This is a genomic window from Allobosea sp. P2_B12, from assembly GCF_056404835.1.
Genome location: NZ_JBFUDG010000010.1, coordinates 54735 through 112052, shown reverse-complemented (window position 1 = coordinate 112052; position 57318 = coordinate 54735). Strand labels below are relative to the sequence as shown.

Annotated in this window: 49 protein-coding genes (2 of these 49 running past the window's edge); 21 read left to right on the top strand and 28 right to left on the bottom strand. The window is 66.7% G+C overall.

Annotation, left to right across the window (positions count from 1 at the left end; all coding sequences use genetic code 11):
• The 3 genes in view from AC1DYU_RS20940 to phnG are tightly spaced (each overlapping or abutting the next) and all read right to left on the bottom strand, a layout consistent with a single transcriptional unit that may run on beyond the window.
• Positions 1-804, bottom strand: partial view of a carbon-phosphorus lyase complex subunit gene (locus AC1DYU_RS20940; protein WP_476793299.1) — the 5' portion only. It extends 390 nt beyond the left edge of the window; 804 of the gene's 1194 nt are visible here — the first part of the coding sequence; the start codon lies at positions 802-804; its stop codon lies beyond the left edge, outside the window.
• A complete protein-coding gene (phnH, locus tag AC1DYU_RS20935) occupies positions 804-1406 on the bottom strand; it encodes a phosphonate C-P lyase system protein PhnH (protein ID WP_476793298.1) in 603 nt (200 codons plus the stop codon). Before phnH ends, AC1DYU_RS20940 begins: the two co-directional genes overlap by 1 nt.
• Positions 1406-1867: a phosphonate C-P lyase system protein PhnG gene (gene phnG, locus AC1DYU_RS20930; protein ID WP_476793297.1), complete on the bottom strand. Its 462-nt coding sequence runs from the start codon at positions 1865-1867 to the stop codon at positions 1406-1408. The genes phnH and phnG overlap by 1 nt, the downstream gene beginning before the upstream one ends.
• 88 nt (positions 1868-1955) lie before the next feature.
• Here phnG and phnF point away from each other — a divergent pair, with 88 nt between their 5' ends.
• Both phnF and AC1DYU_RS20920 read left to right on the top strand, forming a co-directional pair.
• Positions 1956-2726 (top strand): phosphonate metabolism transcriptional regulator PhnF, encoded by a 771-nt coding sequence (phnF, locus tag AC1DYU_RS20925; RefSeq protein WP_476793296.1) that lies wholly within the window; start codon positions 1956-1958, stop codon positions 2724-2726.
• Between the two features lie 106 nt (positions 2727-2832).
• On the top strand, positions 2833-3915 hold the full coding sequence (locus AC1DYU_RS20920; protein ID WP_476793295.1) for an alpha/beta fold hydrolase: 1083 nt from the start codon (positions 2833-2835) through the stop codon (positions 3913-3915).
• 40 nt (positions 3916-3955) lie between these two features.
• On the opposite strand, the gene phnE (AC1DYU_RS20915) is transcribed toward AC1DYU_RS20920, so the two are convergent.
• From phnE (AC1DYU_RS20915) to AC1DYU_RS20895, 5 genes are all read right to left on the bottom strand, one after another.
• Positions 3956-4810 carry a phosphonate ABC transporter, permease protein PhnE gene (gene phnE, locus AC1DYU_RS20915; RefSeq protein ID WP_476793294.1) on the bottom strand — a complete coding sequence of 285 codons (855 nt, stop codon included), beginning with the start codon at positions 4808-4810 and terminating at the stop codon, positions 3956-3958.
• Positions 4807-5688: a phosphonate ABC transporter, permease protein PhnE gene (gene phnE / locus AC1DYU_RS20910; protein WP_476793293.1), complete on the bottom strand. Its 882-nt coding sequence runs from the start codon at positions 5686-5688 to the stop codon at positions 4807-4809. The genes phnE (AC1DYU_RS20915) and phnE (AC1DYU_RS20910) overlap by 4 nt, the downstream gene beginning before the upstream one ends.
• Positions 5689-5906: 218 nt before the next feature.
• Positions 5907-6824 (bottom strand): phosphonate ABC transporter substrate-binding protein, encoded by a 918-nt coding sequence (gene phnD / locus AC1DYU_RS20905; RefSeq protein ID WP_476793292.1) that lies wholly within the window; start codon positions 6822-6824, stop codon positions 5907-5909.
• 65 nt (positions 6825-6889) lie between these two features.
• A complete protein-coding gene (gene phnC, locus AC1DYU_RS20900; RefSeq protein ID WP_476793291.1) occupies positions 6890-7708 on the bottom strand; it encodes a phosphonate ABC transporter ATP-binding protein in 819 nt (272 codons plus the stop codon).
• 159 nt (positions 7709-7867) lie between these two features.
• Complete coding sequence (locus AC1DYU_RS20895; protein ID WP_476793290.1) at positions 7868-8545, bottom strand: TetR/AcrR family transcriptional regulator; 678 nt, start codon at positions 8543-8545, stop codon at positions 7868-7870.
• A gap of 66 nt (positions 8546-8611) precedes the next feature.
• Here AC1DYU_RS20895 and AC1DYU_RS20890 point away from each other — a divergent pair, with 66 nt between their 5' ends.
• On the top strand, positions 8612-9727 hold the full coding sequence (locus AC1DYU_RS20890; RefSeq protein WP_476793289.1) for an efflux RND transporter periplasmic adaptor subunit: 1116 nt from the start codon (positions 8612-8614) through the stop codon (positions 9725-9727).
• Positions 9724-12810: an efflux RND transporter permease subunit gene (locus AC1DYU_RS20885; RefSeq protein WP_476793288.1), complete on the top strand. Its 3087-nt coding sequence runs from the start codon at positions 9724-9726 to the stop codon at positions 12808-12810. The genes AC1DYU_RS20890 and AC1DYU_RS20885 overlap by 4 nt, the downstream gene beginning before the upstream one ends.
• A 129-nt stretch (positions 12811-12939) precedes the next feature.
• On the opposite strand, the gene pbpC is transcribed toward AC1DYU_RS20885, so the two are convergent.
• Together pbpC and AC1DYU_RS20875 are read right to left on the bottom strand one after the other, a co-directional pair.
• Positions 12940-15036: a penicillin-binding protein 1C gene (gene pbpC / locus AC1DYU_RS20880; RefSeq protein WP_476793287.1), complete on the bottom strand. Its 2097-nt coding sequence runs from the start codon at positions 15034-15036 to the stop codon at positions 12940-12942.
• 117 nt (positions 15037-15153) lie between these two features.
• Positions 15154-20409 carry an alpha-2-macroglobulin family protein gene (locus AC1DYU_RS20875; protein ID WP_476793286.1) on the bottom strand — a complete coding sequence of 1752 codons (5256 nt, stop codon included), beginning with the start codon at positions 20407-20409 and terminating at the stop codon, positions 15154-15156.
• Positions 20410-20671: 262 nt separating this feature from the next.
• Here AC1DYU_RS20875 and AC1DYU_RS20870 point away from each other — a divergent pair, with 262 nt between their 5' ends.
• The 5 genes from AC1DYU_RS20870 to AC1DYU_RS20850 all read left to right on the top strand — a co-directional run bounded on the left by AC1DYU_RS20870 (position 20672) and on the right by AC1DYU_RS20850 (position 25627).
• On the top strand, positions 20672-22120 hold the full coding sequence (locus AC1DYU_RS20870) for a serine protease family protein (RefSeq protein ID WP_476793285.1): 1449 nt from the start codon (positions 20672-20674) through the stop codon (positions 22118-22120).
• A 125-nt stretch (positions 22121-22245) separates the two neighbouring features.
• Entirely contained in the window at positions 22246-23241 is a 996-nt protein-coding gene (locus AC1DYU_RS20865; RefSeq protein ID WP_158483351.1) for a tripartite tricarboxylate transporter substrate binding protein, read from the top strand.
• 82 nt (positions 23242-23323) lie between these two features.
• The gene (locus tag AC1DYU_RS20860) at positions 23324-23815 is read left to right on the top strand and encodes a tripartite tricarboxylate transporter TctB family protein (protein WP_158483350.1); all 492 of its coding nucleotides are present in this window, start codon (positions 23324-23326) and stop codon (positions 23813-23815) included.
• A 7-nt stretch (positions 23816-23822) separates the two neighbouring features.
• On the top strand, positions 23823-25328 hold the full coding sequence (locus AC1DYU_RS20855) for a tripartite tricarboxylate transporter permease (RefSeq protein ID WP_476793284.1): 1506 nt from the start codon (positions 23823-23825) through the stop codon (positions 25326-25328).
• Between the two features lie 104 nt (positions 25329-25432).
• Complete coding sequence (locus tag AC1DYU_RS20850) at positions 25433-25627, top strand: hypothetical protein (RefSeq protein WP_476793283.1); 195 nt, start codon at positions 25433-25435, stop codon at positions 25625-25627.
• Between the two features lies 1 nt (position 25628).
• Here the strand turns inward: AC1DYU_RS20850 and AC1DYU_RS20845 are convergent, their stop codons facing one another.
• Positions 25629-26372 carry an enoyl-CoA hydratase-related protein gene (locus AC1DYU_RS20845; protein WP_158483347.1) on the bottom strand — a complete coding sequence of 248 codons (744 nt, stop codon included), beginning with the start codon at positions 26370-26372 and terminating at the stop codon, positions 25629-25631.
• Between the two features lie 259 nt (positions 26373-26631).
• Between AC1DYU_RS20845 and AC1DYU_RS20840 the strand changes: the two genes are divergently transcribed.
• The 3 genes from AC1DYU_RS20840 (at position 26632) to AC1DYU_RS20830 (ending at position 30997) form a co-directional block, all read left to right on the top strand.
• Positions 26632-28716 (top strand): 3-hydroxyacyl-CoA dehydrogenase NAD-binding domain-containing protein, encoded by a 2085-nt coding sequence (locus AC1DYU_RS20840; RefSeq protein ID WP_476793368.1) that lies wholly within the window; start codon positions 26632-26634, stop codon positions 28714-28716.
• Positions 28717-28762: 46 nt separating this feature from the next.
• Positions 28763-29950 (top strand): acetyl-CoA C-acyltransferase, encoded by a 1188-nt coding sequence (locus AC1DYU_RS20835; RefSeq protein ID WP_476793282.1) that lies wholly within the window; start codon positions 28763-28765, stop codon positions 29948-29950.
• A gap of 87 nt (positions 29951-30037) precedes the next feature.
• Complete coding sequence (locus tag AC1DYU_RS20830; protein WP_476793281.1) at positions 30038-30997, top strand: DUF808 domain-containing protein; 960 nt, start codon at positions 30038-30040, stop codon at positions 30995-30997.
• Between the two features lie 13 nt (positions 30998-31010).
• Here AC1DYU_RS20830 and AC1DYU_RS20825 read toward each other — a convergent pair whose 3' ends face one another.
• Positions 31011-31691 (bottom strand): nitroreductase, encoded by a 681-nt coding sequence (locus tag AC1DYU_RS20825; protein ID WP_476793280.1) that lies wholly within the window; start codon positions 31689-31691, stop codon positions 31011-31013.
• A gap of 97 nt (positions 31692-31788) precedes the next feature.
• Entirely contained in the window at positions 31789-33498 is a 1710-nt protein-coding gene (locus tag AC1DYU_RS20820) for a lysine--tRNA ligase (RefSeq protein WP_476793279.1), read from the bottom strand.
• Between the two features lie 246 nt (positions 33499-33744).
• On the opposite strand from AC1DYU_RS20820, the gene AC1DYU_RS20815 reads away from it, so the two are divergent.
• A complete protein-coding gene (locus tag AC1DYU_RS20815; protein WP_476793278.1) occupies positions 33745-34923 on the top strand; it encodes an amidohydrolase in 1179 nt (392 codons plus the stop codon).
• Here the strand turns inward: AC1DYU_RS20815 and AC1DYU_RS20810 are convergent.
• From AC1DYU_RS20810 to uxaC, 9 genes are all read right to left on the bottom strand, one after another.
• Positions 34910-35743 carry a transporter substrate-binding domain-containing protein gene (locus AC1DYU_RS20810; protein WP_476793277.1) on the bottom strand — a complete coding sequence of 278 codons (834 nt, stop codon included), beginning with the start codon at positions 35741-35743 and terminating at the stop codon, positions 34910-34912. The genes AC1DYU_RS20815 and AC1DYU_RS20810 overlap by 14 nt on opposite strands.
• Before the next feature lie 250 nt (positions 35744-35993).
• Positions 35994-37466, bottom strand: coding sequence for a mannitol dehydrogenase family protein (locus tag AC1DYU_RS20805; protein WP_476793276.1), 1473 nt, complete (start codon positions 37464-37466; stop codon positions 35994-35996).
• Positions 37463-38743, bottom strand: a complete 1281-nt coding sequence (locus AC1DYU_RS20800; RefSeq protein WP_476793275.1) for a TRAP transporter large permease — start codon at positions 38741-38743, stop codon at positions 37463-37465. Before AC1DYU_RS20800 ends, AC1DYU_RS20805 begins: the two co-directional genes overlap by 4 nt.
• A 3-nt stretch (positions 38744-38746) precedes the next feature.
• Positions 38747-39280: a TRAP transporter small permease gene (locus AC1DYU_RS20795; RefSeq protein ID WP_476793274.1), complete on the bottom strand. Its 534-nt coding sequence runs from the start codon at positions 39278-39280 to the stop codon at positions 38747-38749.
• A 76-nt stretch (positions 39281-39356) separates the two neighbouring features.
• On the bottom strand, positions 39357-40337 hold the full coding sequence (locus tag AC1DYU_RS20790) for a TRAP transporter substrate-binding protein (RefSeq protein WP_476793273.1): 981 nt from the start codon (positions 40335-40337) through the stop codon (positions 39357-39359).
• 92 nt (positions 40338-40429) lie between these two features.
• Entirely contained in the window at positions 40430-40771 is a 342-nt protein-coding gene (locus AC1DYU_RS20785) for a cupin domain-containing protein (protein ID WP_158483336.1), read from the bottom strand.
• Positions 40768-41532: a 2-dehydro-3-deoxy-D-gluconate 5-dehydrogenase KduD gene (kduD, locus tag AC1DYU_RS20780; protein ID WP_158483334.1), complete on the bottom strand. Its 765-nt coding sequence runs from the start codon at positions 41530-41532 to the stop codon at positions 40768-40770. Before kduD ends, AC1DYU_RS20785 begins: the two co-directional genes overlap by 4 nt.
• Positions 41532-42365: a 5-dehydro-4-deoxy-D-glucuronate isomerase gene (kduI, locus tag AC1DYU_RS20775; protein WP_476793367.1), complete on the bottom strand. Its 834-nt coding sequence runs from the start codon at positions 42363-42365 to the stop codon at positions 41532-41534. Before kduI ends, kduD begins: the two co-directional genes overlap by 1 nt.
• Before the next feature lie 11 nt (positions 42366-42376).
• Positions 42377-43780, bottom strand: coding sequence for a glucuronate isomerase (gene uxaC, locus AC1DYU_RS20770; protein WP_476793272.1), 1404 nt, complete (start codon positions 43778-43780; stop codon positions 42377-42379).
• A 217-nt stretch (positions 43781-43997) separates the two neighbouring features.
• Between uxaC and AC1DYU_RS20765 the strand changes: the two genes are divergently transcribed.
• The 3 genes from AC1DYU_RS20765 (at position 43998) to AC1DYU_RS20755 (ending at position 46826) form a co-directional block, all read left to right on the top strand.
• A complete protein-coding gene (locus AC1DYU_RS20765) occupies positions 43998-44741 on the top strand; it encodes a GntR family transcriptional regulator (protein ID WP_476793271.1) in 744 nt (247 codons plus the stop codon).
• Positions 44742-44903: 162 nt separating this feature from the next.
• A complete protein-coding gene (locus AC1DYU_RS20760; RefSeq protein ID WP_476793270.1) occupies positions 44904-46292 on the top strand; it encodes an amidase in 1389 nt (462 codons plus the stop codon).
• Between the two features lie 102 nt (positions 46293-46394).
• Positions 46395-46826: a hypothetical protein gene (locus AC1DYU_RS20755; protein WP_476793269.1), complete on the top strand. Its 432-nt coding sequence runs from the start codon at positions 46395-46397 to the stop codon at positions 46824-46826.
• A gap of 132 nt (positions 46827-46958) precedes the next feature.
• Here the strand turns inward: AC1DYU_RS20755 and AC1DYU_RS20750 are convergent, their stop codons facing one another.
• The 6 genes from AC1DYU_RS20750 to AC1DYU_RS20725 all read right to left on the bottom strand — a co-directional run bounded on the left by AC1DYU_RS20750 (position 46959) and on the right by AC1DYU_RS20725 (position 51248).
• Entirely contained in the window at positions 46959-47198 is a 240-nt protein-coding gene (locus tag AC1DYU_RS20750) for a hypothetical protein (RefSeq protein WP_476793268.1), read from the bottom strand.
• A gap of 77 nt (positions 47199-47275) precedes the next feature.
• Positions 47276-47818, bottom strand: coding sequence for a hypothetical protein (locus AC1DYU_RS20745; RefSeq protein WP_476793267.1), 543 nt, complete (start codon positions 47816-47818; stop codon positions 47276-47278).
• Between the two features lie 130 nt (positions 47819-47948).
• Complete coding sequence (locus AC1DYU_RS20740; protein ID WP_158483328.1) at positions 47949-48509, bottom strand: DUF4337 domain-containing protein; 561 nt, start codon at positions 48507-48509, stop codon at positions 47949-47951.
• A gap of 93 nt (positions 48510-48602) precedes the next feature.
• Complete coding sequence (locus AC1DYU_RS20735) at positions 48603-49529, bottom strand: tyrosine recombinase XerC (RefSeq protein WP_476793266.1); 927 nt, start codon at positions 49527-49529, stop codon at positions 48603-48605.
• Between the two features lie 155 nt (positions 49530-49684).
• Positions 49685-50029, bottom strand: a complete 345-nt coding sequence (locus AC1DYU_RS20730; protein WP_158483326.1) for a hypothetical protein — start codon at positions 50027-50029, stop codon at positions 49685-49687.
• A gap of 127 nt (positions 50030-50156) precedes the next feature.
• Positions 50157-51248 (bottom strand): acyltransferase family protein, encoded by a 1092-nt coding sequence (locus tag AC1DYU_RS20725; RefSeq protein WP_158483325.1) that lies wholly within the window; start codon positions 51246-51248, stop codon positions 50157-50159.
• A gap of 125 nt (positions 51249-51373) precedes the next feature.
• Between AC1DYU_RS20725 and AC1DYU_RS20720 the strand changes: the two genes are divergently transcribed.
• The 5 genes from AC1DYU_RS20720 to atpD form a co-directional block, all read left to right on the top strand.
• A complete protein-coding gene (locus AC1DYU_RS20720; RefSeq protein WP_476793265.1) occupies positions 51374-53563 on the top strand; it encodes a primosomal protein N' in 2190 nt (729 codons plus the stop codon).
• Positions 53564-53789: 226 nt separating this feature from the next.
• Positions 53790-54359: a F0F1 ATP synthase subunit delta gene (locus AC1DYU_RS20715; RefSeq protein ID WP_158483324.1), complete on the top strand. Its 570-nt coding sequence runs from the start codon at positions 53790-53792 to the stop codon at positions 54357-54359.
• Entirely contained in the window at positions 54359-55888 is a 1530-nt protein-coding gene (gene atpA, locus AC1DYU_RS20710; protein WP_476793264.1) for a F0F1 ATP synthase subunit alpha, read from the top strand. Before AC1DYU_RS20715 ends, atpA begins: the two co-directional genes overlap by 1 nt.
• Positions 55889-56022: 134 nt before the next feature.
• Positions 56023-56892 (top strand): F0F1 ATP synthase subunit gamma, encoded by an 870-nt coding sequence (locus tag AC1DYU_RS20705; RefSeq protein ID WP_476793263.1) that lies wholly within the window; start codon positions 56023-56025, stop codon positions 56890-56892.
• Between the two features lie 61 nt (positions 56893-56953).
• A protein-coding gene (gene atpD, locus AC1DYU_RS20700) for a F0F1 ATP synthase subunit beta (protein ID WP_476793262.1) crosses the window boundary here: on the top strand, positions 56954-57318 show its beginning. The gene runs 1102 nt beyond the window's last position; 365 of the gene's 1467 nt are visible here — the first part of the coding sequence; it begins with the start codon at positions 56954-56956; its stop codon lies off the right edge, out of view.

Sequence of the window (57318 nt, the reverse complement as noted above, 5' to 3'; positions counted from 1 at the left end):
TTCTTCGGGAACGAACTCCACGCTGACTTCGCCGACGCGAATCTCGCCGACGAAGGGGTGGCTGTTGCCGAAGCCGCGCTGCACGGAATAGCCGAGCCCGAGCAGGAAGCCCTCATCGCCGCGCGCCATCGCCTGCAGGCGGACATCACGATCGGCGGGGAAGGAGACCGGCTCGCGGGTCAGGTCGAAGGGGCGGGGGTCGCCGTCGGGTGGTGTCTCGGGCTCCATCAGGCCTTCCGCGCCGAGGATGTCGGGGACACGGGGCATGTGGGTGTCGAGGGGAGCCGCGTCGGGCTCGGGCTTGACCCGAGCATCTCCGGCGGAATGAGGCGCTGTCGAGGGGCGCCCTTCGCGGCCCGAGATGGTCGGGTCGAGCCCGACCATGACGCTCTTTGCATCATCCATCAGCGCGAAATCGAACAGCCGGTGGGTGTAGTCATAGGTCGGCCCCAGCACCTGCCCGCCGGGCAGATCCTTGTAAGTCGCCGAGACGCGGCGGCGGATCGCCATCCGTGCGGTATCGACGGGCTCCGAGGAGCCGAAGCGCGGCAGTGTCGTGCGGTAGGCGCGCATCAGGAAGGCGGCCTCGATGACATCGCCCTGCGCCTGCTTCAGCGCCAACGCGGCGAGATCGGCGTCATAGAGCGAGCCTTCGTTCATGACGCGGGCACAGGAAAGGCCCTGCTGTTCGCGAATCTGCGCCACCGAGATTTCAGGCACGGCCTCGTCGCCGCGCCGTGCCTCGGCAACCAGATCATGCGTGGCGAGGATCGCGGCCTCGCCGCCCTTGACCGCGACATACATCAGTAGACCTCCCTGATCCGAGTCGAACGCGGCAGGCCAAAGACCGCATCCGCATGGCTGAGCAGGAGATCGATCCCGAGCGGATAGGCGTCGTTGTTGGCGGCGACCTCGGCCCAGAAACCGGCGCGCAGGCCGGCGGGCGCGATCACGCGGGAGGTGGCGATGCCCGGCCCCGTCAGCGTCACGGCCTTGCCGCCTTCGAGCGCGGTGCATTGCACGATCAGCGTCGTCGAGCGGTCGGGGAACTGGTCGCTGCCGCTGTCGAAGGCCGACAAAGCGGGTTCCGGCGAGCCGGCGTCGATGACGGCGAAGGCGGCCCTGGCGGGATCTGAGACCAGCGCCGCGCCGCAATGGAAGCGCAGCCAGGCTCCGGCGGCGCCGTCACGCAATGCGGAGGGCAGCCAGATCGGGGTCTCGTAATCGGCGAGCGTCAGCAGCGCGGTGGCGGTCGCTGCATGCAGACCTTCCGGCGGGACGACCGCGCCGGTGACGACTTGGCGCGTGCCGGGCTCGGCGAGAGCCGCCAGAAGCGCGCGGAAGGCGCCCTGTGACTGGAAGACCGGATCGGAGAAGCCCGGGCCGATCAGCGTATCGGTTGCCATCACGCGCCCCTGACCAGAGTGAAGAAATCGACCTTGGTCGCAGCAGCCTTGCGCGAAGCGAGGTCGCGCGCCGCGCTCTGGCGCTCCGCCAGAGCATCGACGGCGCGACGCAGCGCGGCGTCCGGCGCCTCCGCCTGCAGCCTTGCATCGAGGATCGCGGCGAGACGGGCTTTGCGGCCGTCGCGTCCGAGCGCATAGGAGAAGCCCATGGCGCCATCGTCGAGCCTGATGATGCAGCGGGTCACGCTCGCTTCGCCGAGATTGAAGCGGCGGCCGGCGCCACCGGCTCGGCCCTCGACCATGACGGTGCCGGTCTCCGGTGCCTTGAGGATGTCGTGGCGCGGCACATCCGGGCCGACGAGTTCTGCGATCTCGGCGCGCGAGGCGCGGGCGAGCACGGCCATCCAGCGCTGCCTTTGCGCCGTCTCGCTTCGGGTTTTTTCCGCGATGTCTGCCGTCATCGTTATCCGCCGTCTGGTCGTTCTCTAATGTCTAGACTATAATAAGCAGGCTGCGAGGAAAGGTCTATACATTTTGCATGAAACTTTGATGACCGGCGGTCACGAAGCGGGCGCTGCCGATGCCGGCACCGTTGATGCCGGCACGGTTTGGCGCCGGATCGCGGACGACCTCGCCGGCGCGATCGGCAAGGGCGATTACGCCGCGGGCGACACGCTGCCGGCCGCGACCGCGCTGGCGGAGCGCTATGGCGTGCATCGTCACACGGTGCGGCAGGCCTTCCGGCATCTCGCCGAGCAGGGGCTGGTGACGGTCTCGCGCGGACGCGGCACGCAGGTCAGCGCCAGGCGCGTGCCCTATCCGCTCGGCCGCCGCGTCAGCATGCGCGCCAATCTCGGCCGGATCGGCATCGTCGGGTCGAGCACGGTCCTGTCGCAGGAGCAGATCATCGGCGAGCCCGAAACCTGCGAGGTGCTCGGGCTGGAGCCCGAGGCGGCGCTATGGCGGCTTGAAGGCCTGAGCCTCGCCGACGGTACGCCGATGGGGACCGGCACGCATTGGCTTTCGGTGGCGCGCTTTCCGGCGTTCGACGAAGCCTATCGCGGAGCCGAGGGCTCGATGACGGCGGCGCTGAAGGCCTGCGGCATCACCGATTATGTCCGCCTGTCGACGCGGCTCACCGCCCGGCTCGCCAGCGAGCGCGAGGCGGTGCTGTTGCGGATCGAGCCGGGCGCGCCGGTGATGGTGTCGGTGGCGGTCGATGCGCTGCCGGACCTGACTCCGATCCATCTCGTCAGCAGCGTCTTTGCCGGCGAGCGCATGGAGATGGTGGTCGAGCCGTTCAGTGAGGAAACACGCTAGCTCGTGATGTCGGCGCAGCTTGTGCCGGCAAGGCTTCGGCGCGATGCTTCGGACGGGAACACGCGACATCAAGATCGCGCGGAAACCGATCCGAGGAGAGACCGTCATGAATCCTGTCATCCGGCTGCTGCGTGCGGCCGTTCTGGTTGCGTCCTGCGGTTTCGCGGGGCTAGCGCTGGCGGCGGATTACCCCGGGCCCAAGCGCGGCGTCTGGGTTGCCAAGGATTTCCGCTTCAGCACCGGCGAGACGTTTCCGGAGCTGAAGCTCGGCTATGCCACGGTCGGCGAGCCGACGGGCGAGCCGGTGGTGATCCTGCACGGCACGGCGGGCTCGGCCGCCAGCATGCTGACGCCGATCTTTGCCGGCGAGCTGTTCGGGGCGGGCCAGCCGCTCGATGCCAGCAAATACTACATCATCATTCCCGACGCGCTCGGCGCGGGCGCGTCCTCGAAGCCCTCCGACGGGATGAAGGCGAAGTTCCCCCGCTATAATTACGAGGACATGGTCACGGCCCAGTATAAGCTGGTGAGCGAGGGCCTTGGCATCCGCCATGTCCGGCTCGTGCTCGGCAATTCGATGGGCGGCATGCAGACCTGGATGTGGGGCGTGAAATACCCCGATTTCATGGATGCGCTGGTGCCGATGGCGTCGCAGCCGACGGAGATGTCGAGCCGCAACTGGATGATGCGGCGGATGATCATCGACGCCGTCCGCACCGACCCTGAGTGGAAGGGCGGCGACTATACGGCCCAGCCGCCGGCGTTCCGCATCGCCAATGTCTTCTTCGGCATCGCGACCAATGGCGGTTCGCTTGCCTACCAGCAGATGGCGCCGACGCGCGAGGCCGCCGACAAACTGCTCGACGAGCGGCTGAAAGCGGCTTTCAGCGCCGATGCCAACGACTTCCTCTACCAGTGGGATTCGTCGCGCGACTACAACCCCGCCCCTAAGCTGGACGCGATCAAGGCCCCGCTGCTGGCGATCAATGCAGCCGATGACGAGCGCAACCCGCCCGAGACCGGCATCATGGAGCGCGAGTTGAAGCGCCTCGGCAAAGCCAGGCTGCTGCTGATCCCGGCCAGTTCGGATACGCGCGGCCATGGCACGACGGGCCTTGCGAAGCTATGGGCGAAGGATCTGGCGGACTGGCTGCCGACCGTGCCGAAGCGGCCAGCCGGCAGCAACTGAGGGAGCCCGGGCGCTCCGAGACCGGCGCTCGGCTGCTTCGTCACACCGCCCGTTGGCCGATGATCGCGAAGCGCAGCTTGGCCGAAAGGAAGTCGATGGCGGTGACGGCGGCCAGGATCAGCAGGATCAGGAACGAGACCTGCTGCCATTCGAGCGTGCGGATGGTCTCGGCCAGATACAGCCCGATGCCGCCGGCGCCGACGATGCCGATGATGGTCGAGGAGCGGGTGTTCGACTCGATGTAGTAGAGGACCTGGCTCGCTATCACCGGCAGCACCTGCGGGACTAGGCCGAAGCGGATCTCGTGCAGCTTGCCGCCGCCGAGCGAGGTGACGCCCTCGACCGGCTTGCGGTCGGCGGATTCTATCGCCTCCGAATAGAGCTTGCCGAAGGCGCCGATATCGCTGGTCATGATCGCCAGCATACCGGCGAAGGGGCCGAGACCCACCACGTTGATCCAGATCAGCGCCCAGATCAGCGCATCGACGCCGCGCACCGTGTCGAGCGAGCGGCGAGCGAGGAAATGCACGATCTTGTTGGCGACGACGTTGCGCGCCGCGATGAAGCCGAGCGGGAAGGCCAGGATCGCCGCCAGGATCGTGCCGAGGAAGGCGATCGCGATCGTCTCGAACAGGGCCTTCACGAAGATGATGGCACGGGCGAAGGAGCCGGGATCGGGCGGCAGCATCAGCACGACGAAGGTGCCGAGATTGCCAAAACCGGAGAGGATGCGCCAGAGCGTGACCTCGAAGGTGCTAACGCCATAGGCGAACAGGCCGAGCATGGCCGCGACGACGGCGACCGTGGTCAGCTTCGTCTTCAGCGAGCCGTCGATGGCGGCCTGGTGGCGCGCGACGAGCGCGGCCTGATCGGCCGGGGAGAGGGCGAGGCTCACTTGCCATGCTCCAGGCTGATGAGGGAATGGCGCAGACGCTCAGTGCCGTAGTCGATCAGCATCACGGCGGCGATGATGAGCAGCAGGATGGCGCTGACATCGGTGAAGTAGAATTTGCGGATGGCCTCGATCAGGTCCTGGCCGATGCCGCCGGCGCCGACGAAGCCCATGATCGAGGCGCCCCGCACATTGATCTCGAAGCGCAGCAGCGTGTAGCTGGCGAAGTTGGACAGCACCTGCGGCACCACTGCGAAGCGGATGGTCTGCCACCAGCCGGCGCCGGTCGCGGTCAGGCCGTCGACCGGCTTCATGTCGATGTTCTCGACCACTTCCGAGAAGAGCTTGCCCATGGCGCCCATGGTGTGGATCGCGATGGCGAGCACGCCGGGCAGGGGCCCAAGCCCGAAGGCGATGACGAAGATCAGCGCGAAGACGATTTCCGGCACGGTGCGGCAGAATTCGAGGAACCGCTTGGCGGAAAACCGCAGCCAGCCCGATCGGCCGAGATTGGCGGCGGCGACGAAACAGAGCAGGAAACCGCCGACCGCGCCGAGGATCGTGCCGGTATAGGCGATCAACAGGGTCTGCCAGAGCAGCTTGAGCCAGCCCTTCCAGCCCCAGAACCATTCGGCCATGTCGGCACTGAGGCTGTTCCAGCGCAGGACCGGCATGGTCTCGATGATGTATTTCGGGAAGCGCCAGGCGTTCTCGATGAACTTGCCGGGATCGACCTCCGAGCCCAGTGCCGCAAGCCAGACGAGGACCGCAAGCACGGCCGCGCCGATCAGCGTCTGGCGACGCTTGGCCGCCATGGCGACGGCATAGGTCGCCGCATGGGCACGAATGGCGGGGTCGTCGCGGTCGATCGCGAGGGTCATGAAATGCGTAATCCCTTGCCGCATAGAGCGCGGGGAACCCTCTCCCGTAGGGAGAGGGCAGGGTGAGGGGTCGGCCCGCTGGACACCGTGGCCGTGACCTTCACCGTAGCCGCCGTTGGGTTGTCGCCTCGCTGGTCCAGGGGCCTACACCTCACCCCTGCCCCTCTCCTTACAGGAGAGGGGTTCCCCGCGCGGCGTTCGGCAAGCGAGGCGAGAGCTTACGAGGACTTCTTCTTGCGGAGCGCATCGACGAACTTGTTCAGCTCGATGATCGGCTCGTAGGCCTTGTTGTCGACGGCGACGAGCGGGCCCTGCTTGCCTTCATAGATCTTGTCGAAGGCGACCTTGTCCTTGGTGGCAAGGTTCAGCACCGCGTCCTTGATCTTCGTCCTCATGTCGGTCGGCAGGTCGGTGAGATAGGCCATCGGGGAGTTCACGATCTGCTCGGACTTGTAGATGATCCGGAAATCCTCGGCCTTGACCATGTTCTTGCGGGCCATACGCAGGAGGTTTGATTCCTGCTCGTCGTTCCACCAATTGGCGGCGACGTCGACGGTGCCTTGGCCGAGCGCGATGACGGCGTTCTCGTGGCTGCCGGTGTAGACGACCTTGCCGAAATAGGTCTCGGGCTCGATCTTCATGCCGTCGAGCGCGAAGCGTGGGACGTTGTTGCCCGAGGTCGAGTTCGGATCGACGAGGCCGAGGTTCTTGCCCTTCAGGTCTTCGATCTTCTGATAGGGAGAGTCCTTCTTCACATAGAAGACCGAATAGTAGCCCTTGGTGCCGTCGATATTGGTCTCGATCGCGAAGGCGTCGATCTTGGCGCCGGTCATCAGCGCGCGGGCGAAGGAGGAGGGGCCGTACATGCCGATATGGATGTTGCCGGCGCGCTGGCCCTCGATCAGGGCGGCATAGTCGCTAGCAATGCGCAGCGTGACCTTGGTGCCAAGTTCCTTGGCGAGATAGTTCACGAAGGGGGTGTAGCGCTCGACGACGCCCGAGGCGTTCTCGGCGGGAATGATGGCGAAGACGATCTCGGGATATTTCGCCTTCCAGTCCTGGGCGAAGGCCGGGGCCGCGAGCGAGGCGGCGAGGGCCGCAGTGGCGAGCGTCAGGGTATGACGACGGGTCAGCATGTGTGCTCCTGGTGTTGCGATGGCGTTGGTGGTGTCGAATGCCCCCGGCGGACCGGGGACGGGCTTCAGGCGACGTTCTGCTTGGCGCGCTGGGCTTCTTCGCTGGCGATGGCGTCGAGCTGGTCGAGCGCTTCGGCGCCGGCGTCCCGGGCTTCGATGCCGTAGAGCTTCGCCGCGACCTCGCTGGTGAGCTGGTGAGGCGGGCCGTCGAAGACGACCTTGCCGCCGGCCATGCCGATCAGGCGGTCGCAGTATTTCGACGCGATATCGAGATGGTGCAGGTTCGAGACGACGGTGATGCCGTCCTCGCGGTTGATCCGGAAGAGCGCGTCCATCACGACCTGCGTGTTGCGCGGGTCGAGCGAGGCGATCGGCTCGTCGGCCAGGATGATCTGCGGCTCCTGAACCAGCGCGCGCGCGATGGCGACGCGCTGCTGCTGGCCACCTGACAGGGTCTCGGCCCGCTGCGCCAGGAGATGGCCCATGTCGAGCCGTTCCAGCGCGGCGATAGCGCGGATCTTGTCGTCGTGGGAAAAGCTCTTGACCAGCGTCAGCGCAGCGGAGCGGTGGTTCAGCCGGCCGAGCAGGACGTTGGTCAAAACGTCGAGCCGGCCGACGAGGTTGAACTGCTGGAAGATCATCGCCGTGTCGCGGCGCCAGCCCCGCAGCGCCGCCCCCTTGAGCGCGGTGACGTCACGGTCGCCCGAAACGATGCGGCCCTCGCTGGGATCGGCGAGGCGATTGAGCATGCGCAGCAGCGTCGATTTGCCGGCTCCAGATCGGCCGATGATGCCGACCATCTCGCCCTTTGGGATGGAGAGCGTGACCTTGTCGACGGCGGCATTTCCGCCAAAGCGCTTGGTCAGGCCTTCGATGCGCAGCATGATGGCTTCTCGCTTGCGGGACGAGCATGAATATGATCCCGAGGCAGCATGCTGCCGCCGGGTTCATGCTGTTTCATGCTGGAGAGCTAGCCAGTGCAGATGACAGGCCGGTGACAGACCAGGCCTGTGGTCTCGCGCTGCCGTAGTCGGCGGCCTGCTTCAGGCGCCGCGCAGCAAAAGGTCGACGCAGGCGCGAACATAGGCGCTGCGGCCGGACAGGGTCGCCGGCTTGATGCTCAACAGGCCGCGAACCTGATGGAAGCCGCGCAGCATGCCGATGAATTGCTCAGCCAGGATGCGCGCACGTTCATCATCGACAGGCTTCGCAATGCCATCACCGATTCGTGAACGCTGCACCAGCAATGTCGAAAGGTCGTTGATCATGCGCATGGCCCCGGCCTCGTAGGCGACATGGCCGAGTTCCGGAAAGCGGACGGCGGCGCTCATCACGAGGCGGTGGAGATCCAGCGAGGCAGGATGCAGCATCATCGCCAGCGCATCTTCGCCAAGCCGGGTCAACGTGCTTCGGAGATCGCCTTCGGCCGCTGATTTACGCAGCGGAATCGTAAGCCTTTCAGTGAGTTCGCTGCAGATCGCCTTGAACAGCGCTTCCTTGTCGGCGAAGTGGCTGTAGATCGTCTGCTTGGAGACGCCAGCGCGCTGGGCGATCTGGTCCAGGGTGACGCGATCGAAACCTTCTGCAAGGAACATGTCAGAGGCGGCCTGCGTGATCGCACGATGCTTGTCCCGACGAGACTTGTCGGACGGCAAGCGTCTTGCATCCGTCGCCGCTGTCGCGGAAATTGCCGCGGCCGTTACTGTCATGTTGCCGCCCATCGAGCCCCTTATCAAACTGGACCGTCCAGTCTAAAGTACCCAAGCAACTCCGGAGCGTCCAGTTCTATGAAGCGGTTTGTCTATCTGCTCCTGATCATCGGCCTGGCGGGCGGTGGCTATTACGGCTATCGCCATTTCAAGCAGACAAGCGCCCCGGCGCAAGCTGCCGTGCCGGCGCCGCGCGCTGCCGGCGTCCCCGTCGAGGTCGCGAAAATAGAGCGCGCAACGGTCAATGAGGAGGTCGAGGCGCTGGGCACCCTGGCGGCCGACGAGTCCGTCGTGATCGCGCCCGAGATCGCTGGCCGCGTCATCGCGCTCGGCTTCAAGGAGGGTGAGCGCGTCGAGAAGGGCCAGCTTCTGGTCAAGCTGGATACGGCCATCCTCGATGCGGAGCTGAAGCAGCTCCAGGCCGATCTCAACCTGGCCAGGGACACGTTCGAGCGGAACCGCTCACTCAGCCAGCGCGGCGTCGGCACTCAGGTCGCATTGGATGAGGCGACCGCAAAGCTCGCTTCCGCCGAGGCGCGCGTGCAGCTCTCGCAGGCTAAGCTGGCCCAGTCGGCGATGATGGCACCCTTCAACGGCGTCGTCGGCCTGCGCTCGGTCAGCGTCGGCGATTATGTTTCCGTCGGCAAGACGTTGATCACGCTGACCAATATCGACCCGATCAAGGTCGATTTCCGTGTTCCCGAAATCTTTCTCGCCCAGGTCAAACTGGGACAATCGATCAGCCTCAAGGTGGATGCCGTCCCGGGCCGGGACTTCCAGGGCCGGATCTTCGCCGTCGATCCGGTGGTCGATGTCAACGGTCGTGCGATCAGGCTGCGGGCCACCGTTCCCAATGCCGATCTGGTGCTGAAGCCGGGTCTGTTCGCCCGTGTCACCATCGTCGTCGACCGGCGCGAGAACGCGATGCTCATCCCTGAATCGGCTGTCGTGCCCGACGGCATCGGCAAGATCGTCTACATCGTCGAGAACGGCAAGGCGAAGCGCGTTGCCGTCGTGCTCGGCAAGCGCCTGCCGGGCAAGGTCGAGATCGTCAAGGGCCTGACGCCGCAGATGATCGTCGTCAGCTCCGGACAGATGCGGCTGCGCGACGGCTCGATCGTCTCGATCAAGAACGCGCAGGCTCCGGTGCAGACGAGTGCGCTGCCCGGCGCGACGACGAGCGCCCAACAATGAGCCTGTTCGAACTCTTCGTTCGTCGCCCCGTCCTGTCGACGGTGCTGAGCCTGCTCGTCCTGCTGATCGGCGCGGTGTCCTATACGCGGCTGACGGTGCGAGAATACCCCAACATCGACGAGCCGATCGTCTCGGTGCGGACGGACTACACCGGCGCCAGCGCGGAGATCATCGAGACCCAGGTCACCCAGGTCCTCGAGAATTCGATCGCGGGCATCGAAGGCATCGAGATCATCTCCTCGACCAGCCGCCAGGAACGCAGCTTCATCTCCGTCCGCTTCCGGCCGGATGTCGATCCCGATGTCGCGGCTTCCGACGTGCGCGACCGCGTCAGCCGTGTGCGCGGCCGCATGCCGACGGAGATCGAAGAGCCGATCATCGCCAAGGTCGAGGCGGACGCCCAGCCGATCCTGTTTCTGTCCCTGGTCAGTTCGCGGCATAGCCCGCTCGAGCTGACCGATTTCGCCGACCGCTTCATCACCGACCGCGTGCAGAACATCACCGGCGTCGCCGAGGTGCAGATCCGCGGCGAGCGGCGCTATGCGATGCGAATCTGGCTCGATCGGGCCCGGATGTCGGCTTATAACATCACGGTTCAGGAGATCGAGGCGGCGGTTCGCGCCCAGAACGTCGAGATCCCATCCGGCCGCATCGAGAGCAACAATCGCGAGTTCACGGTCCTCTCGCAGACGGGCCTGACGACGCCGGAGCAGTTCCAAAAAATCGTCGTCAAGGATGTCAGCGGCTTTCCCGTGAAGCTGAGCGACGTCGCCAAGGTCGAGCTCGGTGCCCTGGCGGAGCGCAATGCCGCCTGGTTCTCCGGCAATCCTTCCGTGACCATCGGTATCGTCAAGCAGGCGACCGCCAACCCGCTCGACGTCTCCAACGGCATCCGCACCGCGCTCCCGGAGATCATCGAGGATCTGCCCGATGGCATGACCATCGCGACCTCCTACGACAGCTCCGTGTTCATCGACCGCTCGATCCAGGCCGTCTACAGCACGATCATCGAGGCGGTTCTGCTCGTCGTCCTGATCATCTTCATCTTCCTGCGTTCGGTCCGCGCGACGCTGATCCCGCTGGTCACGATTCCGGTCTCGCTCGTCGGTTCGTTCGCGCTGATGTATGCGCTGGGCTTCACCGTGAACACGCTGACGCTGCTCTCCATGGTGCTGGCGATCGGTCTCGTCGTCGACGATGCCATCGTCGTGCTCGAGAACGTCCACCGCCATATCGAGGATGGGATGGAGGCCAACGCAGCGGCGATCAAGGGCATCAACGAAATCGCCTTTGCCGTCATCGCGATGACCCTGACGCTGGTTGCTGTCTATGCTCCGATGGCCTTCTCGACCGGCCGCACGGGCAAGCTCTTCATCGAGTTCGCGCTGACGCTCGCCGGGGCTGTGCTGGTCTCGGGCTTCGTCGCGCTCACCCTGACCCCGATGATGTGCGCCAAGCTGCTCAAGCACGAGAGTTCGCATGGCTGGCTCTACAATGTCTTCGAGGCGGGCTTCAACGGGCTGTCGCGCGGCTACAGAGCCTCGCTGCGGGGCGCGCTGTCCGTGCGTCCGCTGATCGTTCTGCTGGCAGTCGGCGTCGCCGGCGGGAGCTATTACTTCTTCACGAACCTGCGCTCGGAGCTTGCGCCGGTCGAGGATCGCGGCAGCTTCACGGTTATCGGCGTCGCGCCGGAAGGGGCGACCATGGGCTTTACTTCCGAATATGCGCGGCGGGCCGAGGAGTTCTTCAAGAAGTACCCGGACGTGGAGACCAATCTCGTCATCGTCGGCTTTCCGGACGTGACCCGCGCCATCGCCTTCGCCCGGCTGAAGCCGTGGGAGCAGCGGGCCATCAAGCAGCAGGACATGGTCGCGGACATCAACCGAAACCTGTCGCAGATCCCCGGTATCCGGATGTTTGCCACCAACCCGCCCTCGCTCGGGCAGGGTGGCGCCAATAGCAAGCCGGTCGAATTCGTGCTGCGCTCGTCGGAATCCTATGCCCAGATCAAGGACTATGTCGACGCCGTTCTGGCGGAGGTCGCCGGCTCGCCGGTGCTGACCAATGTCGAGTCGAACCTCATTCTCGACAAGCCGCAGATCAAGGTCTCGATCGACAGGCAGCGCGCCGCCGATCTCGGTGTGGGCGTCGATGTGATCGGCCGGACCATGGAGACGTTGCTTGGCGGCCGCCAGGTCACGCGCTTCAACATGAACGGCGAGCAGTATGATGTCGTCATCCAGGTCGGCGGTGAGGATCGGAATACGCCGCAGGCCTTGCAGTCGATCTATCTGATGGGGCGCAGCGGTGCGGTCGTGCAGCTCTCGAGCGTCGTTCAGATCGAGGAGACCGTGGCGCCCAAGGAGCTGATCCGCTTCAACCAGCTGCGTTCCGCGACGATTACGGCCGTCCCGGCGCCGGGCTATTCGCTCGGCGATGCGCTGGCGGTTCTGGATCAGGCTGCGGCCAAGGTGCTGCCGAAGACGGTGCAGATCGACTATTCCGGCCAGAGCCGCGAATTCAAGCAGTCGGGCGCCTCGATCGCGATCGTCTTCCTGCTGGCGCTGGGCTTCATCTACCTCGTGCTCGCGGCGCAGTTCGAGAGCTTCGTCGACCCCGTCGTGATCATGGTCTCGGTGCCGCTCTCGCTCACGGGGGCGCTGGCGGCGCTCTACTTCACCGGCGGCACGATGAACGTCTACAGCCAGATCGGCCTGATCACGCTCGTCGGCCTCATCACCAAGCACGGCATCCTGATCCTGGAGTTCACCAACCAGCTTCGGGAGGAGGGCGTGGAGATGATCGAAGCGCTGGTCGATGCTGCCGAGCTTCGCCTGCGGCCGATCCTGATGACGACGGGCGCGATGGTGCTCGGTGCCGTGCCGCTGGCGCTGGCGCATGGCGCCGGTGCCGAAAGCCGCTCGCAGATCGGCTGGGTCATCGTCGGCGGCATGAGCTTCGGTACGCTGCTGACCCTGTACGTGGTGCCGGTTGCCTACTCTTATCTCGCGCGGACCAAGCATGGCAGCCGCGGCCCTGTCGCACATGAGGCACACGGAGCGCATCCGCAGGCAGCGGAGTGATGGCTGAAGCGGAGACCTTCCCGTCATGCTCGCCCCTTGTGGCGAGCATCCACGTCTTGGCCGTAGCGCTCGAGGACGAAAGACGTGGATGGTCGGGACAAGCCCGACCATGACGGCAGAGCGGCGAGTCTACTGCAGCCGCACCGAAACGCTTTCGCTGGCGCCGGTTCCATCGATCACTGAGATCCGCATGAAGCCCTTGCCGGGTGGCTGCCAGGCGGCCTCGCGCCGCCGCGTCGGCGCCAGCACGGGCGCCCCGTCGACCAGCCAGGTGTAGGGCGCGACGCCGCCCGCGACCTTGAGGTTGAGCTGCGTCTGCCCCTCCGCCGCCGAGGCGCCGAGGTCGATCCTGGCGCCTTCGGGCGGGAAGGCGAGCCTGAGCGTCGGCGTCGTCATCGCGGCCATCGTCTTGGGCACGTCCTGGCGCAGGTGGCGCAGCGGTGGCGGCAGATGCGCTGATGTCGCGACGATGGTGTCGGGCGGCTGCGGGAAGGGGCGCGGGTCGAGCCCGATCCGGGCGAAGGCATCGAACAGGATCGGCGCCGCGACGCTGCGCCCGACCAGCCCAGGCACGGCGCCGTTATCGGCACGACCGACCCAGACGCCGATCGTGTGCTTGCGGTCGAATCCGACCGCCCAGGCATCGCGATAGCCATAGGAGGTGCCGGTCTTGTAGGCGATGCGGCCCGGGACGGCATTGAGCGGCGGCGGCGCACCGAGCAGGGTGTCGGCGAGGTACCAGGCTGCGACCGGCTCCACGAGGCGGGGCGAGGGCGCGCGGTCGCGGCCGTCATCTATCCTGACCCTCAGTTCCGGCACCTCGCCGCCGCGCGCGAGCCCGACATAAAGCCGCGTCAGATCCTGCAAGGTGATGCCGAGCCCGCCGAGCCCGACGGCGAGGCCGGGTGCGCCGCCCTCCTTCGGCATGGCGATGGCGATGCCGGCATCGCGCAGGCGCGACAGGAAGCGCTGTGGCCCGAGTGCCGAGAGCAGTTCGACGGCGGGGACATTGAGCGAAAACTGCAGCGCCTTGCGGGCCGAGACCATGCCCTGGAAGGTCATGTCGAAATTTTCGGGCACATAGATGCCGTAGCGAGCCGGCCGATCCTCCAGCATCGTCTCGGGATGGGCGATGCCGTTGTCGAAGGCGAGCGCATAGATGAAGGGCTTGAGCGCCGAGCCGGGCGAGCGCAGGGCCCGTGTCAGGTCGAGCGAGCCGGCCCGCTCGGCGGCGAAGTAGTCAACGCCGCCGACCGAGGCCCTGATCTCGCCGGTCTCGTTGTCGACGGCAAGAATGGCGATCGAGACCTGCGGGGCGAGGCCCAGGCTGCGCTCGCGGGCGAGACCTTCGAGGCCGGTCTGCAGGCGGGCATCGATGCTGAGCCGGTGGCGGCGCGTAGCAGGCGCCTCGGCGACGACCTGCTCGGCGACATGCGGTGCGAGATTGGGGAAGGGCTTGCGCGCGTTCGGCAGCGGCTCCTCACGCGCTGCGGCGACTTCGGATGCGGTGGCGAGCCCTGCCCGTTCGACGCGAGTGAGCACGCGGTCGCGCGCCTTGCGGGCGGACTCGTTGAAGCGATCCGGCCGGCGCGTCTCCGGCGATTGCGGCAAGGCGACGAGCAGTGCCGCTTCGGCGGCCGAGAGCCGCTTCGGCTCCTTGCCGAAATAGGCGAAGCTCGCGGCCCGCACACCTTCGAGATTGCCGCCGAAGGGGGCGAGCGTCAGGTAGAGGTCGAGAATCTGCGGCTTCGTGAACCGGCGCTCCAGCTCGATGGCACGGACCGCCTGCCTCAGCTTGGCCGCGAGGTTGCGCTCCTCGCGCGGTTCCAGCAGGCGTGCGACCTGCATCGTCAGCGTCGAGCCGCCCGAGACGACGCGGCCGTTCAGCAGCATCTGGCCGGCGGCGCGGGCGAGGCCAAGCGGATCGATGCCGGCATGGCCGTCGAAGCGCTTGTCCTCGAAGGCCTTGAGCATGGCGAGATAGCGCGGATCGACATCATCGACGCCGACAGGGAGCTTCCAGCGTCCGTCCCGCGTCAGGAAGGGGCGTAGCAGCCGGCCCTCACGGTCGAGCACGACGGTGGAGCGGTCGGTCGCGGCGGCGAGGTCGAGCGGGGGAAGGGTCGAGGCATAGTGGAGGAGGGCGGCAGTGGCAGCGGTGACGAGCAGTGCGCAGGATGCGGCGGCGATCTTCAGCTTGCGGAAGCGGTAAGGTCGCGCCGTCATGCTCGGGCTTGACCCGAGCATCTCCTGATCGAGATTCTCGGGTCTGCGCTGCGCTTCGCCCGAGAATGACGCCCGTCCCATGCGCTTCCTGAACACGCTTCGGCTATTCCTTCGTTGTCACCGCGCTGACGCGATATCGACCGTGCCGAACGCCGTCCGCCCAAACTTGTCAGGCCGGTACATGTCCTCGATCACGGCGGCCGGCGCGACATAGCGGCCGGGCGAGACGGCGCGCGCGATATAGGCGACCGTATAGACGAGCTTCTGGCTGGAGCCGCCGAGCCGCTCGAAGGCCGCGACATAGCGGTCGTCGCGCGCTTCGGTATGGACCGGGTAGACCTCCTGCTTCAGCCAGTCGAGCCCGGCGACCGTGGCGCCTTCGGTAAGCTTGGCGTTCTCGATCTCGAGCCCGGCGGGGACAGGATCGACCAGCAGCAGGCGGCCATAGCGGCTCGTGGGTTCCGTCACCGTGAGCGCCACGACATAGCGCTCGTTCTGGCGCAGGCGGGCGGGATCGGCCCGCTCGCCCTTCATCGTGTAGATCACCCGCTCGAGGCCGAAGCCCTGATTCAGGGCGGGCTCGGGGCTCGTCGGGATGCCCGACACGGTGATGACCGCCTGGGCGCTGGCCGCGCCGGGATTGGCGACGGTGAGCAGCTTGCCCTCCAGCGCCTCGGCGGAGATCGTGCGGTAAAGCGGACCCTTGCGCTCGGCGCCATCGACAGTTAGCGACATGCCCTCGGCATCCTTCGCCATGGCCTGCGCCGCCAGCACCATCCACATCTGCTCCTGCGTCGAGGTGTAGCGCGAGCTGTTGCGGGCGCTGTCGAGCACGGCGGCGGCGCGGGTGATGTCGGCACGCTCGCCCGAGGATTCGGCGATCAGGGCCAGCACGGCCGCGCCGTCACGCAGGCGCGAGCCGTAGTCGGGCCGCGACAGGCTGTCGTCGCCGCGCTCCTGCAGGCCGGCGAGCGCGCTGGTGAAGGCGGCGCGGCCGCGACCGCGATCGCCCAGCGCCGAGAGCGCCGCGCCGATCTGGGCGCGGGCCAACGGCGTGCCGAAATCGGCGAGCTTGTTGTCGGCGAGGTAGCGCAGATCGCCCATCACCGGCCGGCCGTTACGGGCCAGCACATAGAGCGCATAGGCGATGCCGGCCGCTTCTTCCTTGACGATCTCGCCGGTGTTGACGACCTGGTTGCGCAGGCGGTCGAGCGCGAGGTTGAAGGCCGTCTGCGGCACGGCGAACTGGCGCTCGCGGGCCCGGGTCAGGAAGTCAGCGGTGAAGGCGTCGAGCCAGAGATCGTCGCCACCGACACCCCAGAGCCCGAAGGAGCCGTTGGCACCCTGCCGTCCCAGGACGCGCTCGATCGCGTTCTGGACGCGCTCGTCGGCATTGGCGTCGAGCGCCAGATGTTCGAGCGAGGCGAGCCGGTTGACGTGCAATAGCGGCAAGGCGCGGCTCACCGTCTGCTCGGTGCAGCCATAGGGGTAGCGGTCGAGCGCCTGGAGCAGAGCCGGCACGTCGAGCGAGGCGAGCGGCGAGACCGAGACGGAGACCTGGCCGGAGTTCGGCACCAGATCGGCCATCAGGTCGGACGAGATCGTGATCGCGCCGCCATTGCCGGGGATCGGGCGCACAATCCGGCGAGCGATCGTGTTGGCGGAAGGCTGCACGCGCACCGCGAGGTTCTGCACGGTTCCGACGCCGCCCGGCCCGGTGATACGGACATCGAACTCGGCGCGGCCCAGGCCTGCCGCGGTGACGGGGATCGTCATCTGCGCCTTGGCGCCGGCCGCGAGCTGGATCGTGCGCCGCGTCGCATCGGCGGCGACCAGGACAGGGCCGCGCACGTCGAGATCGACGACGTAAGCGCCGGCCGGACCCTCGACATTGTCGATGGCGAGATGGAAGCGCGACTGGTCGCCGATGGCGAGGAAGCGCGGCAGCGTCGCCTGCGCCACGACCTGATCGCGCACGATCACGTCGGTGCTGGCCTGGCCGGTACGGCCGGCCGACCAAGCGACCGCCATGACCCGCAGCGAGCCGTTGAAGGCCGGCAGTGCGAAATCGATCTTGGCGACGCCGTCGGGGCCGACCTTGACCACGCCGGAATAGCGCGCGACCGGCTCCTGCGTCGGCTTCTCGCCTTCGAGCGCGGGGGCGCCATCGCCACCGGTGCGGATCGCGCCGCGCACGCCCTGCATGCCGTCGATCAGATAGCCGTAGAGGTCGCGCAGTTCGTGGCCGATCTGGCGCTGACCGAAGAAGAATTTGCTCGGATCGGGGCTCTCGAAGCGGGTCAGGTTGAGGATGCCGACATCGACGGCCGCGACCGTGACGAAAGCCTCCTCGCCGGCACGCGCGCCGGTGACCTTGACCGGAAGCGACAAGGTCGAGAGCGGCCGCACCAGATTGGGCGCGCCGAGATCGAGCGCCAGCGTGCGGCTTTCCTTGCCGATCGCAAACCAGGACAGGCCGATGGCGCGGCCGGGCAGGCGCTGGGCGGCTGTGTCCATCGGGCGGTGCGCGAGCACGACGAGATAGGCGCCGGCGCCCCATTCCGCTTTGACCGGGATGCTGGCGGTGGTGCCGCCGGGCGCGATGTCGATGGTGCGGATATCGGTGACGCGGTCGCTGATCACGGCCAGCGTCGCCTTGCCGGCGAAGCGCGGCGCGAGGCGCACCTGCAGGCTCTCGCCATCGGCGTAAGCCGCCTTGTCGAGGGCGACGTCGAGCACATCGGGCGTTTCGGCTGTTTTGTCGGCCTCGTAGCCGACGCTGAAGGAGACGGAGGTCTCGGTCGCATCGGGGCCGTCGGCGGCGACGTCGAGGCGGTAATTGCCCCATTGCACCGGCGCGGCGATGCGGGCCACAGCGGCTTCCGTCACCGCGACCTCACCATCGGCGATGCGGCGGGTCGATTTCACGCCCTCGAAGTTCCAGCGCCCATCCTGGAAGAACCACTGGTAGCTGCGGGTGACCTTGGACAGGGTCCATTTCACGCCCGGCCGCGCGAGGCGCCGGCCGTCGCCATTCGCCATGATCACGTCGAAGGTCGCGGTCTGGCCGTTGCCGATCTCGCCGTCCTTGAACGCCTTCCGGACGCCGATGGCCGCGCCCTTGGGCACGATCGGCATGGTCACGGAGCGGGCGATGGCGCGGCCGCCGGGTTCGCCGACGCGGATAGTGAACTCGGCTTCGAGCGGGCGATTGGTCTCCGGCTGCGCGACCGGGTTGCTCACCGTGACCTTGCCGGCGGCGTCGGTCGTGGTGCTCTCCTCGAATTCGGACTGGACGGGCTGGAAGTCCTCGTCGGTCAGGCCGACCTGATAGCCGGCAAAGCCGGGAATGGCCGACTGTCCGGCGGCGCGGATCGTCATCGAGCCGGTGACGTCGAGGCCTGAGCCCGGCGCGCCATAGAGATAGCGGGCGGTGACGTTGATCTCGGCCGGCTCGCCCGCCTGGAGCACGGGCGCCTTGGGCGCCAGCGTCAGTTCGAGACGCTCGGGGACATAGTCTTCGACGAGGAAGGAGACCTCGCCGATCGCCGGGCCCTTCGGGTCGGCATAGGCCTGGACCCGCCAGGTTCCGGTCGCGGCGCCCGAGAGGAGCGGGATCGAATGGGCCCGTCCGCCGGCGCCCTGGTCCTCGACCTGGCGGCGGCGGTATTCGACGCCGTCGGGTCGCTTGACGGAGAGCGTCAGCGGCAGGCCCGTGACGGCGGCGCCGCGCGCATCGCGCAGCAGGGCGGTGAGGTAGACGGTCTCGCCCGAGCGATAGACGCCGCGCTCGGTGTAGAGGAAGGCATCGAGCCCGGCGGGGGCGACGCGGCCCTTGACGCCGCGATCGGAGAGATCGAACGCCGTCTGCTTCAGATCGAGGAAGCCGTAATCTTCCGAGAGTGAGGCGGTGACGATGCCCGGTGCATTGCCGCCCTGGCCCTTGGCGAGGCCGGCATCGAAGCGGGCATAGCCGTTGGCATCGGAGCGGACGGTCGCCAGCACCTCGTTGTTGCGGGCGAGCAGGCGCAGTTCCGCATTGGCGACGGGCGAGGCGTCGGCGAGCGAGCGCACCAGCACATGCACGCCATCGGGGCCGGAGAACGAGGTCAGGCCGAGATCGGAGACGACGAACCACTGCGTCGCCCGCGTCGTGCCGTCGCCATAGTCGCCATCGCCGTCACCATCGGAGACCGGCGCGGCGGCCTTGCCGCCGGTCGGCTTGGCGAACATCACATAGACGCCGGGCTTGAGGCTGCCGACCGCCTCGACCACCGGGAAGGCGGTGACGACGTCCTTGTTGAGCTCGGACTTCACCTCCATCGAGCCGGTCCAGACGCTCTGGCCCTTGTCGGCGGCAATCTGTTTCGACTGGTAGGCGCCGAGCTGGCCAAGAAAGTCGTCGGAATGGACCGAGTTGATCAGGTTGCGGTCGCCGATGCGCATGACTTCGAGGTCGAGACGGTCGGCATTGACCGAGACGACCGGCACGCCCTGCTGGCCGGTGCGCGGCAGGACGTAGTTCTTGCCGGTGAAGCGGACGGACGGCGTGCGGTCGCGGACATAGACCTCGTAATCTGCCGATTTCAGCAGCTTCTCATCGGGGATCGCGGAGGGCACGCCCTGGCGGATGACGAAGGCGTAGCGCTCGCCATGGCGCAGGCCGTCGACGCAGATCTGCTTGTCCTCGGCCGACACGGCGAAATCGCCTTTGCCGCCGGAGATCGCGACGTAAGGCGCGAAATCGACGCGGCCGCGGGCGAGGGGTTCGGAGAACTCGAAGCAGGCGCGCGGCGAGGCCGCGTCAGCATCAACCTTGTTACCGGTCAGGCGGAAGCCGCGCTGACCGCGCAATTCCTCATAGGCGGTGCGCAGCGAGGCGTTGTCGACGAGGTCGAGGCTGAGCCGGTAGGTCGTCAGCGCCGGGCGCCAGAGTTCGTTCTTCTCGAAAAGGCGAGCGAGTACCCCCAGTGAGCCGGCTTCGTCGTTGCGGCTGGTCGAGCGCTGATAGGCGAGGTAGGCGGCGCTGATGGCGCGCTCGCGCAGCTCCCAGCGCTCGCGATAGTCGCGCGGCTCGATCGCGTTGGCGGCGCGCGCCATCAGGCGCCAGCCGGCCGCGTTGGCGGGTTCTGCGACGACGGCGGCATTGGCCTGGGGCAGGGCGGCGCGGGCATCGCCGCGGGCGAGAGCCGCCTCGCCAGCGCGCAGGGCGTCCGCGGCGGGGCGGGTGCTCGAGACCTCGCGCTTGAGGCGCTCTTCGAGCCGCTGCCCGTCGGCGGCGAGATCGTTGCGGACATACGCCTTCTGGGCCAGGGCCGGATGGGCTGCGAGGGTGAGGCCGAGGAGGAGCGCAAGACGGGCGAGCAGGGTCATCGTCGTTCCTCTAGGTCTGGTCCGCCTCTGCGTCGGGTCCGTCCGACGGCGTCGGCGGACAACGCATCAGCCCATCATCACGGGGTGAGACCGGGCGGCAGGCTATCACTGCGTCGCGCGCGTTCAAGTCATGCGAATGAAGGTCGTCGCGAGATCGGCGTTGCGGATCCTATCGCCGCGCGAATCTCAGCATCCGCAGTTGCGGCGCGGGCCGTTCTGACGCTCAATGGCGCCGCTTCGCCCAACTTCGAGGACGAAACCCATGTTGCGCGCCCGTCTGCCTCATTCCCGCACCAAGCAGGTCCGTGCCGTCGCGTTGGCGCTTGCTCTGTTGGGCGTACCGCTTGCAAACGCGCAGGCCCAGGCTCCAGTGCCCGCGGCCGCGCCCAATCCCCAGCTCGCGGCCGCGCAGACGAGTTTCGAGAGCCTGCCCGAAGCGGAGCGCAAGGCGATCCAGACCGATCTGATCTGGACCGGCCATTTCAACGGTGCCGCCAGCGGTTCCTATGGTCCGCTGACCTTCCGGGCGATCAACGTGCTGAAGGCCGCCGCGCGGGGCGCGCCCGACGGCATGCTGAACCCAGCCGAGCGGCGCGGTCTGGCGCAGGCGGCGCAAGCATCGCGCGATGCGGCAGGTTTCCGGCTGCAGGCCGACGACAAGACCGGCGTGCGCATCGGAATACCCGCCAAAATCCTGCCGAAGCGCGACGTCTCACCGTCCGGCAGCCGCTGGCAGAGCGAGGACGGCAAGGTCACGCTCGATACCTCGTCGACGCCGCCCGGAGAGACGCTGGAGGCCGTCTTCGAGAAGGCCACAGTGCCGACCCCGAACAATCCGACGCGAAAGATCACCTACAAGCTGCTGCGGCCGGATTTCTTCGTCGTCACCGGCGAAACCCCGACGGGCAAGTTCTACCGCCGGCTGGCGGCCGGGCCGTCCGGCCTGCGCGGCTTCTCGATCGGCTATGACAAGGCGCTGTCGGGCACGATCGACAAGCTGGTGATCGCCATCGCGTCGAGCTTCGATCCGTTTCCGACCGGGCCGATGCCGGCTGCATCGGCGATCGCGTCCGCGCCATCCTCCGCATCCACGCCGGCCGCGATCGTGCCGACCGTGCCGGCGCGGGTCACGGAGCGCTACGGCGTCGGGCTCGCGGTGGCCGATCGCGTCGTGGTGACGGCGGCCTCGGGCGTCGAGGGCTGCCGGTCGCTGCGCGTCAGCGGCCGCACGGCCAAGTTGCGCGGAGCGGCGGAGGGCGGGCTCGCCTTGCTCGATGTCGAGGGTGGCCCGGCCTTCGTGGCGCCGGGTGTCCGCGCCGAGACGCCGGGTGAACGTGAACAGCTCGTACTCGTCGCGTTTGGCGACGAAAGCGGCAAGCGCGCCGCCGTCGCGCTGCCCGGGCAGGGCGTGCGTATCGGCGCCAATGCGGCGGTGTTCGCACCGCTTCAGCCGGGGCAGGCAGGCAGCCCTCTCTTCGACCGTCAGGGCCGGCTCGCGGGGGTCGTCACCGCCAACCCGTCCGACAAGGTGCTGATCGCTGGCGTCGCGCCGCAGCGCTCCTATGCGGTTGCGGATGGGGCGGCCTTGCAGGGCGTTCTGGGCCGTGCCGGGTTCACGCCGGCCGTCGCCGTGGCGGGTCCCGATCTCAGCACAGGGGCGGTGGTCGACAAGGTCGCCAAATCCGTCCTGCCGATCGTCTGCGGATTGTAGGAATCTCCGAAAGCCCAGTTGTCTCCGCCGCGACAATCGGCTCAGATACGGCTGTCTGCACAAGAGCGCCCCGTTTCAGCACGAGGAGCGCTCAACGCTAAATCGATTTAGGGAGAGGAACGACAATGAACGACATCATCAGCAGGCGTGGCGTCCTCAAAGGGACGGCTGCCATCGGTGCGGCGGGCCTGATCGCGAAGCCGGCCATCGCGCAGGCGCAGTGGCCGACGCGGCCCGTCACGATGATCTGCCCTTGGGGCGCGGGCGGCGGCACGGATGCGACGGCGCGCATCGTCGCCCAGCTCATGGAGAAGGAGCTCGGCCAGCCCTTCAACGTGGTCAACCGTACCGGCGGCTCGGGCGTCGTCGGGCACTCGGCGATCGCCACCGCGGCGCCCGACGGCTACACGATCGGTATGCTGACGGTCGAGATCGCCATGATGCACCATCAGGGCCTGACCGAGCTCAAGCCGACCAACTACGCGGCGCTCGGCCTGATGAACGAGGATCCGCCGGGTGTGCAGGTCTCTGCGTCGAGCCCCTACAAGGACATCAAGGCGCTGGCCGATGCGATCAAGGCTGCGCCTCCCGGCAAGATGAAGGCGTCCGGCACCGGGCAGGGCGGCATCTGGCATCTGGCACTGATCGGCTGGCTCGTCGCCATGGGCCTGAAGCCTGACCATGTCGCCTGGGTGCCGTCCAACGGCGCTGCGCCGGGCATGCAGGATCTGGCGGCCGGCGGCATCGACATCGTCACCTGCTCGGTGCCGGAAGCGCGCGCCATGATCGACGCCGGCAAGGCGAAGGCGCTCGCCATCATGGCCGAGGCGCGCAATCCAATGTTCAAGGATGTGCCGACCCTGAACGAGACCCTCGGCATCAACTACTCCGTGGGCGCCTGGCGCGGCATCGGCGGGCCAAAGGGCATGCCGGCCGAGATCCAGGCCAAGGTCACCGCCTCGCTGAAGAAGGCCTTCGAGGCCAAGGAGTACAGCGAGTTCATGAATTCGCGCGGCTTCGGCATGAAGTTCGCCGACGGCGCGGGCTTCGCGAAGTTCATGGACGAGAGCGACAAGGCGATGGCGTCTGCGATGAAGGCGGCCGGCCTGGCCAAGGCCTGACGTTTCCGCTTCACCGGCGCCGGAGGGCTTCGGCTCTCCGGCGTCGTCGTCTTTGCGTGTTCGAGATGATGAGGTTGCCCCGATGCAACTGTCCGATCGCCTGACCGGTGGCGCCATAGCGGCGCTCGGTTCAGCCGCCTTTTTCTATGGTTCGAAGCTGCCGCCGGTTCCGGGCCAGCAGGTCGGTCCCTCCGCCTTTCCGATGGCGGTCGGCGCCGGGCTGGTCATCTGCGGCGCGCTGATCGTCTTCGGCATCGGGCGCCATTTCGAGGAGGTGGCTGAGGCGGATATGGCGAGCCACACTGCGCCCGAACTGCTGGAGCCGTTGCCGGCGTGGCGGAACTGGCTGGCGCTGCTGCCGCCGGCGCTGGTGCTGTTCTACGCGCTGGCATCCGAGCCGCTCGGCTTCCTGCCGACAGCAGCGATCATGGTCGCTGCCGCGAGCTTCGCCTTCGGCGCCAAACCCAAGCTGGCGATCCCGCTCGCGATCATCGCGCCCTTCATCATCAATCTGATCTTCCTCAAGCTGCTGCGCGTGCCTCTGCCGGGCGGTATTCTCCCCTTCCCGTGGTGAGGCCGCGATGACGAACACCATCATTCAGGCCTTCGGACTCGTCTTCGCGCCCGATGTCCTGCTCGCGATCCTGTGCTCGGCTATTTACGGGCTGGTCATCGGCTCGTTGCCCGGCCTCTCGGCCACCATGGCGACGGCGCTGCTCGTGCCCGTGACGTTCTATCTGTCGCCGATCGCGGCCGTGGCGACGATCATCACGGCATCGGCCATGGCGATCTTCTCCGGCGACATTCCCGGCTGCCTGCTGCGCATTCCCGGCACGCCGGCCTCGGCCGCCTATACCGACGAAGCCTATGCGATGACCCGCAAGGGGCAGGCGGAGACCGCGCTCGGCATCTGCCTGTGGTTCTCGGCGCTTGGCGGCATCGCCGGCACGCTCTCGCTGATGGTGCTCGCTCCAGTCCTGGCCGAGTTCGCGCTGTCCTTCTCGACCTATGAGAATTTCTGGCTCGCCATGCTCGGCCTGATGTGCGCGACGCTGGTCGCGCGCTCCTCGCCGATCAAGGCGATCGCCTCGATGCTGCTCGGGCTGCTGATCACCTGCATCGGCATCGACAACCCCGGCGGCGTGGCGCGCTTCACCCTCGGCTCGACCGATCTGCTGGGGGGTATCGAGGTGATCCCGGCGCTGGTCGGCGTTTTCGCGCTGGCCGAGGTGATGCGGGCGCTGACCGAACGCGAACCGCCGAGACTCGAGCACAAGCGGCTCGGCAGCATCCTGAAAGGGCAGTGGGAACTGACCAAGCAATATCCCAAGCAGCAGACGCGCGGGAACATCGTCGGCATCATCATCGGCGTGCTGCCGGGTGCTGGCGCCGATATGGCGGCCTGGGTCAGCTATGCGATGTCGAAGCGCTTCTCGAAGACGCCGGAGAAGTTCGGCACGGGCCATCCCGAGGGGCTGATCGAGGCGGGCGCGAGCAACAACGCCTCGCTCGCATCGGGTTGGGTGCCGGCGCTGCTGTTCGGCATTCCCGGCGACACGATCACCGCGATCGCGATCGGCGTGCTCTACATGAAGGGGCTCAACCCTGGCCCGACACTGTTCACCGAGCAGGCGTCGAGCATGTATGCGCTCTACATCATCTTCATTCTCGGCAACATCATCATGATCCCCCTGGGCATCCTCATGATCCGGCTGGCGAGCCGGATCGTGGGGGCGCCGCGCTCGGCCGTGATGCCGGTCATCATGGTGTTCTGCGCCGTCGGCGCTTTCGCCACCGCCGGAAACAACCTGTTCGCTGTCTATTGCGTCGCCGCGTTCGGTCTGGTGGGCTTCGTCATGGAGAAGAACGGCTATCCGGTCGCGGCGATGGTGCTGGGCATCGTGATGGGCACGATGGTGGAGCAGAGCTTCGTGACCTCGCTGATCAAGTCGGACGGCTCGATCCTGCCGTTCTTCAGCCGGCCGGTCGCGAGCGTACTGGCCGCGATGACCTTCGCCGCGCTGCTCTGGCCGGTGTTTTCCTGGGGCATGGAGAAGATGCGGGGAGGGCGGGCACAGACCGCCTGAGCTCGTCAGGCGATCCCCTGCATTCGCATGATGCAGCGGGTTCGCGTGGCGTGCGATCGTCCCCGACTTGCAGCAAGACAGCTTGCAACAGGGGAGAGGCTGCGATGGGGAATCCCAAGGTCCAGGCCTTGCTGACCGGCGCTGCCGGTGCGTGGCTGGCCTATGACATGGCGACCGCACGGGAGACGCCGAGCATGGCGCTCTCCGTGCTGCAATGGGTCATCCTCGCCGGCTGTGTCATCGGCTTTGTCGGCGCGGTGAAGCAGTTGCTGGGCGGCTCGGATCGCGAGCCGGGCTAGCTTATCGCTTCAGGAACGCAGCGAACGCGGCTTGCGCCTCTTCCGAGCGCAGGCGCTCGCCAAAATGCCGGGCTTCGGTCGCGAGCGTCTCGGCAACGCTGGCCGCCTGTCCCCGCTTCAGCAGGAGCTTGGTCAGCGCGACGGATTGCGGCGGCAGGGCTGCGAGAGCGGTCGCCTTGTCGAGCGCGGCCGCCAGCGCGCCACCTTCCGCGACGACGGCGTTGACGAGGCCCGCATCCAGCGCCTGCTGCGGCCCGAAGGCCTCTCCCAGCATCAGCAGTTCGGCGGCCCGCTTGGAGCCCGCGACCAGCGGCAGCAGATAGGATGAGGCGCCCTCGGGCGAGAGGCCGAGCGCCACGAAGGGCATGCGGAAGACCGCGCTGTCGCCGGCAAAAGCGAGATCGCAATGCAGCAGCATCGTCGTGCCGATGCCGACCGCGAAGCCTTCGACGGCTGCGACGACGGGCTTGGTCGCGGTCGAGATCGTGGTCAGGAAATCCATGGCGATGCGGGCGCCGTCGCCAGCTGAAGCCGCGAAATCGCGGATGTCGTTGCCGCTGGTGAAGCAGCCTCCGGTGCCGGTGATGACGATGGCGCGGATCTGCGGATCGGCCTCGGCGGTGGCGAAGGCCTCGATCAGCCCGACATAGCTGGCGCGGTCGAGCGCGTTCTTGCGCTCCGGCCGGTTCATCGTGATCTGGCTGACGCCGGGCGCGACGGTTTCGATCAGAACGGCGGCGGTCATCGGCAAATCCTCGTCCCTGCGGCCCCAATCGATGGTCCGGCACGCTTTTCGCGGTGCCGGCCTGGGGCTCGTGATTGTCGTTGGACGAGGCTTGGCATGGCCTTTCACCGAGGGTCAAGGCGGGGCCGCGGCTGGTGGAGTCCGCTTGTGTGACGGCACGCCCTGCGGTCGTCCCGGCTTGACAAAAGCCGGCCGGCGGACTTCCTCCTTCGCCCTCAACGCCCAGGCCAAAGGCCCGGCACCAGCCTGAGGATATGCGCTGATGGAGACCGTCCGGCTCGCCCGCCTTGGCGAGATCGCGATCGCCACGATCGACAACCCGCCGGTCAACGCGCTCGGCCAAAAGCTGCGTGCCGACCTCGCACGCGTCATCGCGGAGGCGGGCTCGGATTCGGCGGTGACGGCCATCGTGATCGCGGCGGCAGGCAAGGCTTTCATCGCGGGTGCCGACATCAGCGAGTTCGGCAAGCCGTCGGTCACGCCGTTCCTGCCCGATGTGCTCGACGCCATCGAGGCTTCAACCAAGCCGGTCGTGGCGGCGATCCAGGGCGTCGCGCTCGGCGGCGGGCTCGAGGTCGCGCTGGCCTGCCATGGTCGCGTGGCGTCGGCATCGGCCATGCTCGGCCTGCCCGAGATCAAGCTCGGCCTGATTCCGGGCGCCGGCGGCACGCAGCGGCTGCCGCGCCTGATCGGTGCGGCGAAGGCATTCCCGATGATGCTGTCGGGCGAGCCGGTTTCCGCCGGCAAGGCGCTGGAGCTTGGGCTCGTCGACGAGGTCACGGGCGGCGATGTCGTCGCAGCGGCGGTCGCTTTGGCGCAGACGCTCGTCGCAAAGGGCGCGCCGGAGGATGGGAGCGACGGACCGGGCCGGCTGACAGCGGCTGATCGGGAGGCGTTCGAGGCGCTGGCGACTGAAGCCGCCAACAAGTCCGGTGACATGCCCAATGCGATGGCGCTGATCGAGGCGGTGCGGGCTGCCTTCACCCTGCCTTTCACCGAGGGTCTGGCGACCGAACGCGCCTTGTTCATGACGCTGCTGACCGATCCGCGCTCGAAGGCGCTGCGTCATGTCTTTTTCGCCGAGCGAGAGATCGCCCGCGTGCCGGGCATCGACGGCGCGGTGAAGCCGCGGCCGATCGCGAAAGCGGCCGTGATCGGCGCCGGCACCATGGGGGGCGGCATTGCGATGTGCTTCGCCAATGCCGGCATTCCGGTGACCCTGATCGAGCAGGAACAGGCGCAGATCGAGAACGGCATGAACCGGGTCGCTGCGATCTACGAAATGTCGGTGACGCGCGGCTCGCTGACGCCCCAGAAGCGCAACGAACGCCTGGCGCTGATCACGCCGGCCGTCGGGCTCGGCGCTGCGGCGGACGCCGACATCGTGATCGAGGCGGCCTTCGAGGAGATGGGCGTCAAGCAGCAGATCTTCGGCGCGCTCGACGCGATCGTAAAGCCGGGCGCGATCCTCGCCAGCAACACCTCCTATCTCGACGTGCCTACCATCGCTGCCGCGACGAAGCGTCCGCAGGACGTGTTGGGGATGCATTTCTTCAGCCCGGCCAATGTGATGAAGCTGCTCGAGATCGTCCGGCCGGACGGCGTCGCCGACGATGCGATCGTCACCGCGATGGCGCTGGGGCGAAAGCTCGGCAAGGTGCCGGTCGTGGTCGGCAACGGTTTCGGCTTCGTCGGCAACCGCATGCTGGAGGCCCGCACCCGCGCCACCGAGCGCCTGCTCGTCGCCGGTGCGCTGCCGCATGAGGTCGATGCTGCCCTGACCGGCTTCGGCTTCAAGATGGGGCCCTGCGCCATGGCCGATCTCGCCGGCAACGATATCGGCTGGCGCTCGCGCAAGGCGCGCGGCAAGAGCGCCGCCGTGGCCGATGCGATCTGCGAGGCCGGCTGGTTCGGCCAGAAGACCGGGCGCGGCTATTTCCTCTATCCGGACGGCGCACGCACCGGCCAGCGCGACCCGGAGGTCGAGGCGCTGATCGCGCGGGTCTCGCAGGAGAAGGGCGTGACGCGGCGCAGCTTCTCGGCCGACGAGATCCTCTCGCGATTGCTCGACCCGATGGTCAATGAGGGCGCCCGCATCCTGGAGGAGGGCATCGCGGCGCGGCCGGGCGATATCGATGTGATCTGGCTCAACGGCTATAACTGGCCGGCCTGGCGCGGCGGGCCGATGCATTGGGCCGATACGATCGGGCTTGGCGCCATCGTCGCGCGGCTCGAAGCGCAAGCGGCGGAGACCGGCGACAAGGCGCTCGAACCGGCGCCGCTGTTGCGCCGGCTCGCGGCCAAGGGCAAGGGATTTGCCGATCTGAAGGCGACGACCGCCTAGTTTCGCCGAAGCAGACCTTGAATTCGACAATAGGGATGAAGCGTCCATGACCGAAGCCGTGATCGTCTCCACCGCCCGCACGCCGATCGGCAAGGCCCATCGTGGTGCCTTCAACCAGGTTCGCGGGGCCGATATGGCGGCGCATGCGATCCGGCACGCGCTGCTGCGCGCCAATCTCGAACCCGAGGCGGTCGAGGAGGTGGTGATGGGCTGCGGCTATCCGGAGGCCGCGACCGGCGGCAATGTCGCGCGCCATGCGGCGCTGGTCGCAGGCCTGCCCGTGCAGTCGGCCGGCGTCACGGTCAGCCGCTTCTGCGCCTCGGGGCTGGAGGCAATCGCCCATGCGGCGCGGCGTGTCGTCATGGATGGCGTGCCCGTGGCGGTCGGCGGAGGGGTGGAGTCGATCAGCCTCGTCCAGCCGGTAGTGCGGCGCGACCTGACCCAGAACGACTGGCTGATGGCCAACAAGCCGACGATCTACACCTCGATGATCGAGACGGCTGACAATGTCGCGCAGCGCTACGGCATCTCGCGGCAGGCGCAGGACGAATTCTCGCTGGAGAGCCAGCAGCGCACGGCTGCCGCCCAACAGCGCCGGCTGTTCGACGACGAGATCGTACCGATGAGCGCGGTGATGGCGGTCACCGACAAGGCGACCGGCGCGGTCAGCCAGCAGGAGGTGACGCTGTCGAAGGATGAGGGCAACCGGCCCGAGACCACGCTCGACGGGTTGCTCAAGCTCAAGCCGGTGCGCGGCGAGGACCAGTTCATCACTGCCGGCAATGCCAGCCAGCTTTCCGACGGTGCGGCCGCCAGCGTCGTGATGTCGGCCGACGAGGCGGCGCGGCGTGGGCTGTCGCCGCTCGGCATCTTCCGCGGCTTCGCCTCGGCCGGCTGCGAGCCCGACGAGATGGGCATCGGTCCCGTCTTCGCCGTGCCGCGCCTGCTGGAACGCAACGGCCTCACCGTCGCCGATATCGATCTCTGGGAGCTGAACGAGGCTTTTGCCTCGCAGTCGATCTATTGCCGCGACACGCTCGGCATCGATCCCGACAAGGTCAACGTCAATGGTGGGGCGATCGCGATCGGGCACCCCTTCGGCATGAGCGGGGCGCGCCTCGTCGGCCATGCGCTGCTGGAAGGCCGCCGCCGCAAGGCGCGTTACGCGGTCGTGACCATGTGCGTCGCCGGCGGCATGGGCTGCGCGGGGCTGTTCGAGATCAACCAGGGTTGAACCAAATCGGCTTGGCTGTGTCATTGTCACGACGCGCTGGCGGACGATAGCTTGCTGCATCGCAGCCATGCAGCATGGAGATGAATCTTGGCCTCTGGATTGTTCGCGCTGCTCGACGACATAGCCGGCATCGCCAAGGTTGCCGCCTCATCGGTGGACGACGTCGTGGCGCAGGCCACCAAGGCCGGCACCAAGGCCGCCGGCATCGTCATCGACGATGCCGCGGTGACGCCGCGCTATGCCGTCGGCTTTGCGGCGGCGCGCGAACTGCCGATCGTCTGGCGGATCGCGGTCGGTTCGCTGAAGAACAAGCTGCTCTTTCTGCTGCCGGGCGCGTTGATCCTGGCTCTCCTCGCGCCCTGGCTGATCACGCCGCTGCTGATGGCCGGCGGCGTCTATCTCTGCTACGAGGGCGCCGAGAAAGTCCTCGAGCTTGTCGTGCCGCATGCGGCCGCGACACAGGAGGAGGCGGGCACGGCCGTGCTCGATCCCAAGCTGCTCGAGGAGCAGAAGATCGCCGGGGCGATCAAGACGGATTTCATCCTCTCGGCCGAGATCATGGCGATCACGCTCGCCTCCGTTTCGACCTCTTCCTTCCAGATGCAGGCGGTGGTTCTGGCCGTGGTCGGCGTCGGCATCACCGTCCTCGTCTACGGCGTCGTCGCGCTGATCGTGAAGGCCGACGATGCCGGGCTCGCGCTGGCGCAGCGCAGCTTTGCGCCGGTCCGCCTGCTGGGCCGAGGACTCGTGATAGGCATGCCATATTTTCTCGCCGCGCTTGGCGCGGTCGGCACGGCGGCGATGCTCTGGGTCGGCGGCGGCATCATCATCCACGGGCTGGAAGAGTTCGGCCTGAGCGCGATCGGCCATGCCAGCCATGGGCTTGCGGTTTCGGCCGCCGCGATCGTGCCGCTGGGCGGTATCGTCGAATGGCTCGTGGGGGCCGTGTTCTCGGCGATCTTCGGCCTGATCGTCGGCGGCGTCGCGATCGTCGCGATGCACTACGTCGTCGCGCCGGTGATGAAGCGCGTGCGCAAGCCCGCTTAGGCTCTATCGGGCCTCAATCGAGCCAGGTGGTGAAGCTCTCGACCGGCTCGCGCTCAGGCACGAGGCTGTTCTGCGGCGCGTCGGGGTCGGCATGGCCGACGGCGATGCCGCAGACCACGACCTCGCTGTCGGGGATCGCGAGTTCGCGCCGCACGATCGGGTGGAAGCGCGCGAAGATCGCCTGCGGGCAGGAATCCAGCCCATGCCCTTGGGCCGCGACCAGAAGATTCTGGACGAACATGCCGAGATCGAGCCAGGAGCCGATTTCTAGGTCGCGGTCGATGGTGAGCATCAATGCGACCGGCGCGCCGAAGAAGCGCAGATTGGCGGCGCTCTGGCGCTTCATGCCGGCGGTATCGCCCTTGGTCACGCCGAGAAGGCCGTAGAGGTCCCATCCGACCTTGCGGCGGCGCGACAGGTAGGGCTCTCGGAAGGTCCGCGGGTAGTAGCGGTATTCTTCCTCCGCCGGCAGATCGGGCGAATCCAGGGCAGCGGCCAGCGCCGCTTCAAGCCGCTCGCGTGTCTGCGGGCCGATGACGCGCAGCTTCCAGGGCTGCATGTTGGTGCCGCTGGGCGCCTGCGCGGCGACTTCGATCAGGCGGTGGACGAGGGTGGGATCAACGGGCGTCGGCAGGAAGGCACGGATGGCGCGGCGCGAGGTGATGGCGTGCTCGACGGCCTGGGCTGGTGTCATAGGTAGCTTAACCTCGTCATGGTCGGGCTTGACCCGACCATCTCCGGCCGGAGATTCCCGGGTCTGCGCTTCGCTTCGCCCAGGAATGACGCCGGCATCATCCCGCCTTGCGCGTCTCGACGAAGGCGGCGTGTTCCTCGACCAGCCCGCCGGCCAGCGCCTTGGCGATCAGGGCGCGGGTGTTGGGCAGGCCGTAGATCGCGGCGAAGGAGCCGAAGCGGGGGCCCTGATCCTCGCCGAACAGGACCTGGTAGATCGCCTTCCACCAGTCGCCGGAGACGCCGGGACGCTCGGGCGTGGCGTTCTTGGCGGTCAGATTCTGGTAGCGCGGGACGGCGCGGGCCACGTCGAGCGCGGTGTCCTGCACCGTCTCGGCGCTGGCGTCGGCCGGAAGCGCGGCGATCGCGGCATCGAGCGCGAGGAAGGCCGCGGCTTCCGTCTCGTCGGCGAGGCGATAGTGCTTTGCCGGCTTCACGAAGTCGCGGAAATAGGCGATCGCATAGCCGACCAGCGCATCGAGGCGCGGATGGGTCTGCGGGGAGATGCCCGGCGCATAGCGCTGGAGGAAGCCCCAGAGCACGGCCTTGTCCTCGGAATTCGCCACCGCGACGAGGTTCATCAACAGGCCAAAGGTGATCTGCGCGCGCGAGGCATTCTCACCTTCGCCGGTCGCGATAATCTCGGGCTCCGGCGGCTTGCCGTTGTGAAGATGCCAGACCGGGTTGCCGAGGCGGTTCTTCCAGTCCTGCTTCTCATAGCCGCCGAGGAACTGCAGGTACTCATCGACCGCGCGCGGAATGACGTCGAAATGCAGCTTCTTGGCCTCGCGCGGGCGCTGGAACATATAGAGCGCCAGGCTCTCCTGCGGGCCGTATTCGAGCCAGTCCTCGATCGTCAGGCCGTTGCCCTTCGACTTGGAGATCTTCTGGCCCTGCTCGTCGAGGAAGAGCTCGTAGTTGAAGCCCTCCGGCGGCGTGCCGTCGATGGCGCGCGCGATCAGTGAGGAGACCTTGACCGAGTCGATCAGGTCCTTGCCGGCCATCTCGTAGTCGACGCCGAGCGCGACCCAGCGCATCGCCCAGTCGGGCTTCCATTGCAGCTTGACGTGGCCGCCGGTGACGGGCGTGACGAAGCGCTCGCCCGACACCGGATCGGCCCAGGCGATGGTGCCGGTCTCGATATCGACCTCGTCGATCGGCACCTGCATGACGATGCGCGTCAACGGGTGGATCGGCAGGAACGGCGAATAGGTCGCGGCGCGCTCCTCGCGCAACGTCGCCAGCATGATCTTCATCACGGCATCGTAGCGCGACAGCATCTTCAGCAGCGTCGCGTCGAACTCGCCGGCGCGGTAGCTGTCGGTCGAGGACTTGAACTCGTGGTCGAAGCCGAACTGGTCGAGGAAGGCGCGCAGGCGCGCATTGTTGTGCCGGCCGAAGCTATCATGCGTGCCGAAGGGATCGGGCACCTCTGTCAACGGCTTGCCGAGATTGGCGGCGAGCAGTTCCTTGTTGGGGACGTTGTCGGGAACCTTGCGCAGGCCGTCCATGTCGTCGGAGAAGGCGATCAGGCGGGTCCTGATCGTGTTGCCGGTAAGGACGCGGAAGGCGTGGCGGACCATCGAAGTGCGCGCGACCTCGCCGAAGGTGCCGATATGGGGCAGGCCCGAGGGGCCGTAGCCGGTCTCGAAGATGACCTCCTTCTTGCCCGATTTCTCGATCCGCGCGACGAGCTTGCGAGCTTCCTCGAACGGCCAGGCGGCCGAACGCTGGGCGGCGTCCACAAGGGCGGGGTCGAAAACGGGCATTTGGGCTGGTGTCCTCTCCAAGTCTTGAAAGAAAGCGGGGGAAGGGCTTTCGCAGATTGCCAAGGGGGGCGTCAATGCGGCTCGTCACCTGCTCGTCATGCTCGGGCTCGACCCGAGCATCTCTTTCAGGAGATTCTCGGGTCTGCGCTTCGCTCCGCCCGAGAATGACGAGAGTTAACGCCGACGGTTGCCGAACAGGCTGCCGGGTATACGCTGCGCTTGAGACATGCCTGAGAGGACACCGCCTTGAAACCCGACTTCCACGAAAAGCTCACCGAGTGGCGCCGACATCTGCATGCCAATCCGGAGCTCGGACGCTTTGAAAAGGCGACCAGCGCCTTCGTCCAGGAAAAGCTGACCGAACTGGGCGTTCCCTTCGTCTCGGATGTGGGTGGTTATGGGGTGGTGGCGACGCTGAAGCGCGGCACATCGGGTCGGTCCGTGGGCTTGCGCGCCGATATGGACGCCCTGCCGATCGCCGAGGCCAACGACCTGCCCTACAGATCGGGCACGCCGAACGTGATGCATGCCTGCGGCCATGACGGGCACACCACCGCGCTGCTGGGGGCAGTCGAGCTTCTTTCTAGGGATGAAAGCTGGAGCGGCACGATCCATTTCCTGTTCCAGCCGGCGGAGGAGGGGGCGGGTGGTGCGCAGGCGATGATTGCCGACGGGGTGCTCGAGCGTTTCCCGATGGAGCGCATCTTCGCCCTGCACAATTGGCCGGGGCTGGAAGCAGGCACGATCGCGGTGCATCGCGGGCCGGTGATGTCGGAGCCGGGCCGTTTCAGGATCACGCTCACGGGCACGGCCGGCCACGCCGCTTTGCCTGAGACGACGCGCGATCCGATCGTCGCCATGGGCCATCTCATCGTCGCGCTGCAGACGGTGGTCTCGCGCAATGTCGATCCGATGGAGTCGGCGGTGGTCTCGATCGGGCAGGTGCATGGCGGCTCGGCCTCGAACCAGATCCCGACCCATGTCTTTATCGAAGGCACCTTCCGGACCTTCATTCCGGCTGTGCGCGAACGGGTTCTGGCGCGGATCGGAGCGATTGCCCGCAACATCGCCGCGACCTTCGAGATGACGGCCGAGGTCGAGACAATGCATGGCGTCGCCACGGTCAACACCCCTGCGGAGGAGGAACTGGCGGCGGCTGCTGGTGAGGCCGCCGGCCTGCCCGTTCGGCGCGACCTGAAGGCCAGCACAACCGGCGAGGATTTCGCCTATTTCCTCGAGCGCCTGCCGGGTTGCTACATCTGGATCGGCAACGGGCCGGTCAGGGATGGCGGGGAACTGCACAACGACCGCTACGACTTCAACGACGAAATGCTTCCGGCAGCTGCCGGATGGCTTGCCGCCGTCGCCAAGCAGTCCTTGATGGCCAATGCGCCTGCGGAGACGGGGCCGGTCAGAACGGGCTGACCGGGAAGAACCTCAGATAGAGCCTGGCATAGGTGCCGTCGTCCCAGAGCGATTGCAGCGCGTAGTCCAGCGCGCGCTTGAGCGGGGCTTCGTCCTTGCGGATAAGGAAGCCGATGCCCTCACCGAAATAGCGGCTTTCGAGAAAGGGACCGCCGGTGAAGGCGAGTTCGCTGCCACTCGTGCCGGCTAGCAGCAGCGACAGCGCGACGCCGTCGGCGAAGACGAACTCGGCATCGCCGCTGCGCAAAGCCGTGATCGCGGCCGTGAGCGTGCCGGTCTCGCGGCGCTGGACGAAGGGCAGGAGCCGTTCGAGAAAGGCCTGATGCGCCGTGCCGCCGACTACAGCGATGCGCTTGCCCTGCAGGCTGCGCATGTCAAGCTCGCCCTGGGCGTTCCCGCGCGTGGTGGCAAGGCGGGCGGTGCTGCGGAAATAGAGATGGCTCGCGGCGAAGCGCGCGCGGATCTGCGGGGTCAGGTTGATCGCCGCCGCCAGCACATCGCCGCGACCCTCGGCCAGCGAATCCAGCAGCGTATCGAAGCGGCGGGCCTGCACCGTGCAAGTCCAGCCGAGTTTTTCGCAGGCGGCGCGGGCCAGTTCGACGGAGAAGCCGGTGAGCCCGCCATCGGGGCCGGCGAAGTGCAGCGGCGGGTAATCGTCGTCGGTGAGGAAGCGGATGACGCGGGCCGGACCGGGCTCGGGCCGGTCGAGCCGGATGCGCTGGTCCCAGAAGTTTGGGACGGTGACGCGCGATTGCGCCTGCACGGCTTGCGGGGCGAGGATTGCGAGCAGGACCCACAGAGCAGCTAGGCGGCGCGTCATGGCGGCATCTGGCGTCAGGGACGGCGCTGGATCAAGAGATTTTGTGGGGGGAACCCTCTCCCATAGGGAGAGGGCAGGGTGAGGGGTCGGCCGTTATCCGCGTCATACTCGGGCTTGACCCGAGCATCTCCGATCGAGATTCTCGGGTCTGCGCTTCGCTTGGCCCGAGAATGACGGGAGGTTGACTGGTCCAGGGGCCGACACCTCACCCCTGCCTCTCCTTACAGGAGAGGGGTTCCCGCGCCTGATCTCAAGCCGACAGAGTTGCAGCCGTCGCCTTCGCGCCCTTTTCGAGCAGCGTCGCCAGATGCGTCTCGACAGCCTGCGTGACGCGCTGCTCGCGCGGCAGATCGCTGCCGAAGATCGCCTCGATGCCGAGCAGGGACCGGCTCAGGGCCGCGGCGTTGCGGCCGGCCGCCTTCGCCTTTGTCGCGAACTCCGCCGCCAGCGGGTCGCGGACGTCGATCGTCGCGCCCTTTTCGTCGGTGCCGGTGACGTAACGCATCCAGGCGGCGACGCCGAGCGCGAGATGGTCGATCGGCGCGCCGGCCTTGAGCCGATCGCGGATCGTGCCGAGCAGGCGCTGCGGCAGCTTTTGCGAGCCGTCCATGGCGATCTGCCAGGTGCGGTGGCGGATCGCTGGATTGCGGAAGCGGGCGAGCAGCGCGTCCGCATAATCGGCGAGCACCACGCCTTGCGGGGCGGGAACGGTCGGGATGATCTCGGCCCAGAGTCCTCCAAGGAAACGGGCGAAGACCGGGTCGCCGCTGGCTTCGGCAACCGTCTCGTGGCCGGCGAGATAGCCGAGATAGGCCAGAGAGGAATGGGCGCCGTTGAGCATGCGGAGCTTCATGAACTCGAAGGGCGCGACCTCCGAGACCATCTGCGCGCCGACTTTATGCCAAGCTGGCCTTCCATCTGCAAAAACATCCTGGATCGCCCATTGCCGGAAGGGCTCGCCGATCACGGGAGCTGCGTCCTCCAGCCCGATCAGGCCGGCGACCTCGGCGACGTCGGCTTCGGTCGTGGCCGGCACGATCCGGTCGACCATTGTCGCGGGGAATGCGCCGTTCGCCTCGATCCACTGGCTGAGGCTGTCATCGCTCAGTGCCGCGAAATCGCTGATGAGGCCGCGCAGCACGCCGCCATTATGGGGAAGGTTGTCGCAGCTCAGCGCCGTGAAGGGCCCGAGGCCAGCGGCGCGGCGCGCCTTCAGTCCGGCGACGATGATGCCCACGGCCGAGCGCGGCGCATGGGGGTTGGCGAGGTCGTGGATGATGTCGGGATGGTCGGCCTTGAGCCGGCCGGTGGCGGGGTCGTGGCAGTAGCCTTTCTCGGTCACCGTCAGCGAGACGATCCGGGTTTCCGGTGCGGCAATGCGGGCGACCAGTGCTGCCGGGCTCTCAGGCGCGACAAGGACCTCGCCGACGCAGCCGATGATGCGCAGCTCCGGCCCCGAGGGGGCACGCTTCAGCAGGGTGTAGAGCCCGCCCTGCGGCTTCAGCCGGTCGCGCTGGTCGGGCCGCTGCAGGCTCGCGCCGGTGACGCCCCAGGCGCCGAAGCCGAGCTCCAGCGCGTCCTCGGTGTATTCGCAGAGATGGCCGCGAGAAAAGGCGCCGAGCCCCAGATGGACGATACCCGCTGTCAGGGAAGCGCGGTCATAGGCCGGGCGGCGAACGCCGGCCTTCAGGCCAGCGAGGTTTTCGACAGTCAGTCTCGTCAACGGAATACGCCCGGCAGCCAGAGGGAGAACGCCGGAACGTAGGTCACCAGCAGCAGCACCGCAACGCTGGCGCCGTAGAACGGCCAGATCGTCCGCATGCTCTCGCTGATCGAGACCTTGCCGATGGCGCAGGCGACGAACTGGACCGAGCCGACCGGCGGCGTGTTCAGGCCGATGCCGGCGTTGAGGATCAGGATGACGCCGAAATGAACCGGGTCGACGCCGATGGCCTTGACCACCGGCAGGAAGATCGGCGTGCAGATGATGATCATCGGCGCCATGTCCATGAAGGTGCCGAGCACCAGCAGGATGACGTTGATGAGCAGCAGGATCATCAACGGGTTGCTTGAGATCGACTGCATCAGTTCGATGGTCGCCTTGGGAACCTCGAGGAAGGCCATCAGCCAGCCGAAGGAACTCGCCGCGCCGATGACGAGCAGGACCATCGCCGTGGTGCGGACCGCGCCGAGCGTGGCGTGGATGAAGCCTTTCAGGTCGAGCTCGCGATAGACGAAGATCGTGACCAGCAGTGCGTAGATCACCGCGACGCAGGAGGACTCGGTCGCCGTGAAGACGCCCGAACGCACGCCGCCGAAGATGATGCCGATCAGGAGCAGCCCCGGCACCGCCACCACGAAGAGGCGCGCGACCGTCATGAAGCCGGGGAAGATGTCGGCGGGATAGCCGCGGTTCACCGCGACCGCCCAGGCCGCTATCATCAGCGCCAGGCACAGCATCAGCCCAGGCACCACGCCGGCGGTGAAGAGGTCCGCGATCGAGATCGTGCCGCCCGCCGCCAGCGAGTAGATGATCATGTTGTGCGAGGGCGGGATCAGCAGCGCGATGATGGCGGCGTTGGCCGTGACGTTCACCGCATAGTCGGCGGCATAGCCGCGCTTGACCATCTGCGGGATCATGATGCCGCCGACCGCGGAGGCATCCGCCACCGCCGAGCCTGAAATGCCGCCGAAGAGCGTGCAGGTGATAACGTTGACCTGGCCCAGGCCGCCGCGCAGATGCCCGACGAGCGAGGAGGCGAACTGGATCAGGCGGTCGGCGATGCCGCCGCGGATCATCAGGTCACCGGAATAGATGAAGAACGGGATCGCCAGCATGGCGAAGGCATTCATGCCCGTCGACATCTGCTGGAAGACGACGACCGGCGGAATGCCCATGTAGAGCACCGTCGCCATCGAGGAGAGGCCGAGGCAGAACGCCACCGGCACGCCCATCAGCAGGAGCACGGCGAAGGAGGTGAAGAGGATTGTGATGGCCATCGATCAGGCCTCCCCGCCAAGGCCATTGGCATTCAGCGGCATGGGCGCGAGGTCCTCGCCCGTGAAGAAGAGGAGCAGCTTCTCGATCGAGAACAGCGCGATCAGGCTGCCGCCGGCGATGATCGGGACATAGTCCCAGCCCTTGGAGATGCCGATCATCGGCAGCCGGTCGCTCCAGACCTTGGCGGCGAGCTCGGTGCCGTACCAGACCATGGCGAAGGCGAAGAGCGTGACCAGCGCCTCATTGGCGATGACGAGCGCGGCCTTCCACTTGCCGCGCGTGTAATGCAGCCCGACGTCGAAGCCCATATGGTCGAGCTCGCGGACGCCGACCGAGCCGCCGAGCAGGATGAACCAGAGCATCAGGAACAGCGAGGCCGGCTCGCCCCAGGTCGGGGTGGCGTTCAGGATGTAGCGCCCGAACACGGTCCAGGCGACGATCGCCGTCATCGCGATCAGGCCCAGGCCGGCCGCCAACAGGGCGAGCAGGCTGAGGCGCGCATTGATGCGCGAGAGCGTGCGGGCAAAACCGATCATGGACATGTCCTGAGGTTCGGGCGGAAACGAAAACGGGCGGCGGAGAAGGCCGCCGCCCGGCAACAGACGAGACGGATTACTTGACCGCCTGGATCTTCGCGACGAGGTCCTTCAGGGCCGCGTCGGTGACGAACTTGTCGTAGACCGGCTTCATCGCGTCGATGAAGGGCTGCTTCTCGATTGCGTTGACCACGGCGCCGCCGGCCTTGACCTTCGCTTCCGAGGCCTTCTCGCGGGCGTCCCAGAGTTCACGCATCTTGGCGACGGACTCCTTGGCAGCCGTCTTCATGATCTCCTGGTCTTCCTTGGAGAGCTTGTCGAAGCTGCGCTTGGACATGACCAGCACCTCGGGCGAGAGCGAATGCTCGGTCAGCGAATAGAACTTCGAGACCTCGTAGTGCTTGGTCGATTCGAAGGACGGCCAGTTGTTTTCGGCGCCGTCGATGACGCCGGTCTGCAGTGCGGAATACACCTCGCCGAAGGCCATCGGCGTGGCGTTGGCGCCGAGCGCAGAGACCAGCGCCACGAACATGTCGGACTGCTGGACGCGGATCTTCAGGCCCTTCATGTCGGCGGGCGTGTTGATCGGGCGCTTCGAATTGTAGAAGGAGCGCGAGCCGGAATCGTAGAAGGCGAGACCGACGAGATCGTGCTTCTCGAACTCCTTCAGGATGCCGTCGCCGATCGGGCCGTCCATGACGGTGCGCATGTGGGCGACCGAGCGGAAGATGAAGGGCAGCGAGGGCACGTTGGTCGCCGGGATCAGGTTGTTGAACGGCGCCATGTTGATGCGGTTCAGGTCGATCACGCCGAAGCGGGTCTGCTCGATCGTGTCCTTTTCGTTGCCGAGCTGGGCCGAGTGGAAGACGTTGATCTTGATGCGGCCCTTGGTCCGCTCCTCCAGCAGCTTGCTGATATGGCGGACGGCCTCGACCGTCGGATAGTCGGTCGGGTGGATGTCGGTCGAGCGCAGGGTGGTCTGGGCTTGCGCCTGACCGGCGACAGCGGCGACGAAGGCTGCGCCCGCGAGCGCGGACAGGTTGCGTCTGGTCAGCATGATGGTCTTCCTCCAGGTGGTTTGCGCCGGATTTTCCGGTCATTCTTGCCCCGTGATGGGAGCCCGGCCGGCACCCGCCGGCGGGCCTGTTCTCAGAGAAATTCCTCACGCATCGGCGTGAAGGAATCGACGAGCTGCCCGGCCTCGACCGCGGTGACACCGTGGACGAGGTTCGCGGGCACGAAGAAGGTGTCGCCGGTGATGAGCCGCTCGGTCTTGCCGTCGATGGTGACGTCGAAGACGCCGCTCTCGACATAGGACGCCTGGCGGTGCGGATGCCGATGGGCCTTGCCGACCGCGCCGGCCTCGAAGACGACGCGCACGATCATCAGGTCGCTGCCATAGGCCATGATCTTGCGTTTCACGCCGGGCTCTGTCGGATCCCAGGCGAAGTCGGAATCATGCTGGAAGAAGGAATCGAGATGGTCGGTCATCGTGCGAGCCAGCCTCCGTCGACGGGGATGATGGCGCCGTGCATGTAGGCTGCGGCGTCGCTTGCTAGGAACACCGCGGCGCCGCCGATGTCGGACGGCTTGCCCCAGCGCGCGGCCGGGATGCGGGCGAGGATGGCGCTGTTGCGGTCGGGGTCGGCGCGCAGCGCTTCGGTATTGTTGCTCTCGATGTAGCCGGGCGCGATGGCGTTCACATTGATGCCCCTGGCTGCCCATTCGCAGGCCAGCAGCTTTGTCAGCCCGGCGAGCCCGCTCTTGCTCGCCGTGTAGGAGGCGACGCGGATGCCGCCCTGGAAGGAAAGCAGCGAGGCGATGTTGACGATGCGCGCCCCGCGACCGGCCTCGACCGCGGATTTCGCGAAGGCCTGGGCCAGGAAGAAATTCGCCTTGAGGTTGACGTTCATCACCTCGTCCCAGTCGCTTTCGCTGAAATCGAGCGCGTCGGCCCGGCGGATGATGCCGGCATTGTTGACGAGGATGTCGAGCGGGCCGGCGAGGTCGGTTGCCGCGGCAACCACGCGCGCGGCGATGCCCTGTTCCTGAAGATCGACCTTGAGGGCGTGGCCGGTGCCGCCGACTTGGGCGACCAGTGCCAGCGTCTCGCTCATGTCGGAGCGCCCGGCCGCGACGACCGTGGCGCCGGCTTCAGCCAGCGCCAGCGCAATGCCCTGGCCGATGCCGGTATTGGCGCCGGTCACCAGGGCGGTTCGCCCCGTGAGGTCGAAGGGCGAGGTGCCCGCCATCAGCGCAGAGTGTCCACGGGCGCTGCGTCCATGTCGGTGAACTCGACATTGTCGCCGGCCATGGCCCAGACGAAGGCGTAGTTCGAGGTGCCGCAGCCGCAATGGATCGACCAGTTCGGCGCGATCACGGCCTGCTCGTTGGCGACGAGCAGGTGGCGGGTCTGCTGGGGCTCACCCATGAAATGGAAGACGCGGTGGGCCGGGTCGAGATCGAAATAGAGATAGGCTTCCATCCGCCGCGTATGGGTGTGGCAGGGCATCGAGTTCCAGACCGAACCCGGCTCCAGCGCGGTCATGCCCATGACGAGCTGGTTGGTGCCGGTCGTGTTCGGCATGACATATTGCCGGATGGTGCGCTTGTTGGAGGTCTCCGACGAGCCGAGATGGATCGTGTTCGCGGCGGCCTTGCGGATGAGCTGATGGGGCGCTTCGCGATGGGCTGGCGCGCTGGTCAGGTAGAACTTGGCCGGGTTGGCGGCGTCCGCGCTGGCGAAGGAGACATCCTTCGCGCCGAGGCCGACATAAAGCGCGTCGAGATTGGGAATGTCGAAGATTGTGCCGTCGACGGTGACAGTGCCGGCGCCGCCGATGTTGATGACGCCGAGCTCGCGCCGGGCCAGGAAGAACGGCGTCCCGGTGGGCGCGAACGGGTCGAGGGTCAGCGGCTTGGCCGCCGGTGTCGCACCGCCGACGATCATGCGGTCGTAATGGCTGTAGGTCAGCGTGACCTCGCCGGGCACGAAGATGCGCTCGATCAGGAAGTCCGCGCGCAGCGTGTCGGTGTCGTAGCCCTTGACGTCGCGCGGGTGCGAAGCCTGGCGTTCGTCGATCATCTTGGTGCCGGTCACAGGCGATAGGCCTCCTTGGCCAGTCGATAGGCGAGGTCATGGGCGACTTCCGCAGCCTCGTCCTCGTCGAGCCGGTGTTCGGCGACGAGCTTGGCGAGGTAGGTGCAGTCGCAGCGGCGGGCGACGTCGTGGCGCGCGGGGATCGAGAGATAGGCGCGGGTGTCGTCGTTGAAGCCGACGGTGTTGTAGAAGCCGGCGGTCTCGGTGGTCAGCTCGCGGAAGCGCAGCATCGCCTCGGGCGCGTCGAGGAACCACCAGCCGGGTCCGAGCTTCAGGGCAGGGTAGTGGCCTGCCAGCGGCGCGAGCTCGCGCGAATAGCTGGTCTCGTCGAGGGTGAAGGCGATGACGGTCAGGTTCGGCTCGTTGCCGACCGCGTCGAGCAGCGGCTTGAGCGCAGTCACGTAATCGGTCTGGCGCGGGATGTCGGCGCCCATGTCGCGCCCGAAATGCTCAAACAGTGAGGCATTGTGATTGCGCGAGGAGCCGGGATGGATCTGCAGGACGAGCCCGTCATCGAGGCTCATCTTGGCCATCTCGGTCAGCATCTGCCCGCGGAAGAGATCGGCCTCCTCGACCGAGACCTTGCCCTTGAGCACCTTGGCGAAAAGCTTCTCTGCCTCTGCCTTCGAGAGGTTGGCGGTGCGGGCGGTGGCGTGGCCGTGGTCGGAGGACGTCGCGCCGCGCTGACGGAAGTAGTCGCGACGCTGGCGGTGCGCGGCGAGATAGCCGGTCCAGCTCGCGACATCCTCGCCGGTGAGTTCGCCGAACTGCTCGAGATTGGCGGCGAAGCCCTCGAATTCGGGATCGACGACGCTATCGGGCCGGTAGGCGGTGACGACCTTGCCGGTCCAGCCCGAGGCCTTGATCATGTCGTGCCACTTCAGGTCGTCGAGCGCGCCCTCCGTGGTCGAGATCGCCTCGATCCTGAAGCGTTCGAACAGGGCGCGCGGGCGCAACTCCGGCTGCTCCAGCTTCTCGGCGATGCGGTCATAGATCTTGTCGGCATTCTGCGGCGAGAGGCGCTCGTTGATGCCGAAGACGTTCGACAGCGCGTGCTCGAACCAGAGCCGGGTCGGCGTGCCGCGGAACAGGTACCAATACTTGGCGAAGAGGCTCCAGACAGCGCGGGGATCGGTCTCGACCGGGGCGCCGTTCTTGCGGGGAATGCCGAGCTGTTCGAGCCGCACGCCCTGCGAATAGAGCATCCGGAAGATATAGTGGTCCGGCTTGACCAGCAGCGTCGCGGGATCGGAAAAGGCCTGGTCCTCGGCGAACCAGCGCGGATCGGTGTGGCCATGCGGCGAGATGATCGGCAGGTCGCGAATCGTGGCGTAGAGCCGGCGTGCGATGCCGCGCGTCACAGGGTCGGCGGGAAACAGGCGATCGTCGTGAAGCAACATCGGACCGGCACTCTTTGAAAGGCTTTTGGAAGGCTCTGCGACAAGCTCTCGGCAGCCGCCGGCGGACCATAGTCGCCGCCAGGTTGCGGGGTCAATATACTAATATACTAGTATGTCAAACAAGCCCATGCTATTCGCAAAAGGGCGCAGACGCCGGCTCACCAGGCAGCTTTCCGGCTTGGTGAAAAAGGTGCGGGGGCGGGAACAAGGCGAGGCGATGTCGCAGATCACGACCCCCCAGGATGCCAATGGCGACGGCCCGCGCCGCGAGCGTCGCCGCCAGCCACTGGGCGGCGTGCCGGCCGGCCGCTCGACCGCGGCCTCCATGGTGCAGGACGAGCTGAGGCGCGCCATCCTGGCGATGGAGATCACGCCCGGTGCCGCGCTGGTCGAGAAGGAGCTGACGGCGCGGTTCGGCACCAGCCGCACGCCGGTGCGCGAGGCCCTGATCCGGCTGAAGGAGGAAGGGCTCGTCGAGATATTCCCGCAGGCCGGCACCTTCGTCGCGCGGATCCCGACCGAGGCGATCCCCGAGGCCGTGTTCATCCGGCAGGCGCTGGAATGCGCGACGGTCGAACTTGTCGCGCGGATCGGCACGGAGCACGCGATCGCGAAGCTCGACGCCACGGTCGCACGCCAGCACGAGGCGCTGGAGGCGGGAGACCAGGAAGGCTTCCACCTCGCCGACGAAGCCTTCCACGAGAACCTCGCTGTCATCGCCGGCTATCCCGGCATCTGGAAGATCGCCCATGCCGCCAAGAGCCAGATCGACCGCTGCCGGCGCATGACGCTGCCGGTGCCCGGGCGGATGGCGATGGTGATCCGCGAGCATCTGTCGATCGTCGACGCGGTTCGACGGCATGACGGTCCGGCGGCCGAAGTCGCGATGCGCAAGCATCTCGGCACGCTGCTGCCCGACCTGCTGCGGCTGCAGGAGCAATATCCCGACTATTTCGTCTGAGGCGTTATTTCGTCCGAGACCTGCGCTTCGGCGCGGCGCTTGCTTGGCCGGGTGGTGCGGTGGAAGCCGGTGCGGGTTGCGCCGCACGGCCATGCCGTTTTCAGATCAGTCGTGGCACGGATCAGTGCCACGCTGTGCCATGCCTGACGAGGATGATTGCCGATGCCCGGTCCCGCCGATCTCAGTGCCGTCGAACTGCTCGACGCCTATCGTTCGAAAGCGCTCTCGCCGGTCGAGGTCACGGAGGCGGTGATCGCCCGGATCGAGCTCTGCGAGCCAAAGATCAAGGCGCTCTACGCCTATCAGCCGGAGGCCGCCCGGGCCGCGGCGAAAGCCTCCGAGGCGCGCTGGATGAAGGGCGAGGCGCTGCCGCTCGACGGCGTGCCCGGCACGATCAAGGAGAACATCGCGACGAAGGGCACGCCGATGCCGGTCGGCACCGCGGCGCGCGATCTCGTGCCGATGGCGGAGGATGCGCCCGTGGCAGCGCGGCTGCGCGAAGCCGGCTTCGTCCTGCTCGCAAAGACGACGATGCCCGATTACGGCATGCTTTCCTCGGGCGTGTCGAGCTTCCACGAGCTGGCGCGCAATCCCTGGGACCTGACGAAGAATCCGGGCGGTTCCTCGGCGGGTGCCGGCGCGGCAGGGGCCGCCGGCTACGGGCCTTTGCATGTCGGCACCGATATCGGCGGCTCGGTTCGTCTGCCGGCGGGCTGGTGCGGGCTGGTCGGCCTGAAGCCGAGCTTCGGCCGGGTGCCGATCGATCCGACCTATTATGGCCGTGTCGCGGGGCCGATGACCCGCACGGTGGCGGATGCAGCGCTGATGATGCGCGAACTCTCGAAGCCCGACGCCCGCGACGGCATGAGCCTGCCGCCGCAGCAGATCGACTGGCTGTCGCTCGACATCGACCTGACCGGCGTGCGGATCGGCTTGCAGCTCGATCCCGGCATCGGCATTCCCGTCGAGCCCGAGACCAAGGCTGCGATCGAGGCGGCGGCCAGGGCCTTCTCGGCGGCAGGCGCGATCGTCGAGGAGGCGCCGGCCTTCATGACGCGGCAGATGCTCGACGGGCTCGACGATTTCTGGCGCCAGCGCGCCTGGGCCGAGATCGGTGCGCTGTCGACGGAAAAGCAGGGCAAGGTGCTGTCCTATATCTTCGCATGGGCGAATGTCGGCGAGTCGCTGTCGGGCCTGCGGGTTTATCACGGCATGAGCCAGATGCTGGCGATCAAGGACGCGGCTCTGAAACAGAGCGCGCCCTTCGATTTCGTGCTGTCGCCGGTCGCGCCGGTGCCGAGCTTCCCGGCCGACTACGCCTCGCCGCTGGACGATCCGCGCCAGCCCTTCGAGCATATCGTCTTCACGCTGCCCGCCAACATGTCGGACCAGCCCTCGATCTCGGTCCATGCCGGGCTGACGGCGGGCGGTTTGCCGATCGGCCTGCAGATCACCGGCCGGCGCTTCGACGATCTCGGCGTGCTGCGGATGGCGCGGGCGTGGGAGGTGCTGCGCGGCGGCGAGGTGCCGTGGCCGCTGCCGCCGCGATAGGACGCGAACTCATAACGAGCGGCAGCTAACGACCCGTTGCGGACATTCTCCACAGATGCAGCGCCCTGCTGCTGGTGCGGCTCGCTCAGTAGAGCCCGATCCGTGCATCCCGAGGTTCTCCGTGAGCCAAGGGTCCTCGATATGCATCGTTATCGGGCGTTTTCCTCCTCTTGCGGCTATTGCGTGCAGGGTTTAGGTTTCATAGACGCCCAACGGATTAATCTAATAATGCTCGCAAAAAGAATATTTGCCGTATCCATTGTATTATTGCTCCATATGATAGGCCTCGCGTATTTAATGGCGATGCCATTTTTGCTATTTTTCTTTATAGAAAAATGGATCTATACCGTAGCAATTGGGGTAGCCATACTGATAGCGGGCCATCTTGTTAGCAACACATACAAAGAAGATATGGCGTGGGCGGCGCGCAAACTCAAATGGCCGATCGCTATCTTTTGGGTCGTATTCGCAATGATGATGATCTTCGGTGTTATAGCGGGGATCATGGACATCGACTTGAGCCCGTCGAAATAACGTTCATCGCGAACAGCCTTAAAGGCAGCAGGAGCGGCCTTGATGGATCGAAAGCTGATCGTCCGCTTTCTCGACGCGGCGACAAGATCCGCTCTCGACCCATTTCAGACACGCGTTAATCCAAGCTGCCGATCACCAAACTCCCGCTTCCTTCGACAACGACGTGAACTCCTCAATCGCAGCATCTTCGCTGAGAAATGAGCGTTCCCTGATGCGCTCCCCTCTATCAAAATAGAAGACGCTCCAGCGACCTCCCTCGTTGATAAGGCAGCAGCAATCTTCCCAAGCATAATTGTCAGAGGGAACGTCGATCTTCATCTTGAGCGGCGACTTGCGTGTCGGGATGATGGCTTTGAGTTCGTGCAACTTCATTCGAGCCCCCAAGTCAGCGCTCCGCTCACATTTATCGTGTCCGCTACCGACCCATAGACGACATGCTCCGCTGCTGTCTAAAGCGCGATTTGCCCAGTTCTCCCCCGACTGAGAGCGACTGTCCAAGTTTCCTCTTCCGCAAGGACTTCTGGACGGAGATGCCAAAGTTTGTTGCGCGCGGACTTGGTCTGGGAATGCGCCACGACAAAGCAGCCCAAGCTGATGGTCGGATCGCCCGCAAGCTCAATCAGCCAGAGCGGCTTGCCCGTCTCGCCTTCGCGCTCGATCACGAGGTCCTGGGGAATACCGTGGAGTTGCGCCCGCCAACTCGTGCCACTGTCGCCAACTCCGAAACTGACATAAGCGCCCTCGTCATGCTGCCCGATGAGAAGGCTGATCGGCAGCGAATTCAGGCCTGTTCTGCAGCTGCGAGCCCATGTGATCTGCGAATTCACCTTCATCAAAGTAAGAGCCGCAACTGGGTGATCAGCTGTGATAGCGCCCTCCCATCGCGAGTAGCGCCGGTCGGTGTGGCCGACCCACGAGCCATCGATCTCGATCCGCATTTTGATCAACGAAGCCATTTCATCACGATGCGGTAGAGTGGTGGCGGTCTCCAAATCTCCATCGCAGAAATCTGCGGCTCAACAATCCCCCTTGCTGCGGGTGGTGGGGTCGAGCTTGCGCTAACGACCCCTAGCCGCCGCCCGCTTATGCCTTCACACCCTGGCCCCGTCGCCGCGTCGCGGTTCAGAACAGCGCCGTCGGGGCGAGTTGCGCCACGAACATCAGGGCCAAAGCGGCCAGGCCGAGCGCTCCGCCGGTCCAGGCGAGCAGGCCGATGCCGGTGATGATCGCGGCCGAGGAGATCACGATCGCGATCTGCAGCAGGCCGGAGACGATGTCGTATTTGTCGTCGCGGGCGCTGGAGATGTCGCGCTGGGCTTCCGCCGCCTTGGCGCGGGCCATCAGCTCCTTGCGGCCCTCATTGGTCTCCGGCTCGGAATCGTAGCGGGCGATCGTCGCCTTCCAGCCATCGATGCGCTTCTGCAGCCGCTCGCGGCTGGTGGGGTCGGTGGCTCCGGCGAGATCGACCTCCATGGCCTCGGCCGCGGTGCGCAAGGTGGTGCCGCGAATCGTCTTGGCCTGGAAGAAGGCCCAGAGATTCGAGGCCTCGACATTCTTCGCCAGTGCATCCTGCTCGGCGTTCTTGCCGCCGATCTCGGAGAAGGCGAGCATCAGCGCGAGGATCGCGATGAGCAGCGCGACGCGCTTGTTGCCGCTCTGCGGGGCTTCGGTTTCGGTCGTCATGAATCACGCGGCTCCGTGCGATGGGAGCCGGGCTGTACGCTATTCCTCTGCGGCATCATACGGCTTTCTGCCGCGATCCGGAGGCCAGTGGGTTCAGCGCCCGGCGCGCGGATGAGCGGCGTCGTAAGCCGCCATCAGCCGTGTCGAATCGATCCGGGTGTAGATTTGCGTCGTCGAGAGCGAGGCGTGGCCGAGCAGCTCCTGGATGGCGCGCAACTCGCCGCCGCGTCCGAGCAGATGGGTGGCGAAGGAGTGGCGCAGCGAATGCGGGGTCGCCGAGGATGGCAGGCCGAGCGTACCGCGCAGGCCTTCGACCGCAAGCTGGATGATGCGCGGCGACAAGGGGCCGCCCTTGGCGCCGAGGAAGAGCGGGCCGTCCGGCGGCAGCCGCCAGGGGCAGAGGGCGATGTATTCGGCGATTGCGGTGACGACGACCGGCAGCACCGGGACCATGCGGGTCTTGCTGCCCTTGCCGAGGACGGTGAGCGTGTCGCCGGCGCTGATGGGGGCCTGCGCGCGCGTCAGCGAAAGCGCCTCGGAGATGCGCAGGCCGCAGCCATAGAGCAGCGCCAGCACGGCGGCGTCGCGGGCGAGGATCCATTGTTCGCGATCCTCGCCGGCACGGGTGTCGGCCTGCGTCACGGCTTTTGCCGCGCTGGCTTCGAGCGGGCGCGGCAGGGATTTGCCGATGCGCGGGCCGCGCGTCGCCGCAAAGGCGGCGGCCTTGAGCTTGCCGCTGCGTTCGCCGAAGCGGGCGAGCGAGCGCAAAGCGGCGAGCTGGCGCATCAGCGTGCGGTTGCCGACGCCGTCGCGGCGGCGCCGGCCGAGAAAGGCGCGCAGGTCCGCCGGTTTCAGCGCGGCGATGTCGGCAAGTGCGGGTTCTCCGCCGAGATGCTCGGTGATGAAGACGGCGAACTGCCTGATGTCACGGCCATAGGCTTCGAGCGTCTTGGGCGATAGCCGGCGCTCATGGGCGAGATGGCCAAGCCAGTCGCGGATCAGGCTGTCGAAATCGGTCACGTCGCGCCATCCCCGTCATGGTCGGGCTCGTCCCGGCCATCCACGTCTTCCTCCGTCGAGCGCTACGCCAAAGACGTGGATGCTCGCCACACGGGCGAGCATGACGGGTGCGCCTTAACGCCGAGCGAATCGGCGCCTGCTGAGGCAATCGGCCGCTACGTCTTCGGGCAGGCGAAGGGCATGAAGGTGCTGGCCATGCCCTGGTTCATGCCCATGATGACCATGACATTGGCGAGATTCAGTTCTTCGGTGCTGCGCGGGCAAACCTCGCCCTTGATGCTGCAGCCCGATGCCAGGAAGGCCTCGTGGCTGTCGAGGAAGGGCTGGCCGAGCCCCTTGCGCCCGAAACGGGCCAGCGCCTCGGCATAAGACTTGGTGTAGCGCTCGCATTTGATCGCGGGCCAGTTCTCAGGCGGGGCGGGCGCCTGTGCGAGGCTTGGCCCGGCCGTGGTGCCGACGAGGCTGGCCGCAAGGCCGAGGCTGGCCAGGTGAAGGAACATGCGCGTCATGGCTCTGTTTGCCGGGCGGATTGGTCGTGCGGCGGACATCATACCATCGGGCCCGGGGCAAGGCAGGCAGTGGTCGCTCTCTTCGACGTCTTTCGGGAAACCTTCATCCGGCCGCCGCTCACAGGGTTCCGGCCGGCTGCGCCTCGACTTTCGTCCAGGAAAAGCTTCGCCCGAAAGCCGTGAGCGGTTCCTCGACGAGGCGCGTGAGACCACGGCCCAGCAGGATCGTCGCGACCGTCGCCAGAATCGTCGCAGCCCATTGCAGCGGTGTCGAGATCCCGGGCTCCGCGCCCGTCATCAGATGATGGATGACGCCGGCGACCGGTATGTGAATGAGATAGATCGAATAGGAGTTGTCGCCCATGAAGCGCAGCCAGCGCGCCTCGAGCCAGGGCACTGCGCTCGGCGATACCGCCGCGCGCAGGATGAAGGCCGCTGCGGCAATGCCGAACACGCTGTGCGACAACGTGGCCTGCCAGTCGGTGTTCGTTGCGAAGACGGCATAGCCGAGGACGGCGACGAGACAGACGAGCGGCGTCGCCTCCAGAGTGCGGTCATAGCGCTTGGTACCGGCGATCTTGAACCAAAGAGCGCTCGCGATGATGCCGGCTGCCAGCGTATCCGCTCGTGCGAGAAGCAGGGGCAAAAACTCGAGAGGGTCTGCTCCCGACGCATTCATCTGGATCCGGTAGAACAGCGCGGCAGCAAAGACCATACTTGCGACGGGAACCACGAAACGTCGGGGAGTGAACACCAGCGCCGCGGGTGCGAAGAGATAGAACTGCTCCTCGACGGCCAGTGTCCATGTCGGAGAGAGCCAGTGCAGCCCGGTGCTCTGCCGCAGCGCGAAGAAGAAGTTCTGCGTGAAGGAGAGGTAGCTCCATGCCGGAACTCCGCCGGCATCCCCGGCCCATTCCGGCAACAGGGCGGCGAGCGCCAGGACGAAGAGCACGACGATCAGATAGGAGGGAACGGTGCGCAGCAGCCGGCGGATATAGAACGTCTTGAAGAAATTCGGTGCCTCCCGGCGCGTCAGGATCAAGCGGCCGATCAGGAAGCCCGACAGGACGAAGAAGGCATCGACCGCGATCGCGCCAAAGGAGAAGGCTTGGATGCCGTCTGGAATCTCCGCGAGATAATGCGATACGAGAACGGCGCTGGCGGCGAGCCCCCTGATTCCGTCGAGGGTCAACTGTCGTTCCGCTGCCATGACTGCTCTCCGCGCGCAAAAGTCATGCTAGGCGACGCGGTTTGATGTTTGGTTAAGTGCGGTTCGTTGCCGCTCTTGTCGCGAGAAGTGGATCGTGGCGGCTCGCTGGCGAGGGAAGATCACGAGTGACGAGCGAAGTGCGGAACAGCGCTGGCCAGAGCCACACGGTCGATGTGCTGATCCCGCTCGGGCTCGACCAGGCCTATAGCTATGCGGTGCCGCCCGGGCTCGTGCTCAAGCCGGGCGATATCGTGCAGGTGCCGCTCGGCCCGCGCGAGACGGTCGGTGTCGTCTGGGAGACCGGTTCCGGGCGCGGCGGCAATCTGAAGAAAGTCACCGGCAAGCTCGACATGCCGCCGCTCGATGCGGCGCTGATGAAGCTGGTCGACTGGGTCGCCTGGTACACGCTGGCGCCGAAGGGTTCCGTCCTGGCCTTGGCGTTGCGGCGCCCGCCGGACGATACGCCGGAGCGGCCCAAGCTTGGCATCCGGCTCGTCGGCGCGCCGCCTGCACGGATGACACCGGCGCGGGCGCGGGCCATCGCGGCGGCCGAGGGCGGATTGCTGACCGCCAAGAGCGCGCTCGCCGAGGCGGCCTCGGTCAGCGCGGCGGTGATCGATTCGCTCGTCGATGCCGGCACCTTCGCCGTCGAGCCGCTGCCGCGCGAAGCGGTAGCGGCCTTGCCCGATCCGGATCACGCACAGCCGGCACTGTCGGATGATCAGGCGGCTGCCGCGGCAGCGCTCGTCGCTTCGGTGAGGGCCGCGGCCTATGGCGTGACGCTGCTCGAGGGCGTCACCGGTTCCGGCAAGACCGAGGTCTATTTCGAGGCGGTGGCGGAGGCGATCCGGCTCGGGCGCCAGAGCCTGATCCTGATGCCGGAGATCGCGCTCACCGCGCAATTCATCGACCGTTTCGAGACGCGTTTCGGCGTGCGGCCGGGGCTGTGGCACTCGGCGGTGACGGGTCGCAAGCGCGAGCGCCTGCAGGCCGCTATCGCCAGCGGCGAGGCCAAGGTGGTGGCCGGCGCGCGCTCGGCGCTTTTCCTGCCTTACAAGGACCTCGGCCTGATCGTCGTCGATGAGGAGCATGAGGCCGCCTACAAGCAGGAGGATGGCGTCGCCTATCATGCCCGCGACATGGCGGTGGTGCGCGGGCGCATCGAGAACGCAGCCGTCATCCTGACCTCGGCGACCCCTTCGCTGGAGACCCGCGTCAACGCCGAGCGCGGACGCTACGTGCATCTCAAGCTGCCGGAGCGTTTCGGCGGGCGCAGTCTGCCGACGCTCGGCCTCGTCGACCTCAGGCAGGACAAGCCGCCGCGCGGACGCTGGGTCTCGGAGACGCTGGCGAAGGCGATCGCGGCCAATCTGGAGGCCGGCGAACAATCGCTGCTGTTTTTGAACAGACGCGGCTATGCGCCGCTGACGCTGTGCCGGGACTGCGGGCATCGCTTCCAGTGCCCCAACTGCTCGGCCTGGCTGGTCGATCACCGCTTTCGCCGCGCGCTGGTCTGCCACCATTGCGGCCATGCCGAACGCCGGCCGAACGAATGCCCGCAATGCCATGCCGCCGACAGCCTGACCGCTTGCGGCCCAGGCGTCGAGCGGCTGGCGGAGGAGGTCGCGACACTGTTCCCGCAAGCGCGCGGCATCGTGCTGTCGAGCGATTTTCCAGGGGGCACCGAGCGGCTGAAGCAGGAGCTCATGGCGGTCGCCTCGGGCGAATTCGACATCGTCATCGGCACGCAACTCGTCGCCAAGGGCCACAATTTTCCGGGCATGACGCTGGTCGGCGTGATCGATGCCGATCTCGGCCTGACCTCGGGCGATCCGCGCGCCGCCGAGCGCACCTTCCAGGTGCTGCGTCAGGTCACCGGCCGGGCCGGGCGCGGCGAACGGCCCGGCCGCGCGCTGCTGCAGACGCATGATCCGTCGCATCCCGTGCTGAAGGCTTTGGTCTCCGGCGACCCGGAGCGGTTTTATGCCGCAGAGGCGGCCTCACGAGAGGCTGCCGGGCTGCCGCCCTTCGGCCGGCTCGCCGGGTTGATCATCTCCGCCAGCAGCCAGGCCGAGGCCGAAGGTCATGCCCGAGCGCTGGCGCGCTGTGCGGAAGCGCCCGACGGCGTTACGGTTCTGGGCCCGGCGGAAGCGCCTTTGGCCGTGCTGCGCGGGCGCCATCGCATGCGGCTGATCGTGAAAACCGACCGGGAGGTGAACCTGCAGGATTACCTGCGCGCCTGGCTCAAGCGCGGTGGCAAGCCCAAGGGCTCGGTCAGGGTCGCGGTCGATGTCGACCCGCAGAGTTTTCTTTGAGCCGCCAGCTTCCTTTGAAAGACTGAAAGGACAGGCAAAACCGCGCCTTCGATCGGCATCAACGGATTGCGCACCCTAAAACCACATGCTAGTGCACCGCCACATTTAGGTCGCGAAGCCGTCTTGCCGGGTTCTCGTCCGTGATACATCGCAGCGCAGGGACATCGCACTCCACCTTCGTCAGAGGGTCGCCGGGTGCAGTCCTTTGAAACGAGAGATTTGACGCGTGGCTGAAGGCGGATCGCAAGGATCACTGGTTTCGGGCGTGGCCGGTCGCTACGCCACGGCCCTTTTTGAACTGGCCGAAGAGGCCAACGCCATCGACGCCGTCTCCACCGATCTCGACAGCTTTTCCGCGATGCTCGCCGAGAGCGAGGATCTGCGCCGTCTGGTCGGCAGCCCGGCCTTCTCCGCCGAGGAGCAGACCGCTGCGATCAAGGCGGTTCTGGCCTCCGCCAAGATTTCCGGCATCGCCGCCAACTTCATCGGCCTCGTCGCCACCAAGCGCCGCCTGTTCGCGCTGCCGGGCATGATCGCCGGCTACAAGGCGCTCGTCGCCGATGCCAAGGGCATCGTTAGCGCCGAGGTCACGCTCGCCGAGGCGCCCGCGCCGAAGCGTGTCGAGGAAATCCGCGCGGCGCTCGCCGCTGTCGCGGGCAAGGCCGTCGATGTCGCGATCAAGGTCGATCCGTCTCTGATCGGCGGGCTCGTCGTCAAGATGGGCTCCCGCATGGTCGACGCGTCGCTGAAAACCAAGCTCAATTCAATTCGTCTTGCCATGAAAGAGGTCGGCTGATGGAAATCCGCCCCGCTGAAATCTCCGCGATCCTGAAGGCCCAGATTTCGAACTTTGGGTCCGAAGCCTCCGTCACCGAGGTCGGCCAGGTTCTCTCCGTCGGCGACGGCATCGCCCGCGTCTACGGCCTCGACAAGGTCCAGGCCGGCGAGATGGTCGAGTTCGAGAGCGGCGTGCGCGGCATGGCGCTCAACCTCGAGAGCGACAATGTCGGCGTCGTGATCTTCGGTTCCGACCGCGAGATCAAGGAAGGCCAGACGGTCAAGCGCACCGGCGCCATCGTCGACGTGCCGGTCGGCAAGGAACTGCTCGGCCGCGTCGTCGACGCGCTCGGCAACCCGATCGACGGCAAGGGTCCGATCAAGGCCAAGCAGCGCTCGCGCGTCGACGTCAAGGCGCCCGGCATCATCCCGCGCAAGTCGGTGCATGAGCCGATGGCGACCGGCCTCAAGGCGATCGACGCCCTGATCCCGATCGGCCGCGGCCAGCGCGAGCTGATCATCGGCGACCGCCAGACCGGCAAGACCGCCGTGGCGCTCGACACGATCCTGAACCAGAAGGCCAATAACGACGGCACCGACGAGAACCAGAAGCTGTATTGCGTCTATGTCGCGATCGGCCAGAAGCGTTCGACCGTCGCCCAGTTCGTGAAGGTGCTCGAAGAGCGCGGCGCGCTGGAATACTCGATCGTCGTCGCCGCGACCGCGTCCGACGCCGCCCCGATGCAGTTCCTGGCGCCCTTCGCCGGTTGCGCCATGGGCGAGTATTTCCGCGACAACGGCATGCACGCCGTCATCATCTATGACGACCTGTCGAAGCAGGCCGTCGCCTATCGCCAGATGTCGCTGCTGCTGCGCCGCCCGCCGGGCCGCGAAGCCTATCCCGGCGACGTGTTCTATCTCCACTCCCGCCTGCTCGAGCGTGCCGCCAAGATGGGCGACGAGGCCGGCAACGGTTCGCTGACGGCGCTGCCGGTCATCGAGACCCAGGCCAACGACGTCTCGGCCTATATCCCGACCAACGTGATTTCGATCACCGACGGCCAGATCTTCCTGGAGACCGACCTGTTCTACCAGGGCATCCGCCCGGCGGTGAACGTCGGCCTTTCGGTGTCGCGCGTCGGCTCGGCCGCGCAGACCAAAGCGACCAAGAAGGTTGCCGGCAAGATCAAGGGCGAGCTCGCCCAGTATCGCGAGATGGCGGCCTTCGCCCAGTTCGGCTCCGACCTCGACGCGGTGACGCAGCGCCTGCTCAACCGCGGCGCCCGCCTGACCGAGCTTCTGAAGCAGGCGCAGTTCTCGCCGCTGAAGATGGAAGAGCAGACGGTCGTGATCTATGCCGGCGTCAACGGCTATCTCGACCCGCTGCCGGTCAACAAGGTCCGCGCCTTCGAGGACGGCCTTTTGGCTCTCGTGCGCGGCAAGCATGCCGATCTGCTCAACGAGATCGGCAAGACCAAGGATCTTTCGGACGCGAACGCCGCGAAGCTGAAGGAACTGGTCACGGATTACGCGAAGTCGTTCTCTTAAGGTTTCCCGTCATGGTCGGCCTTGTGCCGACCATCCACGCCTTGCCTCGATCGGGCAGCGCGCAGGTGGGATCAGGTGGGTGAAGACGTGGATGCCCGGGGCAAGCCCGAGCATGACGGGGTGAGAAAAAGCCTATGCCTTCATTGAAGGACCTCAGGAACCGCATCGCCTCCGTTAAGGCGACGCAGAAGATCACCAAGGCCATGCAGATGGTCGCGGCTGCCAAGCTGCGCCGGGCGCAGGCGGCGGCCGAGGCGGCGCGTCCCTATGCCGAGCGCATGGAGACGGTGCTGGCCAATCTGGCGTCAGGCGTTACCGGTTCGAGCGCGCCGCGCCTGATCGGCGGCACGGGCTCCGACAAGGTGCATCTGCTGGTGGTCTGCACAGCCGAGCGCGGCCTCTGCGGCGCTTTCAACTCGTCGATCGCCCGTCTGGCGCGCGACAAGGCGAATGCGCTCAAGGCCGAAGGCAAGACGGTCAAGATCATCTGCGTCGGCAAGAAGGGTTACGACATCCTGCGCCGGCAGTTCGAGAAGGACATCATCGAACTGATCGATCTGCGCGCCTTCAAGCAGGTCGGCTACGTCAATGCCGAGGGCATCGCCCAGAACATCCTGGCGCGCTTCGCCGCTGGCGAGTTCGACGTCGCGACGCTGTTCTTCTCCCGCTTCAAGTCGGTGATCTCGCAGATCCCGACGGCCCAGCGTATCATCCCGGCCGAGATTCCGGCGGAAGCCCCCAAGACCGATGCGGTCTATGATTACGAGCCCGACGAGAGCGAAATCCTCGAGACGCTGCTGCCGCGCAACCTGACGGTCCAGGTGCTGCGCGCCATCCTCGAGAACGCCGCTTCCGAGCAGGGCGCGCGCATGTCGGCGATGGATTCCGCCACGCGCAATGCCGGCGAAATGATCAAGAAGCAGACCCAGCTCTACAACCGCTCGCGCCAGGCGATGATCACCAAGGAACTGATCGAGATCATCTCCGGCGCGGAAGCGCTCTAATCGTCTAGCAATTAGGCCGGCATGCCGGCCACCCGACACGCTGTACCCGAGGTTCGAAACCATGGCCAAAGCCGCTACCAAGAAGACCGTCGCCGCCGAGAAGCCCGCCAATACCGGCACCGGCCGCATCGTGCAGGTCATCGGCGCCGTCGTCGATGTGCAGTTCGACGGTGAGCTGCCCGAAATCCTGAACGCGCTCGAGACCGACAATCTCGGCAACCGGCTGGTGCTCGAAGTCGCCCAGCATCTCGGCGAGAACACCGTCCGCACCATCGCGATGGACTCCTCCGAAGGTCTGGTGCGTGGCCAGTCGGTCACCGATACCGGCTCCCCGATCATGGTTCCGGTCGGCGACGAGTGCTTGGGGCGCATCATGAACGTCATCGGCGAGCCGGTCGACGAGGCCGGCCCGATCCTGACCAGCGC

Bases quoted from the DNA above. Each gene is read 5' to 3' on its own strand.
- kduD (WP_158483334.1), bottom strand. From the start codon at position 41,532: ATGGCGGGCACCTCGCCCTTCGACCTCACGGGGCGAACCGCCCTGGTG.
- AC1DYU_RS20850 (WP_476793283.1), top strand. From the start codon at position 25,433: ATGGGGAATCCCAAGGTCCAGGCCTTGCTGACCGGCGCTGCCGGTGCG.
- phnD (WP_476793292.1), bottom strand. From the start codon at position 6,824: ATGCTGACCCGTCGTCATACCCTGACGCTCGCCACTGCGGCCCTCGCC.
- AC1DYU_RS20820 (WP_476793279.1), bottom strand. From the start codon at position 33,498: ATGCCCGTTTTCGACCCCGCCCTTGTGGACGCCGCCCAGCGTTCGGCC.
- AC1DYU_RS20790 (WP_476793273.1), bottom strand. From the start codon at position 40,337: ATGCTGACCAGACGCAACCTGTCCGCGCTCGCGGGCGCAGCCTTCGTC.
- AC1DYU_RS20730 (WP_158483326.1), bottom strand. From the start codon at position 50,029: ATGTTCCTTCACCTGGCCAGCCTCGGCCTTGCGGCCAGCCTCGTCGGC.
- phnF (WP_476793296.1), top strand. From the start codon at position 1,956: ATGACCGGCGGTCACGAAGCGGGCGCTGCCGATGCCGGCACCGTTGAT.
- AC1DYU_RS20800 (WP_476793275.1), bottom strand. From the start codon at position 38,743: ATGGCCATCACAATCCTCTTCACCTCCTTCGCCGTGCTCCTGCTGATG.
- AC1DYU_RS20785 (WP_158483336.1), bottom strand. From the start codon at position 40,771: ATGACCGACCATCTCGATTCCTTCTTCCAGCATGATTCCGACTTCGCC.
- phnE (WP_476793293.1), bottom strand. From the start codon at position 5,688: ATGACCCTCGCGATCGACCGCGACGACCCCGCCATTCGTGCCCATGCG.
- AC1DYU_RS20705 (WP_476793263.1), top strand. From the start codon at position 56,023: ATGCCTTCATTGAAGGACCTCAGGAACCGCATCGCCTCCGTTAAGGCG.
- AC1DYU_RS20855 (WP_476793284.1), top strand. From the start codon at position 23,823: ATGACGAACACCATCATTCAGGCCTTCGGACTCGTCTTCGCGCCCGAT.
- AC1DYU_RS20890 (WP_476793289.1), top strand. From the start codon at position 8,612: ATGAAGCGGTTTGTCTATCTGCTCCTGATCATCGGCCTGGCGGGCGGT.
- AC1DYU_RS20875 (WP_476793286.1), bottom strand. From the start codon at position 20,409: ATGACCCTGCTCGCCCGTCTTGCGCTCCTCCTCGGCCTCACCCTCGCA.
- AC1DYU_RS20845 (WP_158483347.1), bottom strand. From the start codon at position 26,372: ATGACCGCCGCCGTTCTGATCGAAACCGTCGCGCCCGGCGTCAGCCAG.
- AC1DYU_RS20835 (WP_476793282.1), top strand. From the start codon at position 28,763: ATGACCGAAGCCGTGATCGTCTCCACCGCCCGCACGCCGATCGGCAAG.
- phnC (WP_476793291.1), bottom strand. From the start codon at position 7,708: ATGCTGCGCATCGAAGGCCTGACCAAGCGCTTTGGCGGAAATGCCGCC.
- phnH (WP_476793298.1), bottom strand. From the start codon at position 1,406: ATGGCAACCGATACGCTGATCGGCCCGGGCTTCTCCGATCCGGTCTTC.
- AC1DYU_RS20750 (WP_476793268.1), bottom strand. From the start codon at position 47,198: ATGAAGTTGCACGAACTCAAAGCCATCATCCCGACACGCAAGTCGCCG.
- AC1DYU_RS20810 (WP_476793277.1), bottom strand. From the start codon at position 35,743: ATGACGCGCCGCCTAGCTGCTCTGTGGGTCCTGCTCGCAATCCTCGCC.
- AC1DYU_RS20765 (WP_476793271.1), top strand. From the start codon at position 43,998: ATGTCGCAGATCACGACCCCCCAGGATGCCAATGGCGACGGCCCGCGC.
- AC1DYU_RS20865 (WP_158483351.1), top strand. From the start codon at position 22,246: ATGAACGACATCATCAGCAGGCGTGGCGTCCTCAAAGGGACGGCTGCC.
- AC1DYU_RS20885 (WP_476793288.1), top strand. From the start codon at position 9,724: ATGAGCCTGTTCGAACTCTTCGTTCGTCGCCCCGTCCTGTCGACGGTG.
- atpA (WP_476793264.1), top strand. From the start codon at position 54,359: ATGGAAATCCGCCCCGCTGAAATCTCCGCGATCCTGAAGGCCCAGATT.
- pbpC (WP_476793287.1), bottom strand. From the start codon at position 15,036: ATGACGGCGCGACCTTACCGCTTCCGCAAGCTGAAGATCGCCGCCGCA.
- phnG (WP_476793297.1), bottom strand. From the start codon at position 1,867: ATGACGGCAGACATCGCGGAAAAAACCCGAAGCGAGACGGCGCAAAGG.
- AC1DYU_RS20895 (WP_476793290.1), bottom strand. From the start codon at position 8,545: ATGGGCGGCAACATGACAGTAACGGCCGCGGCAATTTCCGCGACAGCG.
- AC1DYU_RS20760 (WP_476793270.1), top strand. From the start codon at position 44,904: ATGCCCGGTCCCGCCGATCTCAGTGCCGTCGAACTGCTCGACGCCTAT.
- uxaC (WP_476793272.1), bottom strand. From the start codon at position 43,780: ATGTTGCTTCACGACGATCGCCTGTTTCCCGCCGACCCTGTGACGCGC.
- AC1DYU_RS20920 (WP_476793295.1), top strand. From the start codon at position 2,833: ATGAATCCTGTCATCCGGCTGCTGCGTGCGGCCGTTCTGGTTGCGTCC.
- AC1DYU_RS20870 (WP_476793285.1), top strand. From the start codon at position 20,672: ATGTTGCGCGCCCGTCTGCCTCATTCCCGCACCAAGCAGGTCCGTGCC.
- AC1DYU_RS20795 (WP_476793274.1), bottom strand. From the start codon at position 39,280: ATGATCGGTTTTGCCCGCACGCTCTCGCGCATCAATGCGCGCCTCAGC.
- AC1DYU_RS20825 (WP_476793280.1), bottom strand. From the start codon at position 31,691: ATGACACCAGCCCAGGCCGTCGAGCACGCCATCACCTCGCGCCGCGCC.
- AC1DYU_RS20860 (WP_158483350.1), top strand. From the start codon at position 23,324: ATGCAACTGTCCGATCGCCTGACCGGTGGCGCCATAGCGGCGCTCGGT.
- kduI (WP_476793367.1), bottom strand. From the start codon at position 42,365: ATGATCGACGAACGCCAGGCTTCGCACCCGCGCGACGTCAAGGGCTAC.
- AC1DYU_RS20725 (WP_158483325.1), bottom strand. From the start codon at position 51,248: ATGGCAGCGGAACGACAGTTGACCCTCGACGGAATCAGGGGGCTCGCC.
- AC1DYU_RS20740 (WP_158483328.1), bottom strand. From the start codon at position 48,509: ATGACGACCGAAACCGAAGCCCCGCAGAGCGGCAACAAGCGCGTCGCG.